The organism is Cupriavidus sp. 05N39, from assembly GCF_056397325.1.
Genome location: NZ_JBFTNE010000013.1, coordinates 1 through 56,108 on the forward strand (window position 1 = coordinate 1; position 56,108 = coordinate 56,108).

General features: G+C 66.3%; 54 protein-coding genes and 2 tRNA genes (1 of these 56 running past the window's edge). 14 read left to right on the forward strand and 42 right to left on the reverse strand.

What is annotated here, in order from left to right; all coding sequences use genetic code 11:
- Positions 1-380 precede the first annotated feature (380 nt).
- The 14 genes from AC1DN0_RS08290 to AC1DN0_RS08355 all read right to left on the reverse strand — a co-directional run bounded on the left by AC1DN0_RS08290 (position 381) and on the right by AC1DN0_RS08355 (position 15,344).
- Positions 381-683 carry a HigA family addiction module antitoxin gene (locus tag AC1DN0_RS08290; RefSeq protein ID WP_441631769.1) on the reverse strand — a complete coding sequence of 101 codons (303 nt, stop codon included), beginning with the start codon at positions 681-683 and terminating at the stop codon, positions 381-383.
- 74 nt (positions 684-757) lie between these two features.
- Positions 758-1,594, reverse strand: coding sequence for a shikimate dehydrogenase family protein (locus AC1DN0_RS08295; RefSeq protein ID WP_441631767.1), 837 nt, complete (start codon positions 1,592-1,594; stop codon positions 758-760).
- 79 nt (positions 1,595-1,673) lie between these two features.
- Positions 1,674-3,122, reverse strand: a complete 1,449-nt coding sequence (gene gabD / locus AC1DN0_RS08300; RefSeq protein ID WP_035871914.1) for an NADP-dependent succinate-semialdehyde dehydrogenase — start codon at positions 3,120-3,122, stop codon at positions 1,674-1,676.
- 103 nt (positions 3,123-3,225) lie between these two features.
- Positions 3,226-3,966, reverse strand: coding sequence for an SDR family NAD(P)-dependent oxidoreductase (locus AC1DN0_RS08305; RefSeq protein WP_441631765.1), 741 nt, complete (start codon positions 3,964-3,966; stop codon positions 3,226-3,228).
- A gap of 15 nt (positions 3,967-3,981) precedes the next feature.
- Complete coding sequence (gene lpdA, locus AC1DN0_RS08310) at positions 3,982-5,382, reverse strand: dihydrolipoyl dehydrogenase (RefSeq protein WP_477145648.1); 1,401 nt, start codon at positions 5,380-5,382, stop codon at positions 3,982-3,984.
- A 10-nt stretch (positions 5,383-5,392) separates the two neighbouring features.
- Positions 5,393-6,625 (reverse strand): pyruvate dehydrogenase complex dihydrolipoamide acetyltransferase, encoded by a 1,233-nt coding sequence (locus tag AC1DN0_RS08315; RefSeq protein WP_441631761.1) that lies wholly within the window; start codon positions 6,623-6,625, stop codon positions 5,393-5,395.
- A 1-nt stretch (position 6,626) separates the two neighbouring features.
- Complete coding sequence (locus tag AC1DN0_RS08320; protein ID WP_441631759.1) at positions 6,627-7,115, reverse strand: VOC family protein; 489 nt, start codon at positions 7,113-7,115, stop codon at positions 6,627-6,629.
- Between the two features lie 58 nt (positions 7,116-7,173).
- Positions 7,174-9,363, reverse strand: a complete 2,190-nt coding sequence (locus tag AC1DN0_RS08325) for an alpha-ketoacid dehydrogenase subunit alpha/beta (RefSeq protein WP_441631757.1) — start codon at positions 9,361-9,363, stop codon at positions 7,174-7,176.
- Positions 9,364-9,420: 57 nt separating this feature from the next.
- Entirely contained in the window at positions 9,421-10,245 is an 825-nt protein-coding gene (locus AC1DN0_RS08330) for an SDR family NAD(P)-dependent oxidoreductase (RefSeq protein WP_477145649.1), read from the reverse strand.
- Positions 10,242-10,961 carry an ABC transporter ATP-binding protein gene (locus AC1DN0_RS08335; RefSeq protein ID WP_441631772.1) on the reverse strand — a complete coding sequence of 240 codons (720 nt, stop codon included), beginning with the start codon at positions 10,959-10,961 and terminating at the stop codon, positions 10,242-10,244. Before AC1DN0_RS08335 ends, AC1DN0_RS08330 begins: the two co-directional genes overlap by 4 nt.
- An 11-nt stretch (positions 10,962-10,972) precedes the next feature.
- Positions 10,973-11,731, reverse strand: coding sequence for an ABC transporter ATP-binding protein (locus tag AC1DN0_RS08340; RefSeq protein ID WP_441631753.1), 759 nt, complete (start codon positions 11,729-11,731; stop codon positions 10,973-10,975).
- A complete protein-coding gene (locus tag AC1DN0_RS08345) occupies positions 11,728-13,023 on the reverse strand; it encodes a branched-chain amino acid ABC transporter permease (RefSeq protein ID WP_441631751.1) in 1,296 nt (431 codons plus the stop codon). The genes AC1DN0_RS08340 and AC1DN0_RS08345 overlap by 4 nt, the downstream gene beginning before the upstream one ends.
- A gap of 2 nt (positions 13,024-13,025) precedes the next feature.
- Complete coding sequence (locus AC1DN0_RS08350; protein ID WP_441631749.1) at positions 13,026-13,967, reverse strand: branched-chain amino acid ABC transporter permease; 942 nt, start codon at positions 13,965-13,967, stop codon at positions 13,026-13,028.
- A gap of 129 nt (positions 13,968-14,096) precedes the next feature.
- Positions 14,097-15,344, reverse strand: a complete 1,248-nt coding sequence (locus AC1DN0_RS08355) for a branched-chain amino acid ABC transporter substrate-binding protein (protein WP_441631747.1) — start codon at positions 15,342-15,344, stop codon at positions 14,097-14,099.
- 424 nt (positions 15,345-15,768) lie between these two features.
- On the opposite strand from AC1DN0_RS08355, the gene AC1DN0_RS08360 reads away from it, so the two are divergent.
- Positions 15,769-16,473, forward strand: coding sequence for a FadR/GntR family transcriptional regulator (locus AC1DN0_RS08360; protein WP_276288008.1), 705 nt, complete (start codon positions 15,769-15,771; stop codon positions 16,471-16,473).
- Positions 16,474-16,564: 91 nt separating this feature from the next.
- Here AC1DN0_RS08360 and AC1DN0_RS08365 read toward each other — a convergent pair whose 3' ends face one another.
- A complete protein-coding gene (locus AC1DN0_RS08365) occupies positions 16,565-17,059 on the reverse strand; it encodes a hypothetical protein (RefSeq protein WP_441631745.1) in 495 nt (164 codons plus the stop codon).
- Positions 17,060-17,234: 175 nt separating this feature from the next.
- Complete coding sequence (locus AC1DN0_RS08370) at positions 17,235-18,131, reverse strand: LysR family transcriptional regulator (protein WP_441631743.1); 897 nt, start codon at positions 18,129-18,131, stop codon at positions 17,235-17,237.
- A 117-nt stretch (positions 18,132-18,248) separates the two neighbouring features.
- Here AC1DN0_RS08370 and AC1DN0_RS08375 point away from each other — a divergent pair, with 117 nt between their 5' ends.
- The 4 genes from AC1DN0_RS08375 (at position 18,249) to pcaD (ending at position 21,567) form a co-directional block, all read left to right on the forward strand.
- On the forward strand, positions 18,249-19,370 hold the full coding sequence (locus tag AC1DN0_RS08375) for a muconate/chloromuconate family cycloisomerase (RefSeq protein ID WP_035871862.1): 1,122 nt from the start codon (positions 18,249-18,251) through the stop codon (positions 19,368-19,370).
- A 50-nt stretch (positions 19,371-19,420) separates the two neighbouring features.
- Positions 19,421-19,699: a muconolactone Delta-isomerase gene (gene catC, locus AC1DN0_RS08380; RefSeq protein ID WP_035871859.1), complete on the forward strand. Its 279-nt coding sequence runs from the start codon at positions 19,421-19,423 to the stop codon at positions 19,697-19,699.
- Positions 19,700-19,772: 73 nt separating this feature from the next.
- Complete coding sequence (locus AC1DN0_RS08385; RefSeq protein WP_441631740.1) at positions 19,773-20,756, forward strand: tripartite tricarboxylate transporter substrate binding protein; 984 nt, start codon at positions 19,773-19,775, stop codon at positions 20,754-20,756.
- 7 nt (positions 20,757-20,763) lie between these two features.
- Positions 20,764-21,567 carry a 3-oxoadipate enol-lactonase gene (pcaD, locus tag AC1DN0_RS08390; RefSeq protein WP_441631738.1) on the forward strand — a complete coding sequence of 268 codons (804 nt, stop codon included), beginning with the start codon at positions 20,764-20,766 and terminating at the stop codon, positions 21,565-21,567.
- 56 nt (positions 21,568-21,623) lie between these two features.
- Here the strand turns inward: pcaD and AC1DN0_RS08395 are convergent, their stop codons facing one another.
- From AC1DN0_RS08395 to AC1DN0_RS08410, 4 genes are all read right to left on the reverse strand, one after another.
- Positions 21,624-22,460 (reverse strand): DUF3047 domain-containing protein, encoded by an 837-nt coding sequence (locus AC1DN0_RS08395; RefSeq protein WP_441631736.1) that lies wholly within the window; start codon positions 22,458-22,460, stop codon positions 21,624-21,626.
- A 105-nt stretch (positions 22,461-22,565) separates the two neighbouring features.
- On the reverse strand, positions 22,566-23,147 hold the full coding sequence (locus AC1DN0_RS08400; RefSeq protein WP_441631734.1) for a hypothetical protein: 582 nt from the start codon (positions 23,145-23,147) through the stop codon (positions 22,566-22,568).
- Between the two features lie 69 nt (positions 23,148-23,216).
- The gene (locus AC1DN0_RS08405; protein ID WP_441631732.1) at positions 23,217-24,122 is read right to left on the reverse strand and encodes an SDR family oxidoreductase; all 906 of its coding nucleotides are present in this window, start codon (positions 24,120-24,122) and stop codon (positions 23,217-23,219) included.
- 58 nt (positions 24,123-24,180) lie between these two features.
- A complete protein-coding gene (locus tag AC1DN0_RS08410; RefSeq protein ID WP_441631730.1) occupies positions 24,181-24,936 on the reverse strand; it encodes an SDR family oxidoreductase in 756 nt (251 codons plus the stop codon).
- A gap of 149 nt (positions 24,937-25,085) precedes the next feature.
- On the opposite strand from AC1DN0_RS08410, the gene AC1DN0_RS08415 reads away from it, so the two are divergent.
- A complete protein-coding gene (locus tag AC1DN0_RS08415; RefSeq protein ID WP_441631728.1) occupies positions 25,086-25,988 on the forward strand; it encodes a LysR family transcriptional regulator in 903 nt (300 codons plus the stop codon).
- 54 nt (positions 25,989-26,042) lie between these two features.
- Here the strand turns inward: AC1DN0_RS08415 and AC1DN0_RS08420 are convergent, their stop codons facing one another.
- From AC1DN0_RS08420 to AC1DN0_RS08455, 8 genes are all read right to left on the reverse strand, one after another.
- Complete coding sequence (locus AC1DN0_RS08420) at positions 26,043-26,216, reverse strand: hypothetical protein (protein WP_441631726.1); 174 nt, start codon at positions 26,214-26,216, stop codon at positions 26,043-26,045.
- Between the two features lie 60 nt (positions 26,217-26,276).
- Positions 26,277-29,372, reverse strand: coding sequence for an efflux RND transporter permease subunit (locus AC1DN0_RS08425; RefSeq protein ID WP_441631724.1), 3,096 nt, complete (start codon positions 29,370-29,372; stop codon positions 26,277-26,279).
- A 1-nt stretch (position 29,373) separates the two neighbouring features.
- The gene (locus AC1DN0_RS08430; RefSeq protein ID WP_441631722.1) at positions 29,374-30,531 is read right to left on the reverse strand and encodes an efflux RND transporter periplasmic adaptor subunit; all 1,158 of its coding nucleotides are present in this window, start codon (positions 30,529-30,531) and stop codon (positions 29,374-29,376) included.
- Positions 30,532-30,553: 22 nt separating this feature from the next.
- Complete coding sequence (locus tag AC1DN0_RS08435; protein ID WP_477145650.1) at positions 30,554-31,831, reverse strand: TolC family protein; 1,278 nt, start codon at positions 31,829-31,831, stop codon at positions 30,554-30,556.
- Positions 31,832-32,124: 293 nt separating this feature from the next.
- Positions 32,125-32,835 carry a DUF746 domain-containing protein gene (locus AC1DN0_RS08440; protein WP_477103471.1) on the reverse strand — a complete coding sequence of 237 codons (711 nt, stop codon included), beginning with the start codon at positions 32,833-32,835 and terminating at the stop codon, positions 32,125-32,127.
- Positions 32,836-33,359: 524 nt separating this feature from the next.
- Entirely contained in the window at positions 33,360-34,085 is a 726-nt protein-coding gene (locus tag AC1DN0_RS08445) for a hypothetical protein (RefSeq protein WP_441631716.1), read from the reverse strand.
- Between the two features lie 40 nt (positions 34,086-34,125).
- Positions 34,126-34,512 carry a hypothetical protein gene (locus AC1DN0_RS08450; protein WP_477111121.1) on the reverse strand — a complete coding sequence of 129 codons (387 nt, stop codon included), beginning with the start codon at positions 34,510-34,512 and terminating at the stop codon, positions 34,126-34,128.
- Between the two features lie 347 nt (positions 34,513-34,859).
- The gene (locus AC1DN0_RS08455) at positions 34,860-35,465 is read right to left on the reverse strand and encodes a response regulator transcription factor (protein ID WP_441631712.1); all 606 of its coding nucleotides are present in this window, start codon (positions 35,463-35,465) and stop codon (positions 34,860-34,862) included.
- 101 nt (positions 35,466-35,566) lie between these two features.
- Between AC1DN0_RS08455 and AC1DN0_RS08460 the strand changes: the two genes are divergently transcribed.
- Positions 35,567-37,201 carry a sensor histidine kinase gene (locus AC1DN0_RS08460; protein WP_441631710.1) on the forward strand — a complete coding sequence of 545 codons (1,635 nt, stop codon included), beginning with the start codon at positions 35,567-35,569 and terminating at the stop codon, positions 37,199-37,201.
- A 9-nt stretch (positions 37,202-37,210) separates the two neighbouring features.
- On the opposite strand, the gene AC1DN0_RS08465 is transcribed toward AC1DN0_RS08460, so the two are convergent.
- The gene (locus AC1DN0_RS08465) at positions 37,211-38,551 is read right to left on the reverse strand and encodes an MFS transporter (protein WP_441631708.1); all 1,341 of its coding nucleotides are present in this window, start codon (positions 38,549-38,551) and stop codon (positions 37,211-37,213) included.
- A gap of 108 nt (positions 38,552-38,659) precedes the next feature.
- On the opposite strand from AC1DN0_RS08465, the gene AC1DN0_RS08470 reads away from it, so the two are divergent.
- Both AC1DN0_RS08470 and AC1DN0_RS08475 read left to right on the forward strand, forming a co-directional pair.
- A complete protein-coding gene (locus AC1DN0_RS08470) occupies positions 38,660-39,688 on the forward strand; it encodes an asparaginase (protein ID WP_441631706.1) in 1,029 nt (342 codons plus the stop codon).
- Complete coding sequence (locus AC1DN0_RS08475; protein WP_441631704.1) at positions 39,685-40,392, forward strand: GntR family transcriptional regulator; 708 nt, start codon at positions 39,685-39,687, stop codon at positions 40,390-40,392. Before AC1DN0_RS08470 ends, AC1DN0_RS08475 begins: the two co-directional genes overlap by 4 nt.
- A gap of 140 nt (positions 40,393-40,532) precedes the next feature.
- Here the strand turns inward: AC1DN0_RS08475 and AC1DN0_RS08480 are convergent.
- Both AC1DN0_RS08480 and AC1DN0_RS08485 read right to left on the reverse strand, forming a co-directional pair.
- Positions 40,533-40,609: transfer RNA gene (locus tag AC1DN0_RS08480), tRNA-Asp, on the reverse strand.
- 77 nt (positions 40,610-40,686) lie between these two features.
- Positions 40,687-40,762, reverse strand: a tRNA-Glu gene (locus tag AC1DN0_RS08485).
- A 196-nt stretch (positions 40,763-40,958) separates the two neighbouring features.
- On the opposite strand from AC1DN0_RS08485, the gene AC1DN0_RS08490 reads away from it, so the two are divergent.
- Entirely contained in the window at positions 40,959-41,909 is a 951-nt protein-coding gene (locus AC1DN0_RS08490; protein WP_441631702.1) for a DMT family transporter, read from the forward strand.
- Between the two features lie 15 nt (positions 41,910-41,924).
- Here the strand turns inward: AC1DN0_RS08490 and AC1DN0_RS08495 are convergent, their stop codons facing one another.
- Positions 41,925-42,347 (reverse strand): hypothetical protein, encoded by a 423-nt coding sequence (locus tag AC1DN0_RS08495; protein WP_441631700.1) that lies wholly within the window; start codon positions 42,345-42,347, stop codon positions 41,925-41,927.
- 181 nt (positions 42,348-42,528) lie between these two features.
- Here AC1DN0_RS08495 and AC1DN0_RS08500 point away from each other — a divergent pair, with 181 nt between their 5' ends.
- Positions 42,529-43,056, forward strand: coding sequence for a metal-dependent hydrolase (locus AC1DN0_RS08500; protein ID WP_441631698.1), 528 nt, complete (start codon positions 42,529-42,531; stop codon positions 43,054-43,056).
- Positions 43,057-43,229: 173 nt separating this feature from the next.
- On the opposite strand, the gene AC1DN0_RS08505 is transcribed toward AC1DN0_RS08500, so the two are convergent.
- From AC1DN0_RS08505 to AC1DN0_RS08525, 5 genes are all read right to left on the reverse strand, one after another.
- Complete coding sequence (locus AC1DN0_RS08505; RefSeq protein WP_441631696.1) at positions 43,230-44,063, reverse strand: hypothetical protein; 834 nt, start codon at positions 44,061-44,063, stop codon at positions 43,230-43,232.
- Between the two features lie 364 nt (positions 44,064-44,427).
- On the reverse strand, positions 44,428-45,849 hold the full coding sequence (locus AC1DN0_RS08510) for an MFS transporter (RefSeq protein ID WP_441631694.1): 1,422 nt from the start codon (positions 45,847-45,849) through the stop codon (positions 44,428-44,430).
- Positions 45,850-45,920: 71 nt separating this feature from the next.
- Complete coding sequence (gene pobA / locus AC1DN0_RS08515; RefSeq protein ID WP_441631692.1) at positions 45,921-47,090, reverse strand: 4-hydroxybenzoate 3-monooxygenase; 1,170 nt, start codon at positions 47,088-47,090, stop codon at positions 45,921-45,923.
- A gap of 313 nt (positions 47,091-47,403) precedes the next feature.
- A complete protein-coding gene (locus tag AC1DN0_RS08520; protein ID WP_441631690.1) occupies positions 47,404-47,685 on the reverse strand; it encodes a hypothetical protein in 282 nt (93 codons plus the stop codon).
- 164 nt (positions 47,686-47,849) lie between these two features.
- The gene (locus AC1DN0_RS08525) at positions 47,850-48,008 is read right to left on the reverse strand and encodes a hypothetical protein (RefSeq protein WP_441631688.1); all 159 of its coding nucleotides are present in this window, start codon (positions 48,006-48,008) and stop codon (positions 47,850-47,852) included.
- Between the two features lie 310 nt (positions 48,009-48,318).
- On the opposite strand from AC1DN0_RS08525, the gene AC1DN0_RS08530 reads away from it, so the two are divergent.
- Positions 48,319-48,948 carry a response regulator gene (locus AC1DN0_RS08530; RefSeq protein WP_441631686.1) on the forward strand — a complete coding sequence of 210 codons (630 nt, stop codon included), beginning with the start codon at positions 48,319-48,321 and terminating at the stop codon, positions 48,946-48,948.
- A 129-nt stretch (positions 48,949-49,077) separates the two neighbouring features.
- Here AC1DN0_RS08530 and AC1DN0_RS08535 read toward each other — a convergent pair whose 3' ends face one another.
- A complete protein-coding gene (locus AC1DN0_RS08535; protein WP_441636705.1) occupies positions 49,078-50,199 on the reverse strand; it encodes a porin in 1,122 nt (373 codons plus the stop codon).
- Between the two features lie 142 nt (positions 50,200-50,341).
- Positions 50,342-50,629 (reverse strand): hypothetical protein, encoded by a 288-nt coding sequence (locus tag AC1DN0_RS08540; protein WP_477145651.1) that lies wholly within the window; start codon positions 50,627-50,629, stop codon positions 50,342-50,344.
- Between AC1DN0_RS08540 and AC1DN0_RS08545 the strand changes: the two genes are divergently transcribed.
- On the forward strand, positions 50,628-52,232 hold the full coding sequence (locus tag AC1DN0_RS08545; protein ID WP_441636701.1) for a hypothetical protein: 1,605 nt from the start codon (positions 50,628-50,630) through the stop codon (positions 52,230-52,232). The genes AC1DN0_RS08540 and AC1DN0_RS08545 overlap by 2 nt on opposite strands.
- Positions 52,180-53,925, forward strand: coding sequence for a M14 family metallopeptidase (locus AC1DN0_RS08550; RefSeq protein WP_441636699.1), 1,746 nt, complete (start codon positions 52,180-52,182; stop codon positions 53,923-53,925). The genes AC1DN0_RS08545 and AC1DN0_RS08550 overlap by 53 nt, the downstream gene beginning before the upstream one ends.
- 72 nt (positions 53,926-53,997) lie before the next feature.
- Here the strand turns inward: AC1DN0_RS08550 and AC1DN0_RS08555 are convergent, their stop codons facing one another.
- The 3 genes from AC1DN0_RS08555 to AC1DN0_RS08565 all read right to left on the reverse strand — a co-directional run.
- Positions 53,998-54,198: a hypothetical protein gene (locus AC1DN0_RS08555; protein WP_035871790.1), complete on the reverse strand. Its 201-nt coding sequence runs from the start codon at positions 54,196-54,198 to the stop codon at positions 53,998-54,000.
- Positions 54,199-54,375: 177 nt separating this feature from the next.
- Complete coding sequence (gene cysK, locus AC1DN0_RS08560) at positions 54,376-55,293, reverse strand: cysteine synthase A (RefSeq protein WP_045236850.1); 918 nt, start codon at positions 55,291-55,293, stop codon at positions 54,376-54,378.
- Positions 55,294-55,444: 151 nt separating this feature from the next.
- Positions 55,445-56,108, reverse strand: partial view of a GGDEF domain-containing protein gene (locus tag AC1DN0_RS08565; RefSeq protein WP_441636696.1) — the 3' portion only. Its footprint extends 557 nt past the window's final position; only the last 664 of its 1,221 coding nucleotides appear in the window; the start codon falls outside the window, past its right edge; its stop codon occupies positions 55,445-55,447.

Consider the following 56,108-nt stretch of genomic DNA (forward strand, 5'->3'; position numbering starts at 1 on the left):
GCCTTAAGGCGATACTCAAACATGGGTCCCTCTCTTCCGCTCTTTTTGCCTGCCGACGAGGCGCCCCATACGGCCTGGTACACCTTGACGGCTCGCTTCGCATCGCGGGCCGGTGTTTKCCGCCCCTCGGGCGGCAAACACGGCTACACCGAATCGTTGATCTGGCGGCAGCGCCCTTGCCTTGGTCCTCGGATCTCGAACGTTTGGGCTTTCGCGCGGGGCTGGATCCGCCGGCGCGCTACCCTCTGCTATCCACGGGTTTGCTCCCCTCTCCCGCCTGCGGGAGAGGGCGGGCGTTCACTCTCGCATGCCGCATGCCGGTGGTACTCCCCACGCCAGGAACCCCCGGTGGGCTCGCATGACGTGGAAGAGGCAAAGCGCTAAGCGGCGACGGCATGCTCCTTGATCGCTGCCAGTTTCTCCGCGCCAATCTTTTCTTTTGCCATCTCGGTGTCGTAGTGGGTTTGGAGGTGCATCCAGCTTTGGGCATCGGTGCCGAAGAACACGCCGAGCCGGACGGCCGTATCGGCGGTGATGGCGCGCTCGCCCTTGACGATCTGGTTGATGCGCCGAGGCGGGACATCGATTGCCTTGGCGAGTGCGTACTGGCTGATCCCAAGTGGCTCAAGCCAGTCCAGTTGCAGGATCTCGCCTGGCTTGGTTAGCGGAACTTCCCGTGCCATCGTTTTCTCCTTTAGTGGCAGCCGACGATTTCGACGTCGGTCGCTTGCCATCCGCTGGTTTGCTCTCCCCGCGCTCAGTCCGCCGGCCCCAGGATCCGTTCGACAAACTCCGGTGCGAGCGGAACGCCGAGGAAGCGTGAGATTTCCACGATCTGACCGTACAGCATCCACTGCCCGTGGTGCACCGTGCAACCTAGTTCGCGCGCGGCTTTGAGCAGGGGCGTATCACCGTCGCGCACCACCGCTTCGCACACCAGCGTGCCTGCGCTCAGCTGTTGCGCGGGTACTGGCGTGGGGTCGGTGTCGCGCAGGCCGAGGGCCGTGGCGTTGACGACTACGTCGAAGCCGGAGGGGTTGTTGTCGCCGCTGCGGATCGGGACAGATGGCAGCGCTTTCCCCAGGCTCGCGGCGAGCTCTTCGGCCTTGTCGGCGGAGCGGTTGTAGATGACCAGTTCGGCGGGGTTCTCGCGGGCGATGGCGTAGGCCATCGATTTGCCGGCGCCGCCGGCGCCAAGCTGCAGCACACGCTTGCCGGACAGGCTGTGGCCGCGTTCGCGCAGGCCGGCGACGAAGCCGTCGCCATCGAAATTGCCGCCGGTCCAGTGGCCTTTCTCGCGGTCGAAGCGCATGGCGTTGACGGAGCCGACCAGGCGGGCGGTGTCGGTCAGTTCGCCACAGGCGGCGACCACGTTTTCCTTGTGTGGAATGGTGACGACCAGGCCTTGCAGGTTTTGCGCGGCCGGCGCGCCGGCGAGGAATGCCTGCAATTGCGCCGAATCCACATGGAAGGGCACGCAGACGGCGTTCAGGCCCTGGCGGGCTACCGAGGCATTGAAGAGTTGCGGCGTGCGCACGTGCGCGATGGGGGCGGCGATGATGCCGACAATCTGGGTATTGCCATCGATCTGCATTGCGGGATCTTGGGTAATGTGGAGGGAGGGGGGCGGGAGGCGGGACGGACGCGCTCCGTCCCGCGGGCACGGCGATGGCTCAGATGCCGGCCATGCAGGTGTACTTGATGACCAGGTAGTCCTCGATACCGTAATGCGAGCCTTCGCGGCCCACGCCCGATTGCTTGACGCCGCCGAAGGGCGCTACCTCGTTCGAGATCAGRCCGGTGTTGACGCCCACCATGCCGTACTCCAGCCGCTCGGAAACGCGCCACACGCGGCCGAGATCGCGTGCGTAGAAATAGCTCGCCAGGCCGAATTCCGTGTCGTTGGCCATGGCGACCACTTCGTCCTCGGTCTCGAAGCGGAACAGCGGCGCGAGCGGGCCGAAGGTTTCTTCACGCGCTACCAGCATGCCGGGCTTCACGTCGGCCAGCACGGTAGGCTCGAAGAACGATTGCCCCAGCGCGTGACGCTTGCCGCCTTGCAGCACGCGCGCACCCTTGGAGATCGCGTCGGTGATATGTTCCTCGACCTTGGTCACGGCCTTGCCGTCGATCAGCGGTCCGATGCGCACGCCGTCTTCCATGCCGTTGCCCACCTTCAGCGCGCGCACCGCCGCGACCAGTTTTTCGGCGAAGGCGTCATAGACCTTGCTGTGCACATAGAGGCGGTTGGCGCAGACGCAGGTCTGTCCCGCGTTGCGGTACTTGGACACGATGGCGCCTTCCACGGCGGCATCCAGGTCGGCATCCTCGAACACGATAAAGGGCGCGTTGCCGCCCAGTTCCATCGAGACCTTCTTGATGGTGGACGCCGTCTGCGCCATCAGCGTACGGCCGACTTCCGTCGAGCCGGTAAAGGTGAGCTTGCGCACCAGCGGGTTGCTGCTGAGTTCGCCGCCGATGGCGGAAGCCGAGCCGGTGACGACCGACAGCACGCCCGCGGGGATGCCGGCGCGTTCCGCCAGCACCACCATCGCCAGCGCGGTCAGCGGGGTTTGCGAGGCGGGCTTGACCACCATCGTGCAACCCGCCGCCAGCGCCGGGCCAGCCTTGCGCGTGATCATGGCCGCGGGGAAATTCCACGGCGTGATGGCCGCGCACACGCCTACCGGTTCCTTGGTGACGACGATGCGCTGGTTGCTGACCGGCGCGGGAATGGTCTCGCCGTAGACGCGTTTGCCTTCCTCGGCGAACCACTCGATGAAGGAGGCGGCATAGCCGATCTCGCCGCGCGCTTCGGCAAAGGGCTTGCCTTGCTCGGCGGTCATGATGCGGGCCAGGTCGTCCTGGTTCGCCAGCAGCAGTTCGAACCACTTGCGCAGCAGCGCGGAGCGTTCCTTGGCGGTACGCGCGCGCCAGGCCGGCAGGGCGCGGTTGGCGGCCTCGATGGCCTGGCGTGTCTCGCCGGCGCCCAGCAGGGGCACCTGGCCGACGCGCTCGCCGGTGGCGGGGTTGGTCACGTCGATATGACGCTCTGCATCGATCCAGCGGCCGTCGACATAGCACTGCTGGCGCAGCAGGGAGGGGTCTTGGAGTTGCAACATGGTCTGGTTCCGGTTCCGTAGCGATGTTGGGGGGATTCGGCGCAGCGCCGCTGACGGCAGGTTAGCAGGATCCGGCGATCTTGTTTGGCCGCCGGACGGAGGATCAGCCCGCGATATACAGCCCGCCATTGACGTGCAGCACCTCGCCGGTAACAAAGCTGGCCGCGTTGCTGCACAGGAAGCCGATGGCTGTGGCGATCTCGCGCGGATGGCCGAGGCGCTTGAGCGGTGTCTGTTCGACGGAATCGGCGCCGCGTTTCTGGATCAGCTCGGTGGTCATGGGGGTTTCGATCACGCCTGGCGATACCGCATTGACGCGGGTGCGCGGCCCGAGTTCCCGCGCCAGGCTGCGGGTAAGGCTGAGCAGCCCGCCCTTGGAGGCCGAATAGTGCGCATTGTAGTAAGCGCCCCGATGCGCAGCCACCGATGTCAGGTTGACGATGGCGCTGTTCTCGCGCAGCGCGGGAATGGCGCGGCGCACAAGATAGAACACGCCATCCAGGTTGATGGACAGCGTCTGACGCCATTGCGCATCGCTCATCTGCGCGACCGGCTGGGCCTGGTACAAGCCGGCCGACGGCACCAGGAAGTCGATGCCGCCGAAGCGGTCCTGCGCCAGCGCCACGGCGCCGGCGCAATCGTCAGGGTTGGCGGCGTCCATGCGCAGCGTGGCGACGCGCTCGCCGGTGGGGTCCAGTTCGCGCGCAAAGCCAGCCAGGCCGGGTTCGTCGAGATCCGTCAGTACCAGGTTGGCGCCGTGCGCCAGGAACAGCCTGGCCGTTTCACGGCCGATGCCGCCATTGGCGCCGGTCAGCAGCAGCGTGCGTTGATCGAAGTTGTACATGTTGTCTCCGGGAGGTCAGATATGCAGCGCGCGCCCGTAGGCCGCGAGCACGGCTTCGTGCATGGCCTCGGACAGGGTCGGGTGCGGCAGGACGGCGGATATCAGGTCGGCTTCGGTGGTCTCCAGCGTCTGCGCGATGGCGTAGCCCTGGATCATCTCGGTGACCTCGTCGCCCACCATATGGGCGCCGAGCAGTTCGCCGCTGCCTGCGTCGAATATGACTTTCACCAGGCCCGCGGTGCTGCCCATGGCAATGGCCTTGCCGTTGCCGACGAAAGGAAACTTGCCGACCTTGACCTGATGGCCGCGTTCCCTGGCCTGCGCCTCGGTCAGCCCTACGCTGGCCACTTGCGGATGGCTGTACGTGCAGGCCGGGATGCGCGTTGCATCGAGCGCATGCGGGTGCAGCCCGGCGATCTGTTCCACGCAGATCACGCCTTCGTGGCTGGCCTTGTGCGCCAGCCAGGGCGGGCCCGCCACGTCGCCGATGGCATACACGCCGGGCTCTGCCGTGCRGCAGAACGCATCGGTCACGATATGCGTCTTCTCGACCTTGACGGCGGTCTTCTCCAGCCCGAGGTCTTCGACGTTGCCGACGATGCCTGCCGCCACCAGCACGACATCGGCCTCGATCTTCGCGCCGCCGGACTTGCCGCCTTGCAGTGCGACGGACCAGCCGGACGCCTTGCGTTCCGCGCTCCCGATGCTGGCGGCCGTATGCAGCACGATGCCTTCCCGGCTCAGGCTGTTCGCCACCTGCGCGGAGATGTCGGCATCCTCCACCGGCAGGATGCGGTCCGCCATCTCGACCACCGTCACCTCGGTGCCCACCGCGTGATAGAAGCTGGCGAACTCGATGCCGATGGCACCGGCACCGACGATCAGCATGCGCTTTGGCACCACGGGCGGCGCCAGCGCCTCGCGATAGGTCCAGACCGTCTGGCCGTCCGCCGGCAGCGCGGGCAGCTGGCGCGCGCGCGCGCCGGTGGCGAGCAGGATGTGGGCGGACGACACGGTACTCGTCTTGCCATCCGGCGCGGTGACTTCCAGCTTGCCCTTGCCCGCCAGCCGTCCGTGGCCGTTGAGCACGGTCACGCCGTTCTTCTTCATCAGGTGGGCTACGCCCTTGTTGAGCTGCGCGGCAACCGCGCGGGAGCGGGCCACCATGGCTGGCAGGTCGGCGGTAGGCGCGGCTGCGCGCACGCCAAAGGACGCCGCGTCCCTGACCAGCCGCAGCACATCGGCGGAGCGCAGGAGCGCCTTGGTGGGAATGCAGCCCCAGTTCAGGCAAACGCCGCCCAGGTGCTCTTTCTCGACCAGCGCGGTTTTCATGCCGAGCTGCACGGCGCGGATCGCCGCCACATAGCCGCCGGGGCCGCCGCCGACGACGATCAGGTCAAATGAGGAATTCGCCACGTCATGGTCCTCAGATCAGCATCGACAAGGGGTTTTCAAGCAGGCGCTGGAACGCGGCCAGCCATTTCGCGGCCAGCGCGCCGTCGATGGCGCGGTGGTCCACCGAAAGCGTGCAGCGCATGACCTGCCCGACCTTCAGTTCGCCGTCTTCCACCACCGGCACCGCCTGCGTGGCGCCCACCGCGAGGATGGCGGCCTGTGGCGGATTGATGATGGCGGAGAACCCGGACACGCCGAACATGCCGAGGTTGCTCACGCTGAAGCTGCCGCCCTGGTACTCCTCGGGCCGTAGTTGCGACGCGCGCGCGCGCGTCGCCAGGTCGGCGATCTCGGTGCTGATCAGCGACAGCGGCTTCATGTCCGCCGCGCGCACGATGGGCGTGATCAGGCCGGCATCCGTGGACACCGCCACGGCGATATCGGCCTGGTGGTAATGCCGCATGGCCGCGTCGGTCCAGCCGACGTTGGCCTGCGGGACCTCGCGCAAGGCGACCGCCACGGCGCGCACGATGAAGTCGTTGACCGAGATCTTGCGCGGCGCGTTGGCATTGATCTCCGCGCGCAGCGCCAGCAGCCGCTCCATGCGGCAATCCGCCGTGAGGTAGAAATGCGGGATGGTGGACTTGCTCTCGCTCAGGCGGCGCGCAATGGTGCGGCGCATATTGCTGTGCGGGACTTCGGTGAACGCTTCGCTGACCTGGGCCTGCGGTGCGGCCGGGCGCACGGTGGAAGGTGCGCCGGCAGCGGCAGGAATCGCGGCGGCCTGCTCGATATCGCGCTTGACGATGCGGCCATTGGGGCCGCTGCCGCGCAATGCCGCCAGGTCCAGTCCGCGCTGCGCAGCCAGGCGGCGGGCGAGGGGGCTGGCGAAGATGCGCGCGGCTTGCGGGGCGGCAGTCGTGGCAGCAGCAACGGCTTGCCCAGCGGATGCCGCCACGGCTTCCGGTGCTTGCGCGCCACCACCCGCCGCCGCGATCAGCGCATCGATATCCACGCTGGTTTCGCCATTGACCAGCAGCACGCCGATCGGCGCGCCCACTTCCACGTCCTGGCCCGCCGCCACCAGGCGGCGACCGAGCACGCCGGCCGAGTCGGCATTGAGTTCGACCACGGCCTTGTCGGTTTCGATCTCGGCGATGCAGTCGCCCACGGCAATCGTATCGCCTTCGTTCTTGGTCCACGCTTGCAGCGTGGCCTGGGTGGCATTGGCCGCCACCTCGGGCATGCGTAGCAGGGTGGCCATGTCAGGCATTCCTCGGCGATTGCAGGTCGGGGCGATAAGCCGCGATATCCGCGTACTGCACGATCTCGAGCACGTTGCCTTCGGGGTCGCGGCAGAACGCGAGGTAAGTGCCGGGGCGCACTTCAATGCGCTGCGGGCCGGTCAGGAACGCCACGCCGGCGGCGATCAGCCTGTCGACCGCGGCCTGGATGTCGTCCACGATAAACGTGAGGTAGGTGGCGTTGGCTTTGTCGAGGATGTATTGGGGAGCCGGCTCGGCTGCCGGCGCTTGCACCGGGGCCAGCAGCTTGATGCGCTCGCCATGGTTCGTCTGCAGGCGCACGGCGGTGTAACCGCCGGCATGCATCGCGGCCTGCGCGGCGTTGGCCGCGGGCACGGCAACTTCGCTCACGAAGGTGAAGCCCAGCACCTGCTCATAGAAGCGGCGCATGCGCGGCAGGTCGCGCACGGCGATGCCGACCTCCAGGGGAGCAATCATGTTCAGGGTCATTGGAATTCCTTGGGTTTCCTTGGATTCGTTCAATTGGCTTGCCGGGCAGGCACCGGGCTTACGCCGCGCCTTTGTCGCGCATCACTTGCCGCAGGCCTTCCACCACTTCCTCGGTGCGGGCGGCAGCGGCACGCTCCAGCACCTTGGAAATGCTCGGCGCGGCTTCCGCCCCGGTCACGCGCTGCACCGGCTGGTCCAGCCAGTCGAAGTAGCGGCGCTGGATCTCGTCGGCCAGCCAGCCGCCGTAGGAAGTGCCGCGCGCGCCTTGCTCCGCGATCAGCACATTGTTGGTCTTCCTGATGCTCTGCCCGATGGTGTCCCAGTCCAGGCTGGCGCGGTCCAGCCAGCGCAGGTCGATCACCTCGGCGTCGATGCCGGTCTGCTCCACCGCTTCGAGCGAATGGCCGACCATCGACAGGTAGGTGATGACGGTGACGTCGCTGCCATTGCGGCGCACCGCCGCCTTGCCCACCGGCAGGTGGTAGTCGAAGTCGTCCACCGGCCCCACGCCCGATGCGTTGTACAGGTCCACGTGCTCGATCACCAGCACAGGGTCCTTGCACGCCAGCGCCGTGTTCATCAGGCCCACATAGTCGAACGGCGTGGAAGGCGCCACGATGCGCCAGCCCGGGTTGGTGGCGAAGATGCCGGCCGGGTCCATCGAGTGCTGCGAGCCGTAGCCCGTGCCCATCGCCACCTTGGTGCGCAGCACCAGCGGCACATCGCTCTCGCCGCCGAACATATGGCGCGCCTTGCCGATCTGGTTGAAGACCTGGTCGGCCGCCACCCACATGAAGTCCGGGTACATGAACTCAACCACGGGCTTGTAGCGGCCATCCAGCGCCAGCCCGCCGCCGAGGCCGACGAATGCGTTCTCGCTGATCGGCGTGCCCAGCACGCGGTCCGGGAAGCTGTCGCGCAGGCCGCGCGTGGCGCCGTTGGTGCCGCCCTTGAGGCGGTGCACATCCTCGCCCATCACCACCACCGACGGGTCGGTCTCCATGCGGCGGTGCATGACGTCCGCCACCACATCGATGAACTTGCGCTTGTCCAGCTTGCCCGGGAAGGCGGCTTCGTCCTCGCAGCGCAGGCCTTCCAGCTCGCTCAGGTCGCCACGGACGCCCACGTCGCGGAAATCCGGGCTCGGCCACAGTTCGGGACGGATGCGGCGCTTGCCAGGCTTGCCGGAAGGATCGGCCTCGGTCAGTGCCGCCATGGCATCGCGCATGCCTTGCTTGATGCGTTCGCGCAGCGCGGCGATCTCGCCGGCGCTGATGAGGCCGCGTTCCTGCATGCGGCGCGCCATCAGTTCGAGCGGATCGCGCGCGCGCCATTGCTGTTCTTCTTCCTTGGTGCGGTAGCCGAAGGCGCTGCCGGGGAAAGGGCCGTTCTGGTGGAAGAAGCGGTAGAGATCGGCTTCGATGACCGTGGGGCCCTTGCCGGCGCGCATGTGCGCCAGCGCTTCCTGCGTGGCGAGGTAGACCGCCAGCGGGTCCATGCCGTCGACTTTCCAGCTCGGGATATTGAAGCCCATGCCGCGCGCGGACAGGCGCGGCTCGGCGGTGGACTCCTCCACCGTGGTGGAGACGGCGTAGCGGTTGTTCTCGATAAAGAAGCACAGCGGCAGCTTCCACGCGGCCGCCAGGTTCATGGTCTCCAGCACCGAGCCGATATTGACCGCGCCATCGCCGAAGTAGGTGATGGCCACGGCGTCGGTGCCCGCATGCCGGTGCGACCACGCCGCGCCCGCGGCCATCGGCACGCCGCCGCCAACGATGGCATTGGTGCCCAGCGCGCCGGCTTCGGCCCACTGCAAGTGCATCGAACCGCCACGGCCCTTGCAGTAGCCTTGCGCCAGCCCGAGGATTTCCGCGAGCGTGCGTTGCAGCAGCGTTTGCACATCCGCCGGCAGCGGCGCGCGCGGGTCGATGCCGTTGGGCGCGAGGTAGCCCAGCGCCTTGGAGATGAATTGATGGTGTCCGCGGTGCGAGCCGTTGATCTGGTCGGCGCCGGTCAGCGGCACGATGGAGCCGGCGGCGCCGCCTTCCTGCCCGATGCTGGAGTGCGCGGGCCCGTGGACCAGGCCTTCGGCGGCGAGTTCGAGCACGGCTTCCTCGAAGCCGCGGATCAGGTGCAGGTGGCTCAGCAGCGTGCCGAGCAGGGCGGGGTCGGCCTTGGCCCAGTCTTCATCGGTGGTGCGCAGTTCCACCCATTCGGCGGCGGGGCGCAGGGCGCTACGTTCAGACATTCGAGGATCCTTGATTACCGGTCGATGGTGTTTTCAATCGTGTTGGGAACAGCGCGCTCAGAAGCCGTCGGCGGTCCAGCCGCCGTCGGAGACCAGCGCATGGCCGGTGATGAACGCGGCCGAGTCCGATGCCAGGAAGAGCGCGACTTCCGCCATCTCCTCCGGCGCGCCGAAGCGCCGCAGCGGCGTGCGCGCCAGCAAGGCCTCGCCGTCGATGGCCTTGCTGGCCAGCAGCGTTTCCATCAGCGCGGTGCTGGTGTAGCCCGGGCAGACCGCGTTGACGCGGATGTTGTACTCAGCCCATTCCGCCGCCAGCGACTTGGTCAGCGAGACCACGCCCGCCTTGGCCGCGCAGTAGGCCAGACGCCGGGCCGACGAGGCCAGGCCCCACATCGATGCCGTGCTGAGAATGGAGCCGCCGCCCTGGCGCACCATGCGGCGCGCCGCCGCCTGCGTGCAGAAGAACACGCCGGAGAGGTCGATATCGATGGCGCGGCGCCAGTCTTCGGGCGTCAGTTCCAGCGATGGCTTGTTCATCGAGATGCCGGCGTTGTTGAGCAGGATATCGATGCGGCCGAAGCGGGCTTCGGTGGCGGCGCAGGCCTGCTCCACGGCGTCTGGATCGGTGATCGAAGCCTTCACGACTTCGACCTGCGCTTCCGGGTAGGCCGCTTCCAGTTCCGCCCTGGCGCTGGCGAGTCCTTCCGCGTCCAGGTCCAGCAGCATCAGCCGCGCGCCGTGCCGGGCAAAGCCGTGCGCCATCGCGCGGCCGATGCCGCTGGCGCCGCCGGTGTTGAGCACGACMTTGCCGGCCAGGCCGGGGTAGCTGGCGCGCGCGAAGGGTTGCGCGTTCGGGTATCCAATTGGCAGGGAAGTRCTCATACGGCTAACCAGTCCTTCAGAAGTTGGGTATTGGAAGTGAGTTGTCCGGGCGTGCCCTCGAAGACGATGCGCCCATGGCCCATCACGCAGACACGGCTCGATACCTTCAGCGCGATGGCGAGCTTCTGCTCCACCAGCACCACCGATACGCCCCGGCGGTGAATGTCCTGGATGGCCTCGCCGACCACCGTCACGATCTTGGGCGCGAGGCCTTCGGTGGGCTCGTCGATCAGGATCACCAGCGGGTTGCCCAGCAGCGAGCGGCACATGGTCAGCATCTGCTGCTCGCCGCCGGAGAGGCTGCCGGCCTTGGTATTGCGGCGTTCCTTCAGGCGCGGGAAGTAGTCGAACATCTGCTCGAAGGTCCATTTCGGCGCGCCTTCGGTGGCGCGCTGTTCGCCCATGCGCAGGTTTTCTTCGACCGTGAGGTTGGCGAAGACCTCGCGCTCCTCCGGCACGTAGGCAATGCCGCGCCGGCAGATCGCATAGGATTGCGCGCCGGCGAGATCGCGGCCGCGCAGCCTGACGTGGCCCGCACTCGGCGGGACCAGGCCCATGATGGCTTTCAGCGTGGTGGAGCGGCCCGAGCCGTTGCGGCCCAGCAGGCTCACCACTTCGGCGTTCCCCACGTGGAAATCCACGCCGTGCAGGATGTGGCTCTTGCCGTAGTGCGCGTGCAGGCCCTGTACGCTGAGCAGCGGGTCGGCGGATGGCATGGACGGTGCGCTCATACRGTGACCTCCTCGCCCAGATAGGCTTCCTTGACGCGTGCGTTGTTGCGGATCTCGTCGGGCGTGCCGGTGGCGACGATCTCGCCGTAGACCAGCACGCTGATGCGGTCGCTGAGCGAGAACACCACGTCCATGTCGTGCTCCACGATCATCAGCGTGCGGCCCTGCGCGATCTCGCGGATCAGGCCGGCGGTATAGTCGGTTTCTTCCTGCGACATGCCCGCCATCGGCTCGTCGAGCATGATGACCTTCGGGTCCGAGGCCAGCGTCATGGCGATCTCCAGCGAACGTTGCTCCGAATACGACAACTCGCCGGCGATGGCCTGCGCGCGTTCGGCCAGCCGGACCTGTTCGAGCAGGTGCCGGGTTTCTTCGCGCACGGCGCGCAGCTTGTGGGCGAACTTCCACAGCGTGTATTGCAGGCCGTGGCGCCGCATCACGGCGAGGCGCAGGTTTTCGAAGACGGTCAGGCCAGCGAAGATATTGGTGATCTGGAACGAGCGCGCCAGGCCGCGATGGTTGATCTGCTGCGGCGTCAGGCCCTGGATGGGCTCGCCGTTGAGCACGATCTCGCCTTTGGTCAGCGGCAGGCGGCCGGAGATCAGGTGGAACAGCGTGGATTTGCCTGCGCCGTTCGGTCCGATCAGCGCGTGCCGTTCGCCGCTGACGAGATCGAGGTCCACGCCGCGGATGATGTCGACGTCGCCAAAGGATTTGCGCAGCCCGCGCAGGGAGAGAATCGCTTGCGTGTTCATGCCGGGTTCCTCTGGACGTTGGTGGCGGCGTGGGCAACGGCTTCGGCGGCGGGGGCGGCGTCCTTCAGGCGCAGCCAGCGGCCGTTGGCCAGGCGCACCGTCGCGATGCCGGCCGCCAGCAGCGCCGCGGGCACCAGCCAGGTCAGCGGCGAGACGGGATCCCACTCGCGGCCGAACAGCGGGATCGCGGGCCAGCCGCCGCCATTCAGGGCGGCCATGGAGCGGTAGTCTTGCGAGAAGAAGCGCTGCAGCATCTCCACCGTGAACACGGTGCCGACCGTGAGCAGCAACGTGCCGATGATGAAGACCAGCGCGATCGGCAGCAACGGGCGCAGGCCATAGGTCTTGCCGTGCGCGGCGAAGGACTTGATCAGCCCGGCCAGGCCCGTCGGCATGAACATCATCACCAGCACGAACACGATGCCCTGGTACAGCAGCCATGAGCGCGTCAGGTCGGAGACCGCATAGCCGAAAAAGGTCATCACCGCCGCGCCCAGCGCCGGGCCGAGAAAGAGCTTCACGCCGCCGATATAGCTGTTGAGCACCACCGCCGCGGAGGCCGAGGACTCGAACACCACGTAGTTGGCCGCTTCCATGTTGAGCGCCTGCAGCGCGCCCGCGATGCCGGCGAACATGGCCGAGACGGCGAACACCAGCACGCCGAGGCGGTGCGTGTCGTAGCCGAGGAAACGCAGGCGGTTGGCGTTCTCGCGCAGGCCCAGCGTCAGGCGGCCCACCGGGGTCAGGGTGAACAGATACAGCAGCGCCAGCGACAGCAGCACCCAGAATAACGTCAGGTAGTAGACCTGGTTGCTGTCGCCGAAGGTAAGGCCCCATGCCGGCATGCGCATGGTGGACAGGCCCGCCTCGCCGCCGAACCAGCCCTTCAGGTGCGGCGCCAGCGAGTGCAGCAGTTCGGCCAGCGCCAGCGTGATCATGGCGAAGTAGACGCCGGTGCGCTTGGTGGCGAACCAGCCGGCGGCCAGGCCGGCGACGAGGCCCAGGGCGCCGCCTGCCAGCGGCAGCAGCGGCGTGGGCAGCAGGCCGTTGCCGCCGAAGGCGTTCATCGCATGCACGGTGGCGAAGGAACCGATGCCGAAGTACGCCGCATGGCCGAACGACAGCATGCCGCCCTGGCCGCTCAGCAGGTTGAACGAGGCGGCGAACAGCACGGCGATCAGCATCTGGATCGATGCGTTGACCAGCGATTGCGACAGCACCAGCGGCAGCGCCAGCAGTGCGCCTGTGCCGAGCAGCAGCAGGGTCTTCTGCGTGTTGGAGACATTGGTCATGGTTACTCCTTCTCGCCCATCAGCCCTGACGGGCGAACCAGCAAAATCAGCAGCATCAGCGCGAACGGGATGGTCCCGGCCAGGCTGGACAGCTTCAGGGTCAGCAGCCCGCCCGCTTCCCCGGCCCAGGCGCCCGCGCCGAACAGGGCCAGCAGGTCGGCGAGGCTGCGGTCGATGCCGACCGAGAACGCCGTGATCAGGCCGATCATCAGCGAGGCGAGCATGGCGCCCTCCAGCGAGCCCAGGCCGCCCACCACCACCACCACGAAGACCATCACGCCGAGTTCGAGCGCCATGTTCGGGTTGGTGGTGTAGAACGCGCCCGCCACCGCGCCGGCCAGGCCGGCCAGCGCCGCGCCGATGCCGAACACGCCCATGAAGACCAGCGGCACGTTGTGGCCCAGCGCCTCGGCCATGCGCGGCTTGTAGATGGCGGAGCGCACCACGATGCCGACCCGGGTGTAAGTGAGCAGGAGGTAGATCACGGCGAACATGGCCACGGCGATGCCGCCCATGAACACGCGGTAGAAGGGATAGGAGGAAACCCCCAGCTGGAAGGCCGCGAAGTCCAGCGATGCCGGGATGCGGTAATCCACCGGGAAGTTGCCGAAGAACAGCTTGATCAGCTCGGCAATGATGAAAGACAGGCCGAAGGTCAGCAGCAGCTCGTGCGCGTGGCCGTGGTGATGGACGCGGCGCAGGAAGAAGCGCTCCACCGCCACCCCGACCAGTCCGACCAGGATCGGTGAAACCACGATGGCCGGCCAGAAGCCGATTGCGCCCTGCAGCGTGTAGGCAAAGTAAGCGCCCAGCATGTAGAACGACGCATGGGCAAAATTGAGCACACCCATCATGCCGAAGATGAGGGTCAGGCCTGCCGACACCATGAACAGCAGCAAGCCGTAGATGGCGCCGTTAAGCAGTGAGACGATGAGGTATTCCATGAAGGCTTCCTTGGAACGAGCCTGTGCGGCCATATGGCGCGCGGCCGCCGGAGTGAACGGCCGCGCTTGCCAGTGCCGCGCCGGGCGGCGCTGAGCTGGCAGGTCTTGCTATGGCAATGGCAGGGGGAGTCAGACGGCGCGCGGCATCTTGCAGCTGGCCTGGGCCGGCGTGGCGGCTTCAGTGGCGGAGAACGTCTTGACCGGCTTGAAGCCCATGTCGGTGCCGTCGACCTTGAACTTCGCGTCCTTGGCGACGACGGACACCACCATGGGCAGCAGCACCTGGTGATCGGCGGCGCGCATGCTCATCTCGCCCATCGGGGTCTTGATCTTGGCGTTTTCGAGCGCCCTGGCCAGCGTGCTGGTGTTGAGCTTGCCGCCTTCCGGCTTCACCGTCTTCAGCGCCTCGCCCAGCATCTCCACCGCGAATACCGTCTGCGGCTCGATGTAGGCCGGCATATGGCCCTGCCTGGCCTTGAAGTCGTTAGCGAAGCGCTCACTCTCCGCGCCGCCCGCTTCGGCGTTAAAGGGGTGGGCGACATAGTGGCCGAGCGCCACATCGGCGGCGTTGCCGATATTGCCCGGCTGGTCGAGGAACACCGTAGCGAAGCGCGTCTTCAGGCCTGCCGCCTTGCTGGCCTTCATCAGCAGCAGCAGGTCGTTCGACCAGTTGCCGGTGATCACGCTGTCCGCCTTGGCGGCGGCGATCTTGGCCACGTACGGCGAGAAGTCCTGGACCTTGTTGACGTCGTGCAGGGTCTTTTCCACGACCGTGTAACCGCCCGCGCTGGCGTAGTCGCCGGTGGCCTTTTCCATATCGATGCCCCAGGAGTAGTTCTGGTCGATCGAATAGACGCGGGTGCCGAGGGCGTTGAGCGGCTTCATCGCGCCGACCAGCGCCTTGACGCGGATCTGTGCGTTGGTGGCGAACTTGAAATGGTAGAAGTGGCACTTCTCGCCGGTCAGCTCCATGGCCTCGCCGCCGACGTTCATGAACAGGATTTCCTTGCCCGGATTGCGCAGGTTGAACTTGCGCACGTCCTCGGTGATCTGGCCGGACACGGCCGACGACGAACCCTGCATGACGATCTGGGCGCCATCGGCCACGGCCGCCTTCAGCTTGTCCGCCGCGCCCGCCGGGCCGCCCTGGTTGTCGTACTCCACCAGTTGGAGCGGCTCGCCATTCCAGCCGCCGGTGGCATTGATCTTGTCGATCGCATAGCGCGCCGCCGCGCGGAACATCAGGCCGGTCGATGCCTGCGGGCCGGACAGTGTCTCGACCAGCGCAATCTTTACCGGCGCCGCCGATGCCGTGCCAGCCAGCACCGAGAATGCCGCGGCTGCGAACAAAGGACGGGGAATGCGGCTACCGCTCATGGGTGTCTCCTAGCTTTGTTGGGATCATCTGGCGGGCGCTGAAACTGGCCCGTCATAGTGGTCTGACCTGTGTGTAAAGTGGTCTGACAGGTTTACTATAGGGAGATGGACGACAGCCGTCAACGGCGACATGCCCGCCATGAGGGTTTCTACTGAGGACCGGATCGGACGGCTATCCACGCATCGGAGCGTGGGTCATCTTCCCTTGCAGGGATTGGCTTTCTGGCACATAGCAGGCGCTGCTACGGTCTGGTGCTGGTGCATTTCGCACGTTCCAGACGAGTTGAGTCGTGCTACATTGACCTGTAAGACCAATTCAAGATCGAGCGCCAGCCAGATGCCGGCTGGCGCCAGGGAGCCAGTAGTGAACAAGACCATGCCCGGTGCCGCGGCGCCGCCGTCCACCCAGCGCCCGGAGGGAACCATGTTCCATCCCGAGCCAAAACACCTGCCGGACGAGATCGCAAGGCGGCTGATCCAGGCGATCCAGACCGGCGAGTTCGCCGTGGGCGACCGCCTGCCCAGCGAGCGCGTGCTATGCGAGCAGTTTTCGGTCAGCCGCGCGGTGGTCCGCGAAGCGCTGTCGCAGCTCAAGTCGGAGGGTCTGGTTGCACCCAAGGCGGGCAGCGGCGTGTTCGTGACCGAGCGCAGCCAGCGGCAGGCGTTTCGCATGCAGGATGTGGCCATCGACGAGAAAGACTCGCTGGCGATGGTGATGGAACTGCTGGTGACGATTGAAGTGGCGGCCACCAGGTTCGCGGCCATGCGCCGCACGCCGGAAGATCTCAAGCGGATCCGGCGGGCGCTGATCGGCATGGAGTACGAGATCGCCAACGACCGGCTGGGGGACGAAGAGGACTTCGCCTTTCACCAGGCCATTGTGGAGGCCACCCACAACCCGCATTTCCAGGCGCTGAGCGAACACCTGGAGCATGGCGCGCGGCGCGTGATCCGGCAGGCGAGGAGCAATACCAAGAGCCATCACGCGGACATGGTCGAGGCCGTGCAGGACGAGCACAAGACCATCTACGACGCGATCGCGGCGGGCGATCCGGAGCGGGCGGCGGAGGCGGCTGAAACCCACCTGCGCAACGCGGCCAAGCGGCTGAACATGTACCTGAAGGGCTGATTCCGCGGCGGACCGATCACGCTTGCGCCGCGCTGCCCAGCCCTTCCGTCTTTACGTCTTTACGTCCTTAAGTTCTTAAGTCCTTAAGTCCTTACTCAAGCCCGGCCAACCCCGGCTGGAAATGCTGGACCAGGCGCTCGCCGTTGCCGAGCAGCACGCTGACTTCCACCCCCGAGGCCATATCGTGGCAGGCTGAGCGGCTGGTGCCGGAGAGCGACAAGCTGCGGCCTTGCGGGCATACGCTCGCCGAACGTACCTGGCCCTCGGTATCGACCGAGACGGCGCCATAGCCGGCCCCCATCGACAGGCCCGAGGCCTGGCGCCAGGTCCATGCGGACGGCGCGAGGCTGGCGGTGATGTCGGTGCCGTCGCATTGCAGCACCGCGGCGGTGGCCGTGACGCGGGTGGCGCCGGGCGTCAGCGGCGTATCCGCGTAGCGGAGCTGGAGGCGCAAGGCACCGGTTTGTGGCTGGCCGGGGGCGCTGCCCGGCGAGGTGCCCGGCTCGCGCGCGGTGAGCGCTACCTCACATTGCGTGCCGCCCCAGGCTTTGCGCAGCGTGTCGCCGCAGGCTTGAAGGAGAGCCATGAACAGGCCGCCCGGCCGTGGCCCGGCGGCATGGCCCGATAGTGACCCTGATTGCATCGGTGGCACGATTTCCCCGTCTCTTTTTTTGTGCGTGCACTGTACAAACCGATCGCGCGGCCCGCATCACCCGTTTGTGGGGTGCCGGACGTTATTCATCTCGCCGCCGGGGCGGAAATCAGTCCCGTGGCGGCGTGCGCGCCAGCTCGCCCACCCGTTTCACCACTTCGGCCAGCAGTGCCGAGCGGTCGTCGCTGCGATAGCTCATCATCACCGGGGACGTAAAGCCGGGTGCATCAATCGGCATGTAGGCCACGTCGTCGCGATGCAGGCGCTGCACGGATGCCGGCACCAGGCAGATCCCGAGCCCGGCGGCCACGAGGCCGATGGCGGTCTGTAGTTCGTTGGCCTCCTGGGCCACGCGCGGTTGCAGGCCCTGGGTGCGGAACAGCGCCAGCACATGATCGGCGTAACTGGGYCGGGGCCGCGCCGGATAGAGCACGAAGGGGTGCGCCGCCAGTTGCGCCGGCGTCATGGGCGGACCCTTCAGCGCGGCGTGGCCGCTGGGCACGGCGGCCATCAGCGGCTCGGCCATCACCACCGTGCGGGTAATGGCCGGGTCGTCCAGCACGATGCGGCCAAAGCCGATATCGATGCGGCCGGCCTTGAGCGCTTCCATCTGCTGCACCGTGGTCAGCTCGGACAGGCCGACCTCAAGCGCGGTGTCGGAGCCGCGCACCTGGCGGATCAGCTCCGGCAGGAAACCGTACAGCACCGACGGCACGAACCCGATGCCGAACCAGCGCTTCTCGTTGCGGCCGATGCGCCGCGTGCCTTCCACGATCTCGTCGATACGCTGGTTCAACTGCAGCGACTGCTCCAGCAGGAAGCGTCCGGCCTCGGTCAGCCGCACGGCGCGCGCGGTGCGGTCCAGCAGCACCGTGCCGATTTCGTCCTCCAGCTGGCGGATCTGGCGCGACAGCGGCGGCTGGGCGATATGCAGGCGTTCGGCGGCGCGGGTGAAGTTGAGTTCGGCCGCGACAGCCTGGAAATAGCGCAGGTGACGAAGCTCCATGGCGCCTGCCCCTCCATACTTTAAAGGTATTGATCGGGACATACTCGGTCTTGGACACCCTGAATGTCAAGCCACATACTGCATCCCAGCGTATTCCATACTTGGCAGACATACAGCATGAAAGCAACCGTCACCTCCGTCGAAGCCATCCTGGTCGACCTGCCCACCATCCGGGCGCACCAGCTCGCCATGACCACCATGCAGCGCCAGACCCTGGTGATCGTGCGGCTGCGCTGCAGCGATGGCGTCGAGGGCATTGGCGAAGCCACCACCATCGGCGGCCTGAGCTACGGCGACGAAAGCCCCGAGGGCATCAAGCTGACCATCGATACCTATCTGGCGCCCGCGCTGGCCGGCCTCGATGCGTCCAATATCCACGCGGCCATGCAGCGCCTGGCCGCGGTGGCGCGCGGCAACCGCTTTGCCAAGTCGGCGCTGGAGTCCGCGCTGCTCGACGCGCAGGGCAAGCGCCTGGGCCTGCCGCTGTCCGAACTGCTGGGCGGCGCGGTGCGGCCGAACCTGGCCTGCCTGTGGACCCTGGCCAGCGGCGATACCGGCCGCGACATCGAAGAGGCCGAGTCGCTGCTCGAGGCCCGCCGCCACAACACCTTCAAGCTCAAGATCGGCCGCCGCTCCGTACGCGACGACGTGGCCCACGTGTCGGCCATCAAGCGCGCGCTGGGCGACCGCGCCCGCGTTACGGTGGATGTCAACCAGGCCTGGAACGAGGCCGACGCCGCCACCGGCATCGCCATGCTGGAAGCCGCCGGCATCGACCTGGTCGAGCAGCCGGTGCCGCGCGAGCAGCGCGGCGCGCTGGCCCGGCTGGCGGCGCGCTTCGTCGTGCCGGTGATGGCCGACGAGTCCGTGTGCGGCCCCGAGGACGCGATGGAACTGGCGCGCATCGCCGGCGCGGACGTGTTCGCGCTGAAGATCTCCAAGTCGGGCGGCATCTTCGAGATGCTGCGCACCGCGGCGGTTGGCGACGCCGCCGGCATCGCGCTGTATGGCGGCACCATGCTGGAGGGCAGCGTGGGCACCATCGCCGCCGCCCACGGTTTTTCCACGCTGCCGCGGCTGGCCTGGGGCACCGAGCTGTTCGGCCCGCTGCTGCTCAAGGATGATGTGGTGACGGCGCGTCCCGAGTACCGCGACTTTGCCTTGCACCTGCCGGTGGGGCCGGGGCTGGGCCTGACGCTGGACGAGGATAAGCTGGCGCATTACCGCCGTGCCGCCTGAGGCGCACCTGCCGCCACCCATGAGCAAACACAGACCCAAGGAATAAAAGCATGCTGTTTCTGGTGAGAATGGACGTAAGGATTCCGGCCGACATGCCTGCCACGCAGGCAGACGAGATCAAGGCGCGCGAGAAGGCGTACTCGCAGGACCTGCAGCGCCAGGGCAAATGGCCGCATATCTGGCGTGTGGTGGGCGAGTACGCCAACTACAGCATCTTCGATGCCGAGTCCAACGACGAGCTGCACACGATGTTGTCCGGCCTGCCGCTGTTCCCGTACATGGAGATCCATGTCACGCCGCTGGCGCGGCACCCGTCGTCGATCAAGTAATCAAGAAATAACGCCGCGGCCCGCGATGGCCGCGGTCCAACTCCAACTCCGAAACCAACTGGAGGAGACTTTGATGCGCTTGCCTTTCCTGCGCGCCTGGGCCGCCTGCGCCTGCGCGCTGGCCACCCTGGCCGTGCTGCCGTCCGCACACGCCGACGCCTATCCCGATCACCCCATCCGCTGGGTCGTGCCATTCCCCGCCGGCGGCGCCATGGACAATATCGCCCGCACGCTGGGCGAGGAAATGTCGAAGTCGATGGGCCAGGCCATCGTGGTGGAAAACCGCCCCGGCGCAGGCGGCAATATCGGCGCCGAGCTGGTGGCGCGCTCGCCCGCGGATGGCTACACGCTGATCATCGTGGCCAACGGCATGGCGGTGAACCCCGCCCTGTACGGCCGGCTGAACTATGACCCGGTGAAGGACTTCGCGCCGGTGTCGCTGCTGGCGGTGGTGCCCAATGTACTGGTCACCAGCAAGGCCAAGAAGCTGCCCGCCACGGTCCCCGACCTGATCGCCGCCGCGCGCGCCACGCCGGACAAGTACACCTATGCCTCGGCCGGCAACGGCACCTCGATCCATCTCGCCGGCGAGTTGTTTACCTCGCTGACCGGGGTCAAGATGCTGCATGTGCCTTACAAGGGCAGCGGCCCGGCCATGACGGACCTGCTGGGCGGCCAGGTCGACTACATGTTCGACAGCATCACCTCGGCCAAGCCGCATATCGATTCCGGCAAGCTCACGCCGATCGCCGTGACCACCGCCAAGCGCTCGTCGACGCTGCCGAACGTGCCGACCCTGGCCGAAGCCGGCGTGAAGGGCTATGACCTGTCGCCGTGGTTCGCCGCCTTCGTGCCGGCCAAGACGCCGCCCGCCGTGGTCGCGCGGCTGAACCAGGCCATGGTGGACGCGCTGGCCAAGCCGTCGGTGCGTACCCGCCTGGCCGGCATCGGCGCCGAGCCGATCGGCAGCACGCCCGCGCAACTGGGCAAGCACCTCGCCGCTGAAACCGACAAATGGGGCAAGCTGATCCGCGAACGCGGCATCCGCGCAGACTGAGATCGTCATGACCACCGCATTCAACCAGGGCATCGCGCTGCACTACCAGATCGAGGGGGCGCCGGACGCGCCCGTTCTGGTCATGTCCAACTCGCTCGGCACCGACCTGCAGATGTGGGCGCCGCAGATGGACAGCCTGTTGTCCCGCTTCCGCGTGCTGCGCTACGACACGCGCGGCCACGGCGGCTCCGGCCTGCCGGCCCCGGCCGGGCCGTTCGGGTTTGCCGAACTCGGGCGGGACGTGCTGGCGATCATGGATCACGCCGGCATCGGACGCGCCCACTTTTGCGGGCTGTCGATGGGCGGCATGACCGGCATGTGGCTGGCGGCCAGCCACCCGGAGCGCTTCGGGCGCTTCGTGTTGGCCAACACCGCCGCCCTGATCGGGCCGGCCAGCGGCTGGGACACCCGCATCCAGACGGTACGCGCCCAGGGCATGGCCGCCATCGTCGACGCCGTGCTGGCACGCTGGTTCAGCGCCGGCTGGCTGGCCGGCAACGCAGAGCGCATCGCCCCGGTGCGGCAGATGTTGCTGGATGCGTCGCCCGAAGGCTATACGGCCAACTGTGCCGCCGTGCGCGATGCCGACCTGCGCCCGCTGCTATCGCGCATCGCCAGCCCGGTGCTGGTGATCGCCGGCACGCACGACCTGGCGACCACGCCGACGCAAGGCCGCGAGGTAGCCGCGGGGATCGCCGGTGCGCGCTATGTGGAGCTGGACGGGGCCCATTTGTCCAACTGGGAGCAGCCGCGGGAATTTGCCGAGGCGGTGTGTGGGTTCCTGGGAGCCGGAGTTGTAACCGGCTTCTGACAACTCGATGCGCGGACGAGGCCAGGGCGGTATTGCCCCACCGCGCCTCGCCCCCGCTACTTCGCCGGCCCGAACCGAATATCCCCATACCAGGCGCGCGCACTCGCCCTGGTGTTGTCCGTATCGGTGAGCAATCCATAGGCGGCCACCTTGCCCGGCTTCTCGTGGAAGGCATGCTCGAAGTCCTGCGCCACGTTGCGGCTCAGCGCCAGCCACTTGCCGGTGCCGTCGGCGCTGCCCGAGACCACGATCATCTTGACCCGCGAGGTGTGGGGATTGTCGATGACCGAGCCGACCGGCGCGGTATTGGACCAGACGTACATCAGCGTGGCATAGGGCAGTTCCTCGCCCGCCAGCGTCTTGGCAAGCTGGATGGCGGCACGGTCGCCCAGCGGCAGCTTGCTCTTGTCTCCTTCGAACATGAATACCAGCCGCGCAGGCGCGTCCTCTTTCGATGCGACGCTGTTGTCGGCATCGTCGATCGGCCGGTCTATTTTCCAGCGCCAGGTCAGCTGCGGTGTTTCTGCCAGGTCGACGTTGCCCTTGTGCATCAGCGCSGAGGCGGAGGCGGCGGCATCGGCCTGCAGCACCGTGGCGCTGTCGTCTGTTACGAGGCTGTAACGGGTCAGCGTCTTGCCATGCGCGACCGGCAGGTTCTTCCAGCCGGCCGGTAACGGGCCGCCGGGCGTGCCGGCGGAAAAGGCGGCGCCGGGAGCCGTGGGTGCCGCTGGCGCGGATGTGGCAGATGCGGCGGATACCTGCGCCCGGGCGGGGGGCGCGGCAGGCACCAGCAACAAGCCGCACGCCAGCAGGCCAGCCCGCATGCGCGCGCCGGGCAATGCCTGGCCTGCCGACGCAGCGGGGAATGGCTTCGAAGCCAGATGGAAGTTCATGATGGATTGCCCGGTGGTTGCCGTCATTGTTCTTATTGTTTTCATTGTAGGCAGGGGCCGGGGCATTTGCGCGTGCCGCGTGTGGCGCAACGCGGGATTGGCAGGCTAGGGCGGGGCTTGCGGACGCCGTCCTTCCCGGCTGCCCGCCGTGCTCGCCGGCATGCTCCCGAAGATTTCGCCGTAGTAGCGGTAGCCGGCGTCCATCTGCTTGCCGAAGGCAAAGCCCTGGGCCAGCATCGCGTCGAAATCCGCCCGCGCGACCTGCATCACATAGCTATGTTCGTGCGCGACCAGGCGGCAGGTGCCGGAGGCCTGGCGCGCGCTGAACCACTTGCCGGGGTCGGCATGGCCGGACGGGTAGGCCTGGCCGCCGTGTTCGAGCTGCCAGCCGCCGTCCAGCAGCACCCAGACGTCGGCGGCGCTGTCGCCTGCGTCCGCGCACTGCGTGATCACGGTGCCGGGTTCCGCCTCCCACTCGCGTGAATGGTCGATGGTCCAGCGCAGTTGCGCGGTTGTCAGGCTGGTGAAGAACGGCGTCTTCCGCAGCAGGTAGAGATAGGTCTTCGACGCTTTCATGGGTTTGCCCCGGGTGATAGCGGCATCGCCTTGCCTGGCCGGGTGGGCTTCGCAGGATGCGAGCAGAGCCGGCAGCAGCGCGGCGAATGCGAGTGGGATCCATCGTTTCATCGCCGTTCCTGACGGTGAGCCCGGGCCGGGGTACGGCCCGGGCCGGCTTTTCGGTTGGCAGGGAATGGTTCAGCGGCAGACCGTGGCTTGCAGCAAGTCCTGCATGCCGATCCGCTTCGCAAACTCGGTCCGCACGCGCTCGGAGACTTCCAGCACTTCCCGCGCGCCATCACCGACAAAATCGATCACCGAACGCATCGGGCGCGTGCCGGCAGCCAGGCCCACGATCCGCACGATGTCATCGGCCACGGCCTTCGGGTCGGCGTCGTCGGGAGTGAGTGCGCTCAGGCGTTCGCCAATCTGGTCCATCACGCCGTCATAGCGGCTATAGGCGGCGGCCGTGGCCAAATCGGCGGGCTTGCCCGCGCTGGGGAAGTGCGCGGTGCCGCGGGTGAACGCGCCCGGCACCACGATCGAGGTCTCGATGCCAAAGCGCGCGATCTCATAGGCCAGCGTGACGGCCAGCGAATCCATGGCTGCCTTGGCCGCGCCGTAAGGCCCCATGAACGGGGGGAAGCCGCCCTTGGTCGTGGTGCTGCTGATCCACAGCATCAGCCCGGCTTCCTGCTTGCGCATATAGGGCAGGGCGGCGCGATTCACGCGCTGCGCGCCGAACAGGTTGGTGTCGAACACGCGCATCATTTCCTCGGGCGTGAAGGCCTCGGCGGGCCCGACCACCAGGTGCCCCGCATTCTGCATCACGACATCGATGCGCCCTTGTTCCCGGACGATCGCCGCGGCTGCGGCGTCGGCGGATTCCTGTGACAACACGTCGAGTTCGAGCGGATGCAACTGGATGTTCCCGGACTTGGCGAGCGCGCGCAGTTCGTCCGCACGGCCGCGGTTGCGGCCCTTCACATCGCGCATGGTCGCGTAGACGATATGGCCCGCTTCAGCCAGTGCCTGCGCGCTCAGCTTGCCGATGCCTGTGCCGGCGCCGGTGACGAGGATGACTTGTTGATTGGCGTTTTGCATGATGTTCCCCTTGCGTTGTGTCTGCTTGTGTCTGATGGCTCAGCGCGACGGATCGGATTCAGGCGACGCCGCCGTTGGCGCGCAGGATCTGGCCGTTGACCCAGCCGGCGTCGGGGCCGGCGAGGAAGGCCACCACGGAAGCGATGTCCTCCGGCTGGCCCAGGCGCTGCAGCGGGGGCATCCTGGCGAACGCCTGGATCTGCTCGTCGGTCTTGCCGTCGAGGAACAGCGAGGTGGCGATCGGGCCGGGAGCCACCGCGTTCACCGTGATGCCGCGGCCGCGCAATTCCTTGGCGAACACATGCGTGAACGATTCGACGGCGGCCTTGGTGGCGTTGTAGACGGCGTAGCCAGGCATGTTCAGCGCCAGCGTGGTGCTGGAGAAGTTGACGATGCGCCCGCCGTCGTTGAGCCGCGCGGCGGCTTCGCGCAAGGTGTTGAAGGTGCCGCGCACATTGATGTCGAAGGTCAGGTCGTAGAGCGCGTCGCTGGTGTCGGCCAGCGGCACGGTCTTGAGCACGCCGGCGTTGTTCACCAGCACGTCGACCTTGCCCAGTTGCTGCTCGGTGATCTCGAACATGCGGCGCACATCGTCGGCCCTGGACACATCGGCCTGTACCGCGATGGCGGTTGCGCCTGCCGCCTTCAACTCGGCCACGAGGGCCTCGGCCTGCGCCGCGCCGGCCGCATAGTTGACCGCGACCGCGAAGCCGTCCCGGGCGAGACGCTGGGTAATGGCTGCGCCAATGCCGCGGGAAGCGCCGGTCACGATGGCGACTTTGGTAATGCTGTCGGTGCTGTTGGTGTTGCTCATGATCGTTTCCTTTCGGGGGGGGGGAAACGAATCATGGATCATTCGGCTGGATAGATAATTAGCCGTAACTTGATATCATTGCTCCATTTGGTTTAACAATGGGGCGAGCCGGGTTGCCTGTCGGCCACGTGATCACCCGGAGAAGTGCAATGGACCGATTCCAGGAAATGCAGGCCTTCGTGCGCATCGCCGAGCGCCAGAGCTTTACCCAGGCCTCCGAGGACCTGCGGATCCCGCGCGCCACCATCACCAACCTGATCAAGCGCATGGAGCAGCGGCTCGGTGCGCGGCTACTGGAGCGCACCACGCGCACGGTACGGCTGACCCACGATGGCGAGGCGCATTACCGCCGCTGCGTGCGCCTGATAGCCGACCTGGAAGAAGCGGAAGGCTCGTTCAGGAATGCCGCGCCCAAAGGCCTCCTGCGCGTGAACCTGCAAGGAACGCTCGCGCGCCATTTCGTCGTGCCTGCGCTGCCGGATTTCCTGGCGCAATATCCCGACCTGGAAGTCCACATCGGCGAGGACGACCGCCTGGTCGACCTGGTGCGCGAAGGGGTCGATTGCGTGCTGCGTGCAGGGAACCTGCAGGATTCGTCGATGGTCGGCCGGCGTGTCGCCCTATTGGAGCAGGTCACCGTGGCCAGCCCGGCCTACCTCGCGAAGCATGGCGAGCCGAAGGGCCTGGACGCGTTGTCGGCGCATCGCGCGGTCAACTACGTCTCCAGCGGGACAGGCAAGGCAGTGCCGATGGAGTTCACCGTGGACGGCCGCGTGACGGCGATCCAACTGGCGGCCACCGTCTCGGTCACCGGTGCCGACCTCTACACCGGCGCCTCGGTGGCCGGGCTCGGGCTGGTCCAGGTGCCGCGCTATCGCGTGGCAGCCGAACTGAAGGACGGCCGCCTGCAGGTCGTGCTGGCGGACCTGCCGCCGCCGCCGATGCCGGTCTCGGTGCTGTATTCGCAAAATCGCCAGCTCTCGTCGCGCGTGCGGGTCTTTGCGCAATGGTTGCGCGAAGTGTTCGAGGTGGCGGGGACTGGGGGAAGGTAACCCGGGCCTGATTCCCGTCGGAGTGCCGGTCGGCGCCTAAAGCGCGGAAGCCGGCTATTTCCGCGCGTTGGATGGCAGCACCGAGTTCCGGTTAGCCTGCTTGGCGGACTGCGCCGACGATGGCTTGCTACCTGCCGACGCCTTTTGCGGCGCGGCGCCGGCTACCCCGACACCGGTGCAAAGCAGGACGGCCAGCAGCGTCGCCGGTGCCTTCTTTCGCATGCTCATGATCGACTCCCGTTGCGTGGCCGGCCCGCCCGTGCGTACCAGCCACTGGTTGGTTCAGGTTCAAACGCCTTCAGCCGGCGTCAGCGAGGCCGAATCGGGGCCACCCTTGTGCGCGCGATGGCGGTTCACCCACGAGAACACCACCGGCAATACCAGCAGCGTGAGCAGGGTGGTGGTCACCATGCCGCCGACGATCACCAGGGCCAGCGGACGTTGCGCTTCCGAGCCGATGCCGTGCGACAGCGCCGCTGGCAGCAGGCCCAGACCCGCCAGCATGGCCGTCATCACCACCGGCCGCAGGCGCAGCGCGGCGCCCTCGACCACGGCTTCATGCAAATCCTCGGACTGCGCCAGCCGGTTGACGTAGGAGATCAGGATCACCCCGTCCTGGATCGCTATGCCGAACAGCGACAGGAAGCCGATACCCGCCGAGATTGATAGCGTCTCTCCGGCGATATGCAGCGACAGCAGGCCGCCGATGGCCGCGAACGGCACGTTCAGCACCACCATCAGCGCATCCTTGAAGTTGCCGAAGGTGCTGTACAGCAGGAGGAAGATCACCAGGATGGTCAGCGGCACGATCACCGCCAGCTTCTTCTGCGCGATCTTCATCTGGTTGAACTGGCCGTCCCAGAAGATGCTGTAGCCCGCCGGCAGCGTCACCGCCTTGCCGACCTTGTCCTGTGCCTCGGCCACCGCGCTGCCCAGGTCGCGCCCGCGCACGCCGAACTTGATGGCGATATAGCGCTTGCCGGTTTCACGGTAGACGAAGAACGGACCATCCGTGGCTTCCACCTTGGCCACCATCGACAGCGGAATGCGCTGCCCGTCAGGCGTATCCACCAGCAGGCGCCCGATCACGTCCGGATTGTTGCGCGCCTGGTCGTTGAGCCGCACCGACAGCCCGAAGGTCTTCTCGCCTTCCAGGATGTTGGTTACCGCATCGCCGCCGATCGCGAACTGCACGGCGGACTGGATGTCGCTGACGTTCATGCCGAAGCGCGCACTCTTCTCGCGGTCGACCGTGATGTTCAGCGTGGGCTGGCCCAGCTCCTTGAAGATGCCGACGTCGGCCAGCCCCGGCACTTTCCTGAGGATCGATTCGACTTCCTTGGCCTTGTTCTGCAGCATCACCAGGTCGGAACCGTAGATCTTCACCGAGTTCTCGCCCTTGACCCCGGACAGCGCCTCGTTCACGTTGTCCTGGATGTACTGCGAGAAGTTGTACTCGATGCCCGGGATGCGATCCAGGTGCTTGGACAGCCTTTCCACCACCTGTTGCTTGGTGGCGCCCTTGGGCCAGTCGGCCGGGGGCTTGAAGTAGAGCGCGTATTCCTGGTTGAACACGCCAGTGGAATCGGTGCCATCGTCGGGGCGCCCGATCTGTACCGACACGGTTTTCACCTCGGGCTGCTCGCGGAAGAAGCCGCGCAGGTCGCGCGCGATGGATGCCGAGTAGTCGAGATCAACGGTGTTGGGCAGCGTGATGCGCAGCCACAGGTTGTTTTCCTCCAGCGTGGGCAGGAACTCGGTGCCGAGATAGCGCGAACTGTACAGCGTGCCGGCCAGGCCGATAAAGGCGGCCAGGAACACCAGGCCGGGCTTTTTCAGCAGCTTGCGCAGCAGGGGTTTGTAGCCGCGCAGGATCACCGCGATAAATTTCGGCGAGTGCGGCCGCAGCGAACCGCGGAACACGAAGGATGTCACCGCCGGCACGAAGGTCAACGCGAGCACGATCGACGCCAGCAGCGCGAAGCCCATGGTGAAGGCCATCGGCTTGAAGATGATGCCCTCCACCCCGCCCATGAAGAACAAGGGCGAGTAGGCCACGATAATGATGCCGGTGGAGAAGATCATGGCGCGCTGGACTTCGCTGGTGGCCCTGATGATGCCATCCTCGACATTGGTCTCGCCTTCCTCCAGGTGGCGCATGATGTTCTCCATCACGATCACCGCGGCATCCACGATCAGCCCGAAGTCGATTGCCCCTAGGGAGATCAGGTTGGCCGGTACCTTGAAGTGGTCCATATTGATGAAGGACACGCACAAGGCCAGCGGGATCACCGCCGCCACCACCGCCGCTGCGCGGAAGCTGCCGAGGAAGATGAACAGCACGATCAGCACCAGCGAGATGCCGACGAACAGCGCGTGCTCGACGGTCCCCATGGTGATGTCGAGCAGGTTCTGCCGGTCGTAGAAGGTCTTGACCTGGACGTTCTTCGGCAGCACGTTCTGGTTGATCTCGGCGATCTTGTCGCGCACCCGCGCCAGCACCTCGGTGGCGTTCTCGTCGCGCTTCATCAGCACGATGCCTTCGACGATATCGTCATGGTGGTCGAACTGCACCATGCCCAGGCGCGGCGTGTTGCCCACCCCGACCTGGGCGATATCGCGCACGCGCACCGGCACGCCATTGGACACAGAGACGGTGACGTTGCGGATATCGTCGAGCGTTTGCAGCAGGCCCACGCCACGCACCACGAACTGCTGCTCGCCGGACTTCATCAGGCCGCCGCCGGTGTTGGCGTTGGCGCTGGACACCGCATCCACCACCTGCTTGAGCGAGAGCCCGTAGGCCTGCAGCTTCTCGGGCGTCGGCACGATCTGGTACTGCTTGACCATACCGCCGAAGGCGGTGATGTCGGCCACACCGGAAACGTGCTTGATCTCCTTGTAGACGCTGTAGTCCTGGTAGGTCTTCAGCGTGGTCACGTCAACGCCATTGGCCTCGATCCGGTAGCGCAGGATTTCGCCGGTGGCGTCGCCGTCCGGCGACAGGTTGGGTTGCACGCCGGGTGGCAGACTGGCCTGCGACAGGTAGGTGACGAAGTTCTGGCGCGCCTTGAAGTTGTCCACGCCCTCCTTGAACTTGACGGTCACCACCGACAGCCCGAACAGCGAGACCGAGCGGAAGGACTGCACGTCGGGCACGCTGGCCAGCGCGTTCTCCACGGGGATCGTGATTTGCTGCTCGACCTCGACCGTGCTGCGGCCGGGCCACTGCGTAATGGCCTGCACCGTGACCGGCGCCACGCCGGGATACGCTTGCAGCGGCAGCCGCAGGAAGCTCAGCACGCCGGCTGCCAGCAGGCCAAGGGCCAGGAAGACGATAACCAGGCGCCGCTTGAGGATGCTTTTGATGGGCGAGAAGACCATCTCAGGCCTCCTGCTTGAGCAGCAGTTCGTTGAGCAGCATGCCGCCCTGCGTCACCACGCGCACGGTCGCGCCCGCCGGCACGCCGTCGGTGACCAGGAAGGTGCCGTCGCTGCGCGGTGTGCCCTGCACGGCCACGCGCTCGATATGCCTGTCGTCAGGCTGGAGCATCAGGTAGAGCTTGCCCTGGTCCTTGACGATGGCCGATTGCGGCACCACCAGCGCTTGCGCACTGCCGGTGACGATGCGCGCAGTGGCATACATCTCGGGTTTGAGCGTGCCGTCCGGGTTGGGCACATCGCAGCGCACCTGCAGCGTATGGGTGTCGGCGTCGACATTGGGCGCGATAAAGCTGACGCGCCCGCGGTAGTGCCGTCCGGGATAGGCCGGGGTTTCAATCTCGATGGCCTGGCCCAGGCGTACGTTCTTGATATCGTTCTCGTAGAGATTGCCGGTGAACCAGATCGAGCGCGTGTCGATGATGCTCATCAGCGAATCACCGACATTGAGATAGGAGCCCGGGTCCATGTCGCGCTTGACGATGGTGCCGCCGATCGGCGCGCGCACGGTCAAGGTGTCGGAAGCCGTGCCGCGCTCGCGGATGCGGGCGATGTCCTCGGTGGTCGCGCCCAGTACGCGCAGCTTGTTCTCGGACGACTGCATGGTTAGCTTGGCGTCATCCACCAGTTCCTTCAGGTCGCTGTTGCTCAGGGTGTGATAGGCGTTGTGCGAAAGCAGGAATTCATTCTGCGCGGCGATGTACTCGGGCGAGTACAGCTCGGCGAGCGGTTGGCCGGCATGGACCACGGCACCCTCGAAGACCAGGATGCGTTCCACGCGGCCGGCCACGCGCGCGGACGCCAGCTTGGCCTGCTGCACGTTGTACGCGAGCTTGCCGGGCGTGGGTGTGTCGACCGGGACAGTTTGCATGCTGAACACCGCGGATTTGACCGTTTTCGGATCGAAGCCGCCTTCGGGCAGGGCCAGCGAGGAGGGGACGCGGCGTGGCGTGGCGGTCTCAGCGTTGGTATAGGGCGCAGCGGCCAGGGCTGGCACGGTGGCTGGTACCGCCTGCAGTGACTGGGCCCAGTACTTGCCACCCCAGATGCCGCCGGCGAGGACCACAATGAAGCCGGCGCCAATTATCAGATTCTTGTTCATAGGTTCAAGGCCTTCGCGGCCATCAGAATTTGTCCCGGCCCACCGCGGCGGCGAGCGTGTAGTAAGCCTGGCGCGCCTCGGACTCGGCCTGCGTCACCGCGAGTTCCGCATTCTTGAGCGCGGAGCTGGCAGTGAGCAGGTCGGTGAAGTTGGCATTGTTGTTGGCGTAGTTGGTGAAGGCCATCTTGTAGGCTGTCAGGGCCTCAGGCAGTTGCCGCTGGCGCAGGAACTCGGCCTGGTTCACCGACTGGCGCAGGTTGTTGTGCGCGGTATCCACGGCCAGCAGCGTCTGCTGGCGTACCGACTGTTCGTTGGCGTCGGACGCCACCTTGTTGGCTACGGCTTCATCCACGCCGTATTTTTCCTTGGTAAAGAAGAACAGCGGGATGATGACGTCGAACTCGATGCCGTAGCTGGCCGGCTGGAAGCCCAGTGGCGGGTTGTTGCCGTTGAAGGTGGCGATGATCTGGAAATCCGGCAGGTAGGCTTTGCGGGCCAGGCGCACGCCTTTTTCGGCGGCTTCCACCTGGAAGCGCGATGCGCGGATATTGGGATGCTCGCGCAGCGCCATGTCCTCCAGTTCGGGCAAGGGCGTGGGCGGCAGGCGCGCCGCGCTGGCATCCGTGCGCAATTCGAGCGGGAACTCGGGACTCTTGCCGATCAGTGTGTTGATGGTCTTGAGCGCGTTGTCATACTGGCGCTCCAGGCCAAAGGTATCGTTCTGCGCGCTGCTTTGTGCTACCTGGGCGTTCAGGTAGTCGACATAGCCCGCCGCATTGTTGGCGTAGCGGATGCGCGCCACCTGCTTGACCTGCTCCAGCCGCTTGAGGTTGAGGCGCAGCACATCGAGCTGCGCTTTCTGCGCCAGCGCCTGGAAGTAAGTCGTGCTCAGCTGTGCGTAGAGCTGCAGGTACAGCGCGTCGCGCTGCGCGTCGATGGACTCCGCCTGCGTGTTGGCGATATCGGCCGCCAGCGCCTTCTTGCCCGGAAACGGGAAGGACTGCGTGAGCGTATAGCTGAAGTTCTGGGCTTGCGCCAGCGCCAGCGGGCTGTTCTTGGGCAGGGCGCCCCAGATGAAGCCCACCTGCGGATTGTTGGGCGCGGCGATCTGCGGCACCGTGGCCTTGGCCGCCATATAGAGCGAGCGCGCCTGGATCAGTTGCGGGTTGCTCGCGCGCAGCTCTTCCGAGAGCTCCCACAGGGAGAAGCCCGGCCCGACCAGGCCCTTGATTGCAAATAGCTTTCGGAAATTTAGGTAATTACCCGTATCCTTTTCTTGAAATTTGCAAAGCCAATTCAAACTTGGTTTGAGGAATGGCTATTGAGATTTCCTGGAGCGATGTCCCATGCAAAGGCCGTGTAGCGCGCAAGGGCGCGCGACACCATGCCGGAAACGGCAAGATATAGGTGGATTGCGTGACGGAACCTTACGCGAAACGCTACCTGTTCAGCGTGCGATGGAAATGGTTGTCCGTGTTTTTATGTGATGAAAATTAAATATAAATAGATCTTATATTTCACATCACCAGGTAGACTGGGTTGATATCCGCGCGAGTAAATATACGGGCTTTCCTTGGGGCGGATTGCTCCATGCTAGTGCGCGGTCTGCTCGCAGAGGGCGCATACCCGTATCAACAAAGGCGCGTTCTCCATTTCGGCGAGCGCCTCGCTATCGTCGGATGCGATGGAGCACCTGCATCCGCGCGTCGCGGGCGCGGTTTCGCCGCGGGCGATTGCCGGCATGACCGCGTAGCGCACGCCGAGCTGCACGCGACGCTCCCACTCGCCTTGCGGATCCAGTTCCAGCAGCCACAGGCGCGTCTGGACCGACCAATGCCTGACGGTCTCGCTTTTGATCGCCAGCCGGCGCGCCGCTTCGGCGACCGACACCTGTTGCGAGGCCAGCTGAAAGAACGCCTCCGCTTTGTCCTCCAGCCTGAGCCGCGCCATGGGCGTGCCTGTCAGCCGGGTGAAGCGCTGGCGGCAGCCTCCACAATGGAAGAAGGGCAGGCTGCCATCATCGGTGCCGTCGTAGACCGTCTTGTGCCCGCCGCAACGCGGGCAATGCGGCGGCACGTGGCTCGCGCTATGCAACGTGCGCCATGCGGACAGCAGGTATGCGGCCAGCCCGGCATCACCGGTGTCTGCAGCTCCGCTCGCGCGGACATGGATCAACGTGGTGGCCCGCCGCAACTCATCCGCAAAGGGGCGCAGGGGCCGCTGGGGTGGCACGCGGCCGGCCCGGCCCGCTGCCGGGATATCCCGCTCGGGCGGCGTTGGCTGTTGCTGTTGCGATCTGCTCATAGCGTAGACGCGAACCGCACCGGTCCCGGAAGGGGGCCGGGACTGGTGCGCCGCCTGCTCCGATGCGCGGCAGCGCAGTGGGCGCTACCAGCTGATTCAAGGATGCCCGCACCCCGCGGCATCGGGTCGTGCAGCGGTGGTGCATTGTTGGGGGCGTCGTGGCTTCCCAGGGCTCTTAATCCCGTGGCCCCCGGTCGGGGAGCGATGGAATAGCGCAGATTCTAGGTGGAATGCCTGCCGCCCCTCTACTGTGATTGATCACAGTAGAGGGGCGGCAGGGCCTCGTGAAGGTTTCGAGAAAATGAACCTAACCTATTGATTTGTAAAAATAATGTGGTTCTTTGGTGAGATGGGCCGTGCAAGTCCGGCTTATGGTCCCCAAAGCGGGTGACATGGCTAGTCCGGTATGGCGAAAGCGCTCTCAGGACCGAATCATCGATCGATATCCGCAACTCTCCAGCTTTGAGCTTGCGCGACGCCGTCTGCACGTTGCGGCGTTTCCACGTGTGTCCGGGAGCGCGCTTTTAGTTTGATGCGTGTTGCAGGCGCACGACTTCTGGTTCTGCAGGGGTGTCAAAGCCCTGATTCAGCGCGGGCTTGATCGTGCGTGGCTCCAGCGTGATCTGCTGCAGGGGTGCGATTTGGATGGCTTGCATAGCCAGTGTGGCGAACGCGCGCCTGAATTGCCCGATATCCCGCTGCGACTCATCGGAAAGCCGGATGGCGAGCGTCCCCATTGCGAGTCCCGTTATGGCCTGATCAAGGATTGGTGCTCCTGGCCCGGATGGCTGCTGATCCTTGTTCTTCCTGTCCACATTCTCGATGTCCAGGAAGCCGAGGTATTGCACCTTGCCCGGCATCGCAGTAAAGGGAGCGGATACACCAAAGCGCATTGACCCAAAACCCGGCGCGGTGGTTCGTTCGGTAAGGCCAGACAACCACGTCATTTCGTTATCCCCGGCCTTCACTTTGGCCGCAATCAGGAACGTCTGATTCTCTGGTGGGCCGATGGCCGTTGTAGCGGCTTCGGTGGCCGTTCCCGATTTGGAAAACATCAGTGGGGATCGTTCAAATGTGATTCCGAAGAGCTTGATGGGGTACTTTGGTTCGCGTGTATTACTCACGCGCGCAGCGACTAACACCAGTGTTTCGTCGGAATTCAATTCCAGCGGGGCCTTCCGCGAGAGATCGAGCGGAGCGCAACCAACGAGCGCCCAGGCACTCAGGGTCACCAGCATTTTCTTTAGCATCTCAGTTCCTTGTTCTCATTCTTCCGGTACCAGTTCCGCATCAGCGCGGCCGTGTGTCACCGACCGTTTGAATAGGCGCTTTCGCTTTGACGATCGGTGTTTCCAGGACACGGAAGGCGTCAAACAGCGCGCGGTATTTGCCGCCCGGGTTGGTAATCAGTTCGGTGTGGTGCCCTTGCTCGACCAGTTGCCCGTTACCCAGCACCAGGATGCGATCCGCCAGCCGCAGCGTGGAGAGCCGGTGCGCAACGATGAACACGGTGCGACCGGCACAGATCTTCTCCGGGTTGTCGTGAATGACTCGCTCGGATTCGTAGCCGAGGCTGGCGGTCGCCTCATCGAGCAGGAGCAGGCGCGGATTGGTGGCCAGCGCCCTGGCAATGGCTGCGGGCGCGCTGGCCGCCCGAGAGCAGACTGCCGCGTACACCGACGACAGTGTTGTAGCCCTGCGGGTTGAAGAGTCCGCCAGGGAGCATCCAAAGAAATCAGCGATGACTTTGGATGGCGGCAGCGTATCAAGCCCGTACCCAGCTTCGTTTGGGAAATTTCGGAATCTGTTGCGGATTCATCCGGTATTGCTTCTGGTGTGCCCGTCTCGCGATCGGGTTCTTGCCAGTTCCGATTGCGCAAACGGTGGCACGATCCTCGTCGATGGTTCCGGATGCGGACTCCTGCGGCGCGCCGGCATTCAGCGTGGAACGATGGCGGAAGTGGCTCGGGCAGCGGCCGGGCCGGGGCTGCCCGGCTGGCCGGAGTGCAGCCGGCGCGGGCGCGCTATGGCTTGATGATGCCGGCGGACGCGGCTTTGACGACAGCTTCGATGCGGGTGGCGACGCCCAGTTTCTGGCGCGCATTGTCGATATGGAAGTCCACCGTGCGTTTGGACAGGCCCAGGATGGTGGCGATCTCTCCCGAGGTCTTGCCGCGTGCGGACCACACCAGTGCCTCCACTTCCCGCTCGCTGAGCTGCACGGCCGGCAAGCCCGGCCGCGTGCGCGCCACCCGGGCAAGGCGGGCTTCGACGATGCTCGTCAGGATGTCGAAATCGACCGGCTTGGTCACATAGTCGTCGGCCCCGAGCCTGCGGCCCTTGAGTTCGGCTTCGCGCTGGGCCAGCGCCGTGAGGAACACAAAGGGCATGTCGGCGAAGCGCGGCGCCAGCGAAGTGATCTTTTCGAGCAGTTCGAAGCCCGTCATCACTGGCATACTCACGTCGCAAAGGACGAGATCCGGCGTGTCCCGCAGGATGGCGGCAAGGCCTTGTTGGCCGTCGTGCGCGGTGCTGACGGCAAAGCCCCGTTCGATCAGTTCTTCGGCAATCAGGGCGGCCGTTTCGGCATCGTCCTCGATGCAGAGGATCTTCCGGCGGGCATCGTTCATGGTGGTCCTTGGTAGCGCCGGCGGGGAGGGACTTCCGGCAGGCCGTCGGGACGCACGGCACGCCCCGCGCACAGCGTAGCGAAATTCAGGATAAAAGTCTTATGAATCACTCAATTCGCCCGGCGCCCGCCAGCCGGCGGGTGCGCCGCGGTTTGGGGCGGCGCCTGGTCGGGCTGCCTGATTCGGTGCCGATGCTCAGGCCGATCCGCGTGCGGCTGTCGCTCGTCTTCGTGTTGTTCCTGCTCCTGGTGGTGGGCGTGGGGCTGTTCGGCATCAACCGGCTGAGCAACTTTCATAGCGTGTCCGCGCAGATCAGCGGCCGCTGGCTGCAGAGCAACCGCATCCTGGGCGACCTTAATAATTATATTTCCGACTACCGCGCCTTCGAAGGCGATGCGCTGATCGCGACTTCGCGCGCTGACCTGCGCGCGGCCGAAGGGCAGATCGGCAAGCTGGACGATGTGATCAAGGAGGTCGAGGCCCGCTACGGCAAGATCGAGCATGAGCCGGCGGAGCTGGAGCTCTACCAGCAGTTCATGGCGCAGTGGTCCGCTTACCGTCAACTGGTCGACCGCGTGGTGTCGCTGGCCCACCAGAAGGACACGACGCAAGCCGTGGCGCTCTACCGCGGCGAGTCGCGCCACGCTTTCGAGCAGGCCAACGGCACGCTGGGCGTGCTGACGGAGCGCAATGTCGTCGGCGCCGCGCAGGCCACCGCGCGTGAAGCCGATGCCTACCACGAGGCCCGCCGGCTGATCGCCGGCGCCATCCTGGTGTCGGGCTTCCTGGTGATCGCGGCCGTGGCCTATCTGGTGCGGGCGGTATCCAATCCCATCGCGGCGCTTGTCGAGCGCATGCACCGCATCACCGACAACGATCCGCACGTCGATATCCCGGGTGCCGGGCGCAAGGACGAGATTGGCGAGATTGCCCGCGCGGTGGTGCGCTTCCGGGACAATACGATCGAGCTGGAGCGCAGCAAGGCGGCGCTGGCCGCTCAGACCACGATGCTGCGGGACACGCTGGAGAACGAGCGGCGCCTGGCGGTGCTGCAGCGCAATTTCGTCTCCATGGCCTCGCATGAGTTCCGCACGCCGCTAAACGTGATCGATGGCCACGCGCAGCGGCTCATGCGCATGAAGGATGCGCCCTCCGCCGACGTTCTCGCCGAGCGCTGCGGGCGCATCCGCGTGGCCGTGCGACGCATGACCAATCTCATCGACCACTTGCTCGACTCCTCGCAGTTGCTCGATGGCGGGCGCCTTGCCACGCTGCAGGGCGTTGATTTTTCGTTGGCGCTGCTGGTGCATGAGGTGTGCGAGATGCACCGGGAGAGCTCTCCCGCGGCCGTGATCGAGGAAACCATCGAACCCGGCGTTGGCGAGATTTTCCACGGCGACGCCAAGCTGCTGTTCCAGGCAATCAGCAACCTGGTCGGCAACGCGATCAAGTACTCGCCGGCGGGCGTCCCGGTTGCCGTGCGGCTATCCGCGGACACGGAGGCGATCAGCGTCTCCGTGTCCGATCGCGGCATGGGCATTCCCGACAAGGACCGCGCCCAGATCTTCGAGCGCTTTGTGCGCGGCGGCAACGTCGCCGGCACGGCAGGCGCGGGCGTTGGCCTGTACCTGGTCAAGCTGGCGGTCGACCTGCACGGTGGCGAGGTGGTGGTTACCAGCAAGGAGGGGCAGGGCTCGTGCTTCGCGGTCCGCCTGCCGCGCGCCGCCGCGGGCTGAAGGCAGCGCTTATTCCGCCGCCGCCATGGCACCCGCATCGCTTTCGACGCGGGGACCGACCCCTGGGCGGACCTGGAGCATGGCGAACACGCCCAGCGCGGTCGCGACCGAAGTGGCGATGAACATCGACGAGTAGCCGTAGCGTGCCGACAGGATGCCGGCCAGCGTGGGCGCCAGCACCGCCGCGATGTTGGCGATGAAATGCATGATGCCGCTGAAGGTGCCGACGCGCGACGGCGCGGTATCGATCACCACGGCCCAGTAGACAGAGTTCGGCAGCGCGTTCAGTGCATTGCCCAGCGTCATCAGCGCAATGACGGTCCACACGCTATGCGCCTGCGACACCATCAGGAAGCACAGCGTCGTCAGCAACAGCGAGCCGGCGGCAAACCAGCTCCTGGCAATCACCAGTTTGCCCGTGCGCTTGAGCAGCCAGTCCGAGATGCGGCCGCCAAGCAGTACCGTAAAGCACGCGCCAACCCAGGGAATCATCCCGATGTACCAGAGCGAGGAGAGCGTGAAGTTGAACTCGTCGTGAAGGTATTTCGGTGTCCACGTCAGCAGCATGAAGTTGACGTAAATAAAGGAGAAGTAGCCGATGGCGTTGAATACCAGCGTCCGGCTTTTGAAGAACGCCCACCACGGCAATGCGGCACTGGCGTTCGCGGTCTCCTTGGGGGCGGCTCCGCGGCCCGCCTGGATCAGGGCGAGTTCCGCCGCATTCACCTTCGGATGATCCTCGGGCCGGTTGGTGTACACGCGCGAGAACAGGGCAATCAGGACCAGGCCCAGGACGCCAAGCACCACATACATGGCGCGCCAGCTATCGGTGAGCAGCAGCAGGCCGACCGCTACCGGGGCGGTGAGCAGCGCGCCCAGCGGCGTGCTCAACAGGCCGATGGACACCGCGAAGCCGCGCTCCGCCGGCGATGCCCATGCCGACATGGTCTTGTTGATGATGGAGTACGCGGGTCCCTCGGAGAAGCCAAAGAGGATGCGCACCATGGCGAACCCGCTCAGCGCCGAGCCGCCGAAAACCGCAAGGCCGATGTCGCCGGCCCAGACCATGCAGATGGCAAACAGCGACCACGCCACGCCCGCGATCACCCACACCCGCTTCGCGCCGAGACGGTCCGCCAGCGCGCCGCCGATCAGCGCGCCAAACATATAGCCATAGCCGAAGTAGCCCAGCACGGCGCCCCAGCCGGCGCGGTCGAAGCCGTACTCGCCGATGATCTGCCCGGCGGAATACGCAATGGCGCCGCGGTCGATGTAGTTGACCAGGGCAATCACGACGATCAGGAAGAAGATGGTGAAGCGGTACCTGCTTGGCGGCGGGTGTTGGTGCATCGGGCGTCTCCGTAACGGTTGAGCGGGGTGAGGGGATCTGCAATTGTTTTGCAAATTGTATAGTATATATAATGCACAATGCATACTTCAACGCTACGGGAAAACCATATGTCGCGCCCATCAGTTGCCATCGCCTCCCTTGGGGGCACCATCAGCATGACGCCGTCGGATGCCGCCGGCGGTGTGGTCCCCAGGCTGGATGCCGCCCAACTGGTTGCGGCCGTGCCGGGGCTGGGGGAACTGGCCGATCTCTCCGCCGAGCCGCTGTTCCAGTTGCCAAGCGCTTCGCTGGGCACCGAGCAGTTGCTGGCCTGCCTGGCGTGGGCCGAGGGCAAGATCGCCGGAGGGGCGCGAGGCGTGGTCCTGACCCAGGGCACGGACACGATCGAGGAGACCGCGTTTTTCCTGGATCTGTATTGGCGCCACCCCGAGCCCCTGGTCATAACCGGAGCGATGCGCACGCCGCTGTCCGCGGGGGCGGATGGCCCCGCCAACCTGCTGGCCGCCGTGCAGGTGGCCATGGACGACCAGAGCCGCGGGCGCGGCGTGCTGGTGGTCATGAACGACACCGTGCACAGGGCGCGGTGGGTCTGCAAGTCGGATTCCCTGTCGGTCCAGACCTTCGCGTCGCCCGATGGCGGGCCCGCGGGACGGGTGGTGGAGGGTCAGCCCGAGTATTTCCATCCGCCGGTTGGCAGGCCGCTGGTGAGTCCGGCTGTGCGGGCCTTTCCAAAGGTGGCGGTGGTGCCGGCGCTCCTGGGTGACGATGGCGACCTGGCCGCCGCCGCGCTCGATCTCGGCTACGAAGCGATCGTGGTCGCGGGGTTCGGGGCGGGGCACGTCTCGTCTGGCTTCGCCGGGCACATCGAGCGCCTGGCCAAAGTGGTGCCCGTGGTGATCGCCAGCCGCACGGGGGCCGGGGCCACGGCCTCCCGAACCTATGGCTTCGCCGGTTCCGAAGTCGACCTGGCACGGCGCGGCGCCATGCTTGCGAAGTGGCTCCATCCCTTGAAGGCGCGGCTGCTGCTGGGCGCGCTGCTGGCCGCCGGGACACCGCGCGGGCAGATCCCGGAGGCGCTCGCGAAGTGGGGTACACTGCCACGCCATTCGCTCACCAACCAGCAGCCAGCGCCTTGAAGACTTCGCCGATTCCCGCCTCCAAAGTGCAAGCCTCGCCTTCGCGCCGGCTTACCGCCTATCAGTATGCGGTGCAGACCTTGCGCGCCGACATCCTGCAAGGCCGCATGACGGCGGGCGAGCGCTTGCGCCAGGATGACCTGGCCAAGCGGCTGGAGATGAGCACGACGCCCGTGCGCGAAGCCTTGCGCACGCTGATCTCCGAGGGGCTGGTGTTCTTCGACGCGCATCGCGGCGCGGTGGTGCGCGGCCTGACGCTCGACGATGTGCGGGAAATCTACCGGCTCAGGAAGGTGCTCGAGCCCATGATGGTCGAAGAGGCAATGCGCGGCATCACCGCCGGGGATATTGCCCGGGCCGAGGGCTTGCATGAAGAGATGCTGCAGACACAAGACGTCACGCGGTGGACCGAGCTGAACCTGGAGTTTCACGCGGCGCTGTGGGCCTCCCAGGAACAAAGCAGGCTGGCCCACCTGGTCAAGACGCTGCGCGATTCGGCGGCGCCGTACATCTCGCTGTCGCTCTACATGAGCCCGGAGCACATCGCGCAGAGTAATGCCGAGCATGCGGAAATCCTGTCCCAGTACAGGCAACGCGATGCCGAAACCGCCAAGCGGCAGACCATCCATCACCTGGATGACACCCTGGAGATCATCGTGCGCGCGATCGATAGCTCAGGGGCCGCGGACGGCGGTGGCGCATAGCTGGCGCACGTTTGCCAGCAAGTTGGCAGGAGGCTGCCGAGATAACGGTGGGGATGATTGAAGGCAAAAAAATAGCCCACCTTGATGGCGGGCTATATTTTTCCTGGCAGCGCGATCTTCGCGCGGTATTCAGGCAATGCTGGCGGAGTGGACGGGACTCGAACCCGCGACCCCCGGCGTGACAGGCCGGTATTCTAACCAACTGAACTACCACTCCGCAGTGGCTGTGGAAATCGCTTAGAGCGATTTCCGACGCTCTTGTAAGAGACCGCCTATATGGCGTGCTCTCTGAACTGGCGTCCCCTAGGGGATTCGAACCCCTGTACTCACCGTGAAAGGGTGATGTCCTAGGCCTCTAGACGAAGGGGACTTAGACTTGCTCGCTACGTCATGTGAATTTCGTGTCGCGAGGGGCGCGATTGTAGCGCCCTTTGGCGAATATGGGAAGGGGGATAGGCCGCGCCGCGCCGGAACAGCCGTTTTTGCCAAGACTGGCGGCAAAGCCACTGCCAGGATGCAGGGCATGCGGGGCATGTCCCCGCGCCGAACCAGGATATGCCACTGCCATGCCGACCCGCTCCCAGCCTGCCAGCCCTTCCCCGGGCAGGCGCATGATCAGCCCGACTGCGATTGGCGCCTTCGCCCTGTTGCTGTGGGCAACGCTGCCGCTGCTGACCGCCCAGGCCCGCCGCCTGCCGCCATTCGAGTTGCTGGCACTGAGCTTCGGCGTGGCGTTCCTGATGGGCCTGCCATGGCTGGTGCTGCCAACGCGTGCCGCGCCAGCCGGCCGGCAACCGGACAGCCGGGGGCGGGCATGGCTGCTCGCCTTCGGCGCCATCTTTCTCTATCACGCGCTGTACTTTTACGCCTTCGCGGTGATCCCGCCAGCCGAGGCTGGCCTGCTCGCCTATCTCTGGCCGCTGCTGATGGTGCTGTTCTCCGCGCTGGCCCCCGGCGGCAGCCTGGGCAGGCGGCAGATCGCCGCAGCGGTGCTGGGCTTCCTGGGCACCTTGCTGATCGTCGGCGGCGCCCCCCAGGGGTCGCCTTCGTCGTCGCCGGCGGGCGGGCAGGCCGCCGTGGTGCTGGGCTACCTGGCGGCGCTGCCGTGCGCGTTGATCTGGTCGGGATACTCGGTGGCCAACCGGCGCCATGGCGAGGTGCCTAGCACCACGATGGTGAGCGTGTGCGGCGCGGTGGCCTTGTGCGGTGCCTTGTGCCACTTCGCGCTGGAAACCACGGTGATGCCGGATGCCGGCGAATGGCTGGCGGTGCTGCTGCTTGGCGCGGGGCCCACCGGCATCGCCTTCGTGGCATGGGACCACGGCACCAAACATGGCCGCCTGGCACTGCTGGGGGTACTTTCCTACGGCACGCCCCTGGTGGCTACGCTGCTGCTGGTGTGGTTCGGATTTGCCATGCTGACGTGGACCCTGGCGTGCGCGGCGGCGCTGATCGTCGGCGGCGCGGCGCTCGCCATGATGGTCCCGCGTCCGCCGGCGTTGCCCCGCTCCGCCTGAGCCCTACTGCGTGCCTCAGCGGCCGCGCCGCCGCTCGCGCATGGGGCCATCTGCGTCGATGCTGCCGCCCGCGCTTAGCGGCCCGTCGATGTTCACGGGCCCGTTGACCTGTACGTTGCCTTGCACCACCAGCGGCCCGTGCACGGTGAGCGGGCCATGAAAGACCTTTTGCCGGCCAGCCCCCGGCGGCGGCGCATAGGTTGGCGGCAGGGTGGCAAACCACGCCGCGCTCAGCGGGCCGTGCGCAAGGATGCTGCCGTCCACGGTAAGCGAGCCATGCACGGTGAGCGGTCCTTCCACCACCAGCGAACCGCCAATGGTGAGGGGGCCGGTTTCCGCCGGCTGGCCGTGGACTGCCGGCGCCAGCCACAGGGCCGCCGCCAGCAGCGGGATCGCCGGCAGGATGACGCGGGCTTGCCGGGCAATGTACCGTCTCATGATCGTTCCCAGGGGGCAGCGGCAGGGTAGCCGCAGGCTGCTTCCAACTTAGTGTGCGTCGCGGTTGCACGCAAGGCTGGCCCACGGCCTTGACGATGCGGCCCGTCAACGCTGTCCTTTTGCAGCCCGATCTGCCACCATTGCGGCCCTCGATTTCACGACGACCGCAGAGCGCACGACAATGGCTTCCAGCAAAGCACACCATGCCACCGGATGGGCGGCCGGCCTGATCGCCGCCGCGGTGGTGACCAGGGCAGGCGCCGGCGGCACCTTCCATTTCGCCGCCGGGCTTGCCTTCCTGGCGGGCGTGGCCGGCGGCGGTGCGCCCGACTGGCTGGAGGTGGCCTGGTGGTCAAAATCCCGCCGCTTGTGGATCACTCATCGCACCTGGACGCATTGGGGCATCGCCTGGCTGGCCCTGCTGGCGGTGGCGCATCGCTCGCTGGGCTTGCACTGGCTGGCTGCGCCGGCGTTTGGCTTTGCCTGCGGCGGCCTGATGCACTTGCTGGCCGACTGGCCGAATCCGCTTGGCGTGCCGTGGATTCTGGGACGGCACTCGCTGAACTGGTGGAAGAGTGGCCGCTGCGACCTGATGGTGGTGGCCGCCTCGTGGATCGGCGCGCTGGCGCTGTCGCGCCATGTGTGGTTCCACGGGACGCATGGCCTGGACCTGCTGCACTACCTGCGGGCCTGGCATCTGCGGGCTTGAGGGCGCGCGCAAAAAAAGAGGCGGCCACAAGGGGCCGCCGATCGGGAATGGTGAGGGAGGCAATTCCCTCACTGAAGGCTATCGGCGGCCAAAAGTGCCAGATGAACCCCACCGAGGTGGGGTGCTGTCTTCGGCATATCAATCCGCGGTGGGAGAGGAGTGGCGCCGCGGCGTCATGCCTCCAGGCAGGTATCCGCCATGCCCGGCAGGCCCGACTCCGAGTCTCGCCGGCCTTGCCTGCGCACTGCCGCCATCAGTTCGGCATGCGCGGCGTCGAGCCAGACGGTGCGGTGGCGCACGGGATCTCGCGGCGAAAGTTCGCCGGCGGCGACCTCCCGCAGAAAATACTTCACCATGCTGCCCGCGCGGGCGGGCACGGGCATCATGCCCAGCAACTGCCATCGCTGCAGCAGGCCGCGATCGGCCGCATGGCCCAGCGCGGCCCACGCCGTGCGCCCCAGCGCGACGAAGAGTGCCTCGTCATGGGTATGCGCAAGCGCGCCGAGGAAGATTGCCTCGAACACCGTGCGCAGCATCGGCACGGCCATCAGTTCCTCCAGGTCGCCATCGAAGGCGAGGCCGCGCCGGGTGGTGGCATACGGCAGCAATGCCAGCGGCTGCAACTGCTCGAAGCCTTTGTCCCAGAGCGCCGCCGCGCCGGGCAGGCCGATCAGCTGCGCGATGCGGAAATGATCCAGCATGCGAATCAGGTTGGGCCGCACCAGCCGCCCCCCCAGCTCCACCTGGCGCTTGTTCTCGCGCTGGATGGTGCGTCCGGGCGCATGCCGTTGCATCAGGCTCTCGGTCAGTTCGGCTGCCAGCGTGACGTGCGTGTGTCCCGGTGTGGTGCTCACCAACACCAGCCGCGCGTTCGCATGACTGTGTTCGAATGGCACGTAGGACATCGTGTAGATGCCGTCGCGATCAACCAGCACCGGTTTGTCGATGACAGCCGTCGCCGACCCGCGCCTGATCCGTGCGCAGTACTCTTCCAGGTAATTCGCCAAGGTGTCCCCGCCTTACCACGATTTCTCTCTGGTACATCGGCCCTGTAACCGGGCTTAGCTTTCCTTGCATGTTAGGCCGCGGCAGTGCCGCAGGCAAAGCGGGCGGTGCTGTTTCCTGCCTGCGGCCACACATGCTGTGTGGGACAGCGAACCAATCGCGCCGCTGTGCTCATCCTGATGATGGATGGACGCGATGCGGTGATGTGGGGAATCGGTGGATTGCAGGCATGGACGACCGGGCGGTGCACCGGGCCATGCCGCCTCGGCCTTCAGATATCCATCAGGTCGCGTCCGGCGAAAATGCGGCCCCGATCAGTGCTTGCGCACGCCGCGTGCCCGCATCTCGCCGGCGATGCGCGTGTCGTCAATGCGCGGCGTCGTGCTGGCCAAAGGCCTGGCGCGCCGCTGTCCCCGGCCGCGCCGAGGCGATCAGCAACGCGGCGGTAGCAACGAAGGCCGGCAGCGAGAGCAGACCGAAGATCTTCCCAAAGCTCCATCCCAGGCCCAGGATCTGCGCGCCCAGCAGCGCGCCGACGATGCCGCCAAAGCGGCCGATGCCGAGCATCCAGGCCACGCCGGTGGCCCGGCATTGCGTGGGATAGAAGCCGGCGGCCAGCGTGGGCATGGAAGATTGCGCGCCGTTCATGCAGGTACCCGCGGCGAACACCAGCACGCCCAGCAGGAAGAGATCGCCGGCACCGTGGCCTACCGCATAGACCAGCGCGCCCGTCAGCGCATAGGTGCCGGCGACAATGCGCCAGGGATGGCCGCGGTCCATCAGCCAGCCTACCGTCAGGGTACCGATGCCACCGCCCAGCGGGAACAGCGCGGTGATGAGCGCGGCCTTCTCGATCGGGTAGCCGGCGTCGGCGAACAGCGTCGGCAGCCAGCTCGTCAACAGGTAGAAGATCAGCAAGCCCATGAAGTACGTGGTCCATAGCAGCACGGTGCCGGAGAGAAACCGTGGCATCAGGATGGCGCGCAGCGATGACGTTGCCGAGGGCGCGGCATCCGCGGGTGCGGCCTCCTGGACATGGAAGCGTTCGTCGCCGCGCAGCGCACCGGGGCGGATTCTCGACAGCGCGGCGGCGATGCGCGCGGCCGGCGCCTTGCGCGCCACCATGAACCGCACCGATTCCGGCAGGCAGAAGACCAGCAGCACGGCCAGCGCCAGCGGCGCGATACCGCCAACCAGCAGCACGGAATGCCAGCCGTAGTGGGGAATCAGCCAGGCCGCGGCAAAGCCCCCGGCCGATGAGCCCAGCGTGAAGCCGCAGAACATGGCGTTGACCGCCAGTGAGCGGCGTCGCGTGGGCGCGTACTCCGACATCAGCGTGACCGCGTTGGGCATGGCCGCACCGAGGCCGAGGCCGGTCAGGAAGCGTAGCGCCGTGAGCGCTTCGAGCGAAGTCGAGAAGGCCGAGACCACGCTCCAGCCGCCGAAGCACAGCACCGAGCCCACCAGCACGCTCTTGCGGCCAAGGCGGTCGGCCAGCGGCCCGGCCACCAGGGCGCCCGCGGCCAGGCCGAAGAGGGCGGCGCTCATCACCGGCCCGAGATGGGCGCGGCTGACGCCCCATTCCTTGGCCAGCACCGGCGCGATGAAGCCGATCGCCGCGGTATCGAAGCCGTCGGCGGCGACAATCAGGAAGCACAGGATCAGGATGATCCACTGGAAGCGCGAGAACGGCTGGTTGTCGATGAACTGCTGGACGTCGATGCTGGCGCCCGGCAGGCGCGCAGGGTCGTGGGTGGCGGCCGGCTGGCCGCTGTTCGGGGGCGTCATGATGCGGGTCTCCTGCTAGGCCGCTCGTTGGCGGCGGACTCTCGGTATTGCTGAAGGCCTGGCGCGAGGCTTCAGTAAGGCAGGCCGACGTAGTTCTCGGCCAGTGACATCTGCGCGGCGTGCGAGCCGGTCAGGTAGTCCAGTTCGGCTTGCTGGATGCGCAGCGCGAAGTCGTCGGCATCGGGGAAGCGGTGCAGCAGCGATGTCATCCACCATGAGAAGCGCTCCGCCTTCCATACCCGGCGCAGGCATTTCTGCGAGTAAGCGTCAAGCTCGCTGGCATCGTCGTGCAGGTAGCGTGCGATCAGGCCGTCGGCCAGGTAAAGCACATCGCTGGCGGCCAGGTTCAGGCCCTTGGCGCCGGTGGGCGGCACGATATGCGCGGCGTCGCCAGCCAGGAACAGGTTGCCGAAGCGCATCGGTTCGCACACGAAACTGCGCAGCGGCGCGATGCTCTTCTCGATGCTCGCGCCGGTCGCCAGCGTTTCGGCGGCGGGCGCGTCCAGCCGGCTGCGCAGTTCGTCCCAGAAACGTTGGTCGGACCAGTCCTCGACCCGTTCGTCAGCGGCCACCTGGACGTAATAGCGGCTGCGCGTGAGCGAGCGCATGCTGCATAGCGCGAAGCCGCGCTCGTGGCTGGCATAGATCAGTTCATCCGCTACCGGCGGCGTATCGGTGAGCACGCCGAGCCAGCCGAAGGGATAGACCCGCTCGAAGATGCGCTTGGACGGCGCCGGCACGCTGCGCCGCGTGACGCCATGAAAGCCGTCGCAGCCGGCAATGAAATCGCAGCGCAGTTCCTGCGGTTGGCCGTCCTTGCGATAGCGCACGATGGGCGTGGCCGTATCGAAATCGTGCACGCTCACGTCTTCGGCGTCATAGATGGTGACGGCGTTGCCGGCTTCGCGCGCGGCCATCAGGTCGCGGGTGACCTCGGTCTGTCCGTAGACGGTCACGGAACGGCCGATCAGTGCCTGGAAGTCGATGCGGTGGCGCGCGCCGCCGTAAGACAGTTCGATGCCGTGGTGAACCAGGCCGTCGTGATGCAGGCGCTGCGCCACGCCGGCGCGTTCGAGCGCATCGGCGGTCACGCTTTCAAGGATGCCGGCGCGGATACGGCCGAGGATGTAGTCGGGGCTGCGCTGTTCGATGATGACCGCATCGATGCCGGCCTTGGCGAGCAATTGCCCCAGCAGCAGGCCCGAGGGGCCGGCGCCGATGATGGCGACTTGTGTACGCATCGCGTGTCTCCTGGTGCGGTAAGCAGATTGTTGTTGAACGCAACAATAACGGCGCCGGGCACGGGAGGGAATAGACGGAACGAACCATCAACAGGACAAAACGAACATCCAGGTTTGTCGCCACGCCAGGTGGAATATCCTGCGGAAACGAGGGATAACCCTAGGTTGTTTGCCTGAAATAAGCCGGGATTGTGAGATCGGTTCCTGCGCGGGGGAGTACCGGCAGGCACGTCGCCAGGGCGAGATAGCCTTCACATTCCATACATGCGAGCGTCGATGGTGGCGCTTGCGGCACGCTTCAGGCCGGGGGCCGTCAGCGAACCAGTCGCTGCTCTTTGCGGCAAGCCTTGCAGACGTGTTCAAGGCCATCCTGGCGCCGCGCATCGCGCGCGAAGAACTCGCCGTCGGCGGGCCAGTGCTCGCCACAATGCCGGCACAGTTTCAGCGGACCGATATCGGACATCAGGAGATCGGCGGTTGCCCGCTTGGCGCCGGCGTGGCAAGCAGGTTTGGTGCGTGGCGCGGGCGTGTCTTGCGTGACACCGGCGGTGATGGCGCGGTGGATCTGTCGCGGCAGGGCGGCGCGATCGTACATGGTCTCTCCTTGCCTTGGGAATGGGGCGGTTTGGATTGGGGGCGCAGCGGGATTCCGTGGCGCGGCTGAAATACGCCGTTACCAAATGGCGCGTTGATGATGGCCCTTGGGACCGGAGGGAGGATGGGCCGGTGGCGCGAGGTATGTTTCCGGGCGTCGGAAACTCACTGCCCGGCCAGGCCGGACCACGCCATCAGCAACCATCCGATGCCGGTGCAGGCGCCAAGCCAGCCAAGCACCACCAGCGCGATGGTCGACCACTTCACCGGGACTGCCGCGCGGCCGCCACGTTCGATATGCGTGGCGTGATGCTGGTGGCGCATGGCAGCGTGGCGGGCAGTGGCAGTAACTTCGGACGGGAGCGGCTCATGCTTACTTTCCTTGGCTAGGCAAGACACGGCTTGCACAAGGGGGCAGCTTAGCGCCCCAGTGACGCGGGTGTGTGTCCGGGTTGTAAGGAAATGTGCACGGGACAAAAGTGCACCAGCCTCGCCATGGCTCATCCCGGTTACCTTGAGAGTTCGCTTGGTTTCGTCGATGCATTGAGATAATTCACGCCTCATAGCAGAAAATTCCTAGAGCCTGTTCGGGAGAGTTTCAGCCAAAATCGCACGCTAGCTAACAGGGGCTGATATGGACCAAGTCGAAGTGGAAGAACCGTTATCCGTGGTGGCTGTGGACGACCATCCGTTTATCCTCGAGTCGATCCGCGCCAACTTGCACAGGCACGGCCGATACGCGCTGGTGGCCGTCGCGGCGGACGGGGTGGAGGGGCTGAACGTGCTACGGCAATTGCGTCCAGCGCTGGCAGTGGTCGATATCAACCTGCCAGGCCTGGACGGGCTGGAAGTGGTGCGCCGCGTTCGCGCGATGGAGCCGCCGACCCGGATCGTGGTGCTGTCGGGCGGCGATCCCGAACGCGATGCGCAACTGGCGCGCTGGGCTGGCGCGAGTGCCTATGTGAGCAAGTCGCATCCCTTTCACTTGCTGGCGGCGGCACTCGATATGGTGCAGCAGGGGTATGCCGTCTTTCCCGAATCCATCTGCAACGCGGGCCTCGATGGCGAAGCCGCGGCCAATGCCACGCGGCTCACACCGCGCGAGTCGCGCGTGCACCAGTTGCTGTCTGATGGGTACGACAACCTGGAAATAGCGACGCGGCTGGGGATTTCGCCAAAGACCGTGGCCACCTTCAAGCACCGGGTTGCCAGGAAGCTGGGACGGCCCGGCGACGCCACGCCGCGCTTGCCGCAAGCCAGTTGATCCGGGCGATTGGCGGAAGCGTTGATGTGCGAGGGCATCACGAAACAGGAGCGCGCATGCCTTGCCGGCACGCAACGGGTGCCGGTCGGCCATCAGCACGCTTTCAGACTTACTGCGGGACGGCCACCATCAGAAGATATGGCGAACGCCGGCCACGGCGCCGAACTGGTTCCTGTTGCCCGGGTTGGCGTCGGCCTTCGTATTGGTGACGGCAACGCCGGTCAGGGGGCCACTCTTACCGTTCAGGCCCAGTCCGGAACCGTCACGGTTGCGGGCGTAGGCCAGGTTCAGGTAGACGTCGGTGCGCTTGGACAGCGAATAGTCGCTCGACACCACGAACAGCCACGGATCTGCCGAGACGCGGCGGGCGTCTTCATAGTAGGCGGCGCCGGTGAGCTTCAGGGCCGGCGTCACGTTGTAAGCCATGCCGGCCCACATCAGGTTGGAGCTGACCTTGGCCGTGGAGGTGGTGATTTGGCCCTCGCTGTTTCCCACCACCCAGTTGCCGCCGCGCGCATAGCGATAGCCCAGGAAGGCCTTGGCCGGGCCGAAGGCATATCCACCGGCGATCGAGGCGCTGCGCGCGTTGATTTCATCGCTATTGGACAGCGTGGTATTGCGCTGCTCGTACATGACACCCACATCGAACGGGCCGCTGGCGTAGGCCAGGCTGGCGCCGTACTCGCGGTTCTTGCCGCCCTGGCCGGCGGTTTCCTTGCCATCGTAGGCAAAGCTGTACATGGCGGCGGCGGTGACGCCGTTGAAATTGCCCACGTACTTCACCGAGTTGTTGGCGCGGCTCATGAAGCCGGCGTCGAGCGAGGTAACCGAGTAGCGCGCCGAGATGGACATCGGGTCATAGCGCAGGCCGAAGTCATACATCGGCGTAGTCTGGCGGCCCAGGGTCAGCGTGCCGAACTGGCCTTGCAGGCCAACCGTTGCAGCCCGGTTGAACAAACCATCCGTGCTGCCGGCGCCGTCGTCGACGGAGAAGCCGCTTTCCAGCTGGAACAGCGCCTTCAACCCGCCGCCCAGGTCTTCCACGCCGCGCAGGCCCCAGCGCGAGCCGGACATATTGCCCGACTGCATGGCCACGCGGCTATTGCTGTTATTTGCCTTGGTGGCGCCATTGGCATTGGAAAGGTACTCGATGCCGACGTCTACCACGCCATACAGCGTCACGCTCGATTGCGCCTGGGCGCTGGCGGCGAAGAGGGTGGCTGCGGCGACTGCGAACAGCTTGATTTTCATGGGTTTTCCTTGATGAGTTAATCGGGGAACGTCCACCGTTCGAGAGGAATTATGTGAGGCGATGCGCGGGGATAAGAAGCGGATGCTCGGTTGGTGTTGTAATTAGGAAACTTGTTTTTGACTAATTATTTCTTCTTTTAAATCAAAGGCTTGATTTGAATTTATGTTGATGTAAATGATTTTTAATGGAAAGTAATCCTAGTTCAATTTGGTTGTAAATTCGTTTTTTCAATTTATTGTATTTTTTTAGTTCCAATATAAAGATGTTGTGAATAGGCGATTGCCATAACATCAGCCGGAGCCACTYCCAGCCGTTCGCCATGCCTTTCCGCAAGAACAGCAACGCGCCGCGCGGTGGTCTCTTTCCCCCTGGCCTGTTACCTGGCTCGATCCAATCCAACTCAACCTTGCAGGAGGTTTGCCGCGCCATGGCGTCTCGCCCTTTCCTCGCCGCCATGCAGCGAGCCCGATGCGGCGATGTCGCCGCGCAGATCGCGCTTGGCAAGGCCTATCTCTATGGGCATGACGGTGCCGCCGCGAACCAGCACAGCGCTTTGTTCTGGCTGGCGCGTGCGGAGCAGGGCGGCGCGGCCTGGGTGCGGCGGATGATCTGGGAAGACATCGCGCTGGACGTGGCGCGCCGCTCAGTGCAAGCCGATCTGGCGCTGGCCTGCTACGCGGAAGGCGGCCGGGCCGGTTCGAGCGTGGCACGTTGGCGCTACGCGCAATGGGCGCTGGCTCCGGACGCCCGGCCGCAATCCGATCGCGCGCTGGCGCTGGCATGGTTGCGCGAGCTTGCCGACGAGGGTCATGCCGAGGCGGCTTTCAGGCTGTTGGCATGGCTGCGGGCGCAGCCTGCCCAGCCAACGCATGCGGACGAACTGGCGCGGCTGGCGCGGCTCGCGGCGGTCCCGCCGGCCGGCGGAGCCGGGCCAGCCGCTGGCGGCACCGAGGCGGCCGATCCGCCTGGCATGCTGGCGCAGGCCGAGGCGCTGCTTGACCATGCCGACAGGCATCCCGACGTGATCCGGTTCGGGCGCCAGCTGCTCGAACGCGCGGCGCGCACCGGTTCGGCCGAGGCCCAGTTCCGGCTGGGGCTCTGGCATGGCCAGATGGATCGCCAGGGCGCCACGCTCGACGCCGGTGACCGCATTGGCAAGGCCAGCCATACCGAGGCCCAACGCTGGCTGTCGCGTGCCGCGGCGCAGGGACATGCCGAAGCAAGCTATGCGCTGGCCTGCCTCTACCGCAACCGCCACTTCACGCGCTACAGCGTGGGGCTTGCAGACGAGGCGCTTGGCAAGGCCGCGGCGCTTGGCCATGCCGAGGCCCAATACCAGCTAGGCCGGCGCTTGTGGCGCAGGCGCGGCGTGGACCTGGCCAGCCGGCTGGAAGCCAGTGCCTGGCTATGGCTGAGCGGACGCAATGGCGTGACTCAGGCCGATGACATGCTGCGCCGCCTGATCGAACCCGCACGCCCCGCCTCGCAGCGCCAGTGGGACCAGGCGGCGCGCTACGTCATGCGCATGCCCCTGAGCGGCCCCCTGCGGCTCATGGGCATGCGGGTGCGGCTGGCGCAGGCGTTCGGGCTGGAGCGCAACGAGATGATGTGGCTGGATCCGCTGCAGGCCCGGCACGGGCACTGTCTCGCCGTCGACGTGTCTGCCGCCTGCTCTCGCGCCAGGCCGCGACTGATCCTGCTGGACAGCGCGCTGCAGCAGCGCGTACTTGCCGAGGCCTGCACGCTGTTCAGGGGCGGACCGAAGGCTGGCGGAGAGGGCGGCGAGGGCGATGAAGGCGGTGAAGACGATCGCCTGGCCCGCCTCGACCTGCTGCTGGAACTGGCCCGGCCGAGGCTGCGGAAGGTGCTGCCCGGCGCGGCAGCCAGCGGGCCTGGGTGTGGCCGCACGCAGGATCGGGAGCCTGCCTATAATGCCGGATCCGATTCCCAGTCCGCCGCGCGCGGCGCCAAGGCCAGCCATGACGATCCTGCTCGATACCTCCATTTCACGCACTCTGGATGGCCTGACTGAGCGCCTTGCCTCCCTGCCCGGCACGCGCGTGGAAGCCTGGGTGTTCGAGGATGCCGCCGCGCGCCGCGCCGCAGAGCATCGCCTGGCCGCAGCGGGTGTGGCGGCGGTCATCCGCAGCGCCTACAAGCCGCTGCTGCATTTCTTCCTCGATGAACTGGGCCTGGAAACCGATCACGGCCCGCTTGCCGGCGCGCGCGACATCGCCGTGCGCCTGCCTGCCGCCACGACGGCAACGGCGGCAACAACGGCACAGCGTTTCCGGCTGGAAGCCTATCCGCTCGCCGGCATGCTGCCTGGGGGCAGGCTGCGCCTGGACGAGGGCGACGACCCGGGGCACTATGCCGTCCAGCTCGATGGCGGCATCGCCCATCGCGTATTCGTGCCGCTAGCGGCGTCGGGCGCGCCGTGCGGGTGGCTGCGTGTGTGGCAGGGTGACACCTGCCTGGAGGATGGGCCGCTGGCGACCGAGTTCGAACTGGCATTCGCCGCCGCCATGAACGCGATCCGCAGCCATGGCTGGGGGGTGCAGGCGCCCTGTTTCGATGTCCTGCGCATTGGCATCGGCACAGGCGGCATCGAGCGCCGGCTGTCCTGTCAGGACGAGTGCATCAGTACGCGCGAAGCCCTGCACGAAGACCTGTATTTCTCCATCCTGGAGTTCTTCCAGGATCGCGCCGGCTTGCCGCGCGGCGATCGTACCTTGCAACCCGGCCAGATCGTGCCGGACGTGCGCAGCGCGGATGGCACCGATGGCGCTACACGGGTGCGCGTGGAATTGCTGCCGCATCCGCGCGTAGTGGCCGCCGACGCTGCCGGGACGGCGCTTTCCGCCGACGCGCTCGCCGGGCTCTCCCGGCCGCTGACGCCGGATGAAGCCGCCGTCGAGATGCAAGCGCTTGGCGGCAAGCGCTTCAGCGTCCTGTCCACGCAGGGGCGCGTGGTCCACGCCACCCACATCGAAGGCTCGCTGCCGGGGCTGGTGATTTCCGGTGGTCAGCATGCCAACGAAACCTCTGGCGTGGTGGGTGCGCTGCGCGCGGCACACGCGCTGAAGCAGCGCCCGCATGCGCACTTCGCCCTGATCGCGCTGGAAAATCCCGACGGTGCGGCCTTGCATGTGCATTTGCGCGAGGACAACCCCCGCCATATGTCGCATGCCGCGCGCTACACGGCATTAGGCGACGACCTCGAGGCACGCACGGCGCCGCCGTTCGGGGAGAAGGCGGCGCGCCTGGAGGCGATCGAGCGTACCGGCGCGGGGCTGCACATGAGCCTGCATGGCTATCCCGCCCACGAATGGACGCGCCCGCTTACCGGCTATGTGCCGCCGGGCTTCGAGACCTGGACCATTCCCAAGGGCTTCTTCCTGATCCTGCGCCACCACGCGGGGCGCGACGGCACGGCATTCATGCAGGCGCTGACTGCGCAACTCGCGGCCTCGCCGGAACTGGCCGGATTCAACGCCCGGCAACTCGCCACCTGGGGCGGCCATGCCGGCGAGGTGCCATTCCCGGTGCTTAACGGGATTCCCTGCATGATCGTCGAGGATCATCGTTCAACCGTGCCCTTCACCCTGGTCACCGAATTCCCGGACCAGACCATCTATGGTGACGCCTTCCGCCTGGCGCATACGACGCAGATGCGGACCGTGCTGGCCGCGGCGGAACTGTACTGGGCGGGGCTGCTGAACTGAGGCCAGGCGGCTCAGGGGCCGCATGCCGATGGGTGCGTGGCGGGGCAGGGCAAGGGCCCCGGCCAGATGGCTTCAATGGATCGTGCGTGTCACCTTGACGTGCGGCACCGTTGTCGCTGCCGTGCTTTCGGGCGTGGCGCCTTCGTCTTGCTCGATCATGGTGGCCGCGAGGCTGAGCGCAGCCTGCATCTCTTCATGCGACAGACCGGACGATAGCGCAAGACGCACCGCCAGGGATGCCAGTCGTGCGACTTCATAACTTGGGATGCTCATCTCAACTCCTTGTGTCAACGCTTTACCGGGCCCCGCCGCGCGGGGCAGCGGGACCTGTGGTGCGCCAGATCGGCAAAATCGGCAGCCGGCGCGCTCTTGCGCCGGCACCTGTCAATCTCCAGTATGGTTCACCGCGGGCCGCGCTGCCTGAAGAGAATCCCCCGGCGGCACGCGGCCTTATGCTGGCAGGAAGCCTTCCACAGTGAGATAGCGCTCGCCGGTGTCGTAATTGAAGCCCAGCACGGTGGCACCGGCCGGCAGGTCRGGCAGTTTCTGGGCAATGGCGGCAAGGGTGGCGCCGGACGAGATACCCACCAGCATGCCCTCTTCGCGTGCGGCGCGGCGCGCCATCTCGCGTGCCGGCTCGGCGTCGACCTGGATGACGCCGTCCAGCAGTTCGGTATCCAGGTTCCTGGGGATGAAGCCGGCGCCGATGCCCTGGATCGGGTGCGGTGCGGGCGCGCCGCCGGAAATGACCGGCGAGGCCACGGGCTCGACCGCGAATACCTTCAGCGCGGGCCACTTCTGTTTCAGTACGCGGGCGCAGCCGGTGATATGGCCGCCCGTGCCCACGCCGGTAATCAGGGCGTCGATGCCCTGCGGGAAGTCCGCCAGGATCTCCAGCGCAGTGGCCCGGACATGTGCTTCGATATTGGCGGGATTCTCGAACTGCTGCGGCATCCATGCGCCGGGCGTGGCCGCCACCAGTTCCTCGGCACGGGCGATCGCGCCCTTCATGCCTTTTTCGCGCGGGGTCAGGTCGAAGGTGGCGCCGTAGGCCAGCATCAGGCGGCGGCGTTCCACCGACATGCTGTCAGGCATCACCAGCACCAGCTTGTAGCCCTTGACCGCGGCCACCATGGCCAGGCCGATCCCGGTATTGCCCGAGGTGGGCTCGATGATGGTGCCGCCGGGCTTGAGCAGGCCGGACTGCTCGGCTGCCTCGACCATCGACAGGGCGATCCGGTCCTTGATGGAACCTCCGGGGTTGGAGCGCTCGGACTTGATCCAGACCTGATGCGTATCGCCAAAGAGCCGCTGGACGCGGATATGCGGCGTATTGCCAATGGTCTGCAGGATGTTGTCGACCTTCATTCGGAATCTCCAGGGATGTTTTCTAACCGGACTCGCGAGTGCGTCCGGACTAGCATGCGCTGGGGGATTCTAGCCGGGCAGCGGATGGCGATGCGATTTTCCCGTCATATCGGCACGGGCAAGCGCTGGCGGGCGCGCGGCTGCCCGGCGCTCAGTGGCAGGCTTCGGTTTGCGCAGGCAGGCAGAGTTCGCGCGCGGGCAGCGATTCCAGTTCCGAGGCGAGGACGACGCGGCTGCGGCCGCGCCGCTTGGCCTCATACAGCGCGCGGTCGGCGCCACCAAAGAGCTTGTCCCAGGTGGCTGTCCCGCCGCCCTGGCCGTCGCGGATCTGCGCCACGCCGATGCTGGCGCTGGCGAATCCGCCAAGCTCGTGCGGCAACGCGATGGCGCGGATGCCTCGCAGGATGCGGTTGGCCAGCAGGATGGCATCGGCTTCGGTGGTATGCGGGCAAAGCACGCAGAATTCTTCCCCGCCATAACGGCCCGCCAGGTCCGTGGCGCGGTGCGTTTCCTTCAGGACCTTGCCGATCTGCTGCAGGATGCGGTCGCCCGCCCGGTGTCCGCTGCTGTCATTGATGTGCTTGAAGCGATCGATGTCGATCACCAGGCAGCTCAGCGGATGACCGCGGCGCGTGAATTCGGCGGACAGCACCCGGGCGGCGTCATCCATGGCGCCGCGGTTCAACAGCCCGGTCAACGGATCGAGGCGCGCCTGCTTTTCCTGTTCGGCCAGCATCCCCTCCATGGTCATTAGCGTAAAGCCAGCCAGGCCGGCGAGGATTGCCACGAAGGCAGGCAGCAGGCGCAGCTGGAAC

Bases quoted from the DNA above. Each gene is read 5' to 3' on its own strand.
- AC1DN0_RS08360 (WP_276288008.1), top strand. From the start codon at position 15,769: ATGTTCCATCCCGAGCCAAAACACCTGCCGGACGAGATCGCAAGGCGG.
- AC1DN0_RS08400 (WP_441631734.1), bottom strand. From the start codon at position 23,147: ATGAAACGATGGATCCCACTCGCATTCGCCGCGCTGCTGCCGGCTCTG.
- AC1DN0_RS08305 (WP_441631765.1), bottom strand. From the start codon at position 3,966: ATGTACAACTTCGATCAACGCACGCTGCTGCTGACCGGCGCCAATGGC.
- AC1DN0_RS08470 (WP_441631706.1), top strand. From the start codon at position 38,660: ATGTCGCGCCCATCAGTTGCCATCGCCTCCCTTGGGGGCACCATCAGC.
- AC1DN0_RS08495 (WP_441631700.1), bottom strand. From the start codon at position 42,347: ATGAGACGGTACATTGCCCGGCAAGCCCGCGTCATCCTGCCGGCGATC.
- AC1DN0_RS08355 (WP_441631747.1), bottom strand. From the start codon at position 15,344: ATGAGCGGTAGCCGCATTCCCCGTCCTTTGTTCGCAGCCGCGGCATTC.
- AC1DN0_RS08295 (WP_441631767.1), bottom strand. From the start codon at position 1,594: ATGCAGATCGATGGCAATACCCAGATTGTCGGCATCATCGCCGCCCCC.
- AC1DN0_RS08290 (WP_441631769.1), bottom strand. From the start codon at position 683: ATGGCACGGGAAGTTCCGCTAACCAAGCCAGGCGAGATCCTGCAACTG.
- AC1DN0_RS08555 (WP_035871790.1), bottom strand. From the start codon at position 54,198: ATGAGCATCCCAAGTTATGAAGTCGCACGACTGGCATCCCTGGCGGTG.
- AC1DN0_RS08350 (WP_441631749.1), bottom strand. From the start codon at position 13,967: ATGGAATACCTCATCGTCTCACTGCTTAACGGCGCCATCTACGGCTTG.
- AC1DN0_RS08445 (WP_441631716.1), bottom strand. From the start codon at position 34,085: ATGCTAAAGAAAATGCTGGTGACCCTGAGTGCCTGGGCGCTCGTTGGT.
- AC1DN0_RS08375 (WP_035871862.1), top strand. From the start codon at position 18,249: ATGAAAGCAACCGTCACCTCCGTCGAAGCCATCCTGGTCGACCTGCCC.
- AC1DN0_RS08525 (WP_441631688.1), bottom strand. From the start codon at position 48,008: ATGCGCCACCAGCATCACGCCACGCATATCGAACGTGGCGGCCGCGCG.
- AC1DN0_RS08315 (WP_441631761.1), bottom strand. From the start codon at position 6,625: ATGGCCACCCTGCTACGCATGCCCGAGGTGGCGGCCAATGCCACCCAG.
- AC1DN0_RS08510 (WP_441631694.1), bottom strand. From the start codon at position 45,849: ATGACGCCCCCGAACAGCGGCCAGCCGGCCGCCACCCACGACCCTGCG.
- AC1DN0_RS08410 (WP_441631730.1), bottom strand. From the start codon at position 24,936: ATGAGCAACACCAACAGCACCGACAGCATTACCAAAGTCGCCATCGTG.
- AC1DN0_RS08420 (WP_441631726.1), bottom strand. From the start codon at position 26,216: ATGAGCATGCGAAAGAAGGCACCGGCGACGCTGCTGGCCGTCCTGCTT.
- pcaD (WP_441631738.1), top strand. From the start codon at position 20,764: ATGACCACCGCATTCAACCAGGGCATCGCGCTGCACTACCAGATCGAG.
- AC1DN0_RS08335 (WP_441631772.1), bottom strand. From the start codon at position 10,961: ATGCCATCCGCCGACCCGCTGCTCAGCGTACAGGGCCTGCACGCGCAC.
- AC1DN0_RS08365 (WP_441631745.1), bottom strand. From the start codon at position 17,059: ATGGCTCTCCTTCAAGCCTGCGGCGACACGCTGCGCAAAGCCTGGGGC.
- AC1DN0_RS08455 (WP_441631712.1), bottom strand. From the start codon at position 35,465: ATGAACGATGCCCGCCGGAAGATCCTCTGCATCGAGGACGATGCCGAA.
- AC1DN0_RS08405 (WP_441631732.1), bottom strand. From the start codon at position 24,122: ATGCAAAACGCCAATCAACAAGTCATCCTCGTCACCGGCGCCGGCACA.
- AC1DN0_RS08345 (WP_441631751.1), bottom strand. From the start codon at position 13,023: ATGACCAATGTCTCCAACACGCAGAAGACCCTGCTGCTGCTCGGCACA.
- AC1DN0_RS08320 (WP_441631759.1), bottom strand. From the start codon at position 7,115: ATGACCCTGAACATGATTGCTCCCCTGGAGGTCGGCATCGCCGTGCGC.
- catC (WP_035871859.1), top strand. From the start codon at position 19,421: ATGCTGTTTCTGGTGAGAATGGACGTAAGGATTCCGGCCGACATGCCT.
- AC1DN0_RS08325 (WP_441631757.1), bottom strand. From the start codon at position 9,363: ATGTCTGAACGTAGCGCCCTGCGCCCCGCCGCCGAATGGGTGGAACTG.
- AC1DN0_RS08530 (WP_441631686.1), top strand. From the start codon at position 48,319: ATGGACCAAGTCGAAGTGGAAGAACCGTTATCCGTGGTGGCTGTGGAC.
- AC1DN0_RS08430 (WP_441631722.1), bottom strand. From the start codon at position 30,531: ATGAACAAGAATCTGATAATTGGCGCCGGCTTCATTGTGGTCCTCGCC.
- AC1DN0_RS08520 (WP_441631690.1), bottom strand. From the start codon at position 47,685: ATGTACGATCGCGCCGCCCTGCCGCGACAGATCCACCGCGCCATCACC.
- AC1DN0_RS08440 (WP_477103471.1), bottom strand. From the start codon at position 32,835: ATGAGCAGATCGCAACAGCAACAGCCAACGCCGCCCGAGCGGGATATC.
- AC1DN0_RS08535 (WP_441636705.1), bottom strand. From the start codon at position 50,199: ATGAAAATCAAGCTGTTCGCAGTCGCCGCAGCCACCCTCTTCGCCGCC.
- AC1DN0_RS08465 (WP_441631708.1), bottom strand. From the start codon at position 38,551: ATGCACCAACACCCGCCGCCAAGCAGGTACCGCTTCACCATCTTCTTC.
- AC1DN0_RS08550 (WP_441636699.1), top strand. From the start codon at position 52,180: ATGACGATCCTGCTCGATACCTCCATTTCACGCACTCTGGATGGCCTG.
- pobA (WP_441631692.1), bottom strand. From the start codon at position 47,090: ATGCGTACACAAGTCGCCATCATCGGCGCCGGCCCCTCGGGCCTGCTG.
- AC1DN0_RS08500 (WP_441631698.1), top strand. From the start codon at position 42,529: ATGGCTTCCAGCAAAGCACACCATGCCACCGGATGGGCGGCCGGCCTG.
- AC1DN0_RS08490 (WP_441631702.1), top strand. From the start codon at position 40,959: ATGCCGACCCGCTCCCAGCCTGCCAGCCCTTCCCCGGGCAGGCGCATG.
- AC1DN0_RS08545 (WP_441636701.1), top strand. From the start codon at position 50,628: ATGGCGTCTCGCCCTTTCCTCGCCGCCATGCAGCGAGCCCGATGCGGC.
- AC1DN0_RS08385 (WP_441631740.1), top strand. From the start codon at position 19,773: ATGCGCTTGCCTTTCCTGCGCGCCTGGGCCGCCTGCGCCTGCGCGCTG.
- AC1DN0_RS08415 (WP_441631728.1), top strand. From the start codon at position 25,086: ATGGACCGATTCCAGGAAATGCAGGCCTTCGTGCGCATCGCCGAGCGC.
- AC1DN0_RS08460 (WP_441631710.1), top strand. From the start codon at position 35,567: ATGAATCACTCAATTCGCCCGGCGCCCGCCAGCCGGCGGGTGCGCCGC.
- AC1DN0_RS08425 (WP_441631724.1), bottom strand. From the start codon at position 29,372: ATGGTCTTCTCGCCCATCAAAAGCATCCTCAAGCGGCGCCTGGTTATC.